Origin of the sequence: Jeotgalibaca sp. PTS2502 (genome assembly GCF_001975685.1) — a bacterium.
In the GTDB taxonomy this organism is placed as follows: domain Bacteria; phylum Bacillota; class Bacilli; order Lactobacillales; family Aerococcaceae; genus Jeotgalibaca; species Jeotgalibaca arthritidis.
On record NZ_CP019433.1, the window covers coordinates 807,400 to 865,070 of the forward strand.

The window sequence follows — 57,671 nt, forward strand, 5'->3', positions numbered from 1 at the left end:
TGAATATGGGCGTTTACGCCCTTTGCCAATGCTAATTCCACGTATTCACTTCCAATACTTATTAGTTTTCAAAATAGCCTAAAGTGTTTATACACATATAAAAACTATACTCTACTTGCCCTACTTTTACAAACTCAAAAAAACAAAAAAAGGCTTGAGAAAACTCAAGCCCCGTAAGTCTTTATTTTGTTTTAATATATGTTGTCCCATTAGCAGCAGGACCTTTTGATTTACCTATGAATCCAACTAATACAATGACTGTTAAAACATATGGTAGGATACTTAAGTAGATACCAGGAATGTCTTGAATAATCGGAATATAATTTCCAATGACACTCAAGCTTTGAGCAAATCCAAAGAATAAGGCTGCTCCCATTACTGAAATAGGATTCCACTTACCGAAAATCATTGCTGCCATAGCAATAAACCCTTGCCCAGCAATAGTCGTTACTGAGAAGTTTAAAGTAATTGATTGAGCAACAACCGCTCCACCAATACCACCAAGCAAACCAGAAATCATTACCCCTGCATAACGCATCAGATAAACATTGATTCCCAACGTATCAGCTGCTTGAGGATGCTCCCCAACTGAACGTAAACGCAAACCAAATGTTGTTTTAAAAATAATGAAGTAAGCAAGAACTGCAGCTAAAATACCAACATAAGCCGCAATTGTAATATCAGTAAAGAAAATTCTTCCGATAACAGGAATATCTTTTAGAAACGGAATACTACGTTTACCAAAATTATAAACAACAAAATCAGTTTGTCCTTTTCCATCATAGAGTACTTTCGTTAAGAAAACAGCTAAAGATGGTGCCAACATATTTAAAGCCGTTCCTGAAACGATATGGTCTGCTCTTAAATTAACAGTCGCTAAAGCATGGATAAGAGAGAAAACGACACCGATTAATCCACCTACTATGAGGCCAAACCACGGTGTTGCTGAGCCAAAGCTTTCGCCGAAACTTAGGTTAAAGACAATGGAAGAGAAAGCTCCCATAACCATGATTCCCTCAAGCCCAACGTTAACAATACCGCTTCGTTCAGAGAATGTTCCACCTAATGCTGTAAAGATAAGAGGTGCAGAATACATCAAGGTATTCGATACTACAATAGTCAGAAGTGTAATGATATCCATCTACGCCACCTCTTTCTTTTTAGTCTGTTTGGTTTTTGTAATCAATAGACGAATAATATAATTTGCCCCAACAAAGAAGATGATTAAAGCAATAACAATATCAACGATTTCATTTGGTACACCAGCAATAAGTGGCATACTTGAACCACCTGTTTTCAATACACTAAACAAGAATGCTGAGAATAAAATACCAATTGGATTACTTGCTCCCAACAAGGCTACACCCATACCATCAAAACCTAGAGATGGAATCGCACCTTGTGTAAAGATATTTTGGAAGTTACCTAGTCCTTCCATAGCGCCACCTAAACCTGCTAATGCACCACTAAGAAGCATCGCTAGAATAATATTTTTCTTAGCGTTCATACCTGCATAGTCAGCAGCATCAGTATTTAACCCAACAGAGCGTAATTCAAACCCAACTGTTGTCTTGTTAATCAATACCCATACGACAAATACCATGATAAATGAGATAAAAATCCCACCATGAATCGTAGAATTATCTGTTAAGCTTGTTAAAAATGGAATACGTAGGCTTGCTGCTTCAGAAATACGAGCAGTCGAATCGCTGTTTTCTGTTAAGACATTACGAATCACATGATTAACGACATGTAACGCAATGTGGTTTAACATAATCGTGACAATAACTTCACTTGTATCAAAGAATGCACGAAGCACGCCGGCAATACCTGCCCAAATTGCGCCTCCCACCATTCCTGCTAAAACAGATAACGGCATTAATATAAAGCTTGGTAAATCTGGGAACAAGGTTGCTACCCAAATAGAAGATAACCAACCCACTAACACTTGACCTGCAACCCCGATATTAAAGAAACCAGCAATATTAGCTACTGCAAAACCAAGTGCAATAACAATTAAAGGTGCCATTTGACGAAGTGTTTGTCCCACATAAAAGGGAGTAAATAATGCGCCTCTTACCATAGCTGTATAGCCAGCTACTGGATCATAACCGTAAACCAACATGATAATCGCACCAATTAAAATCCCTAAAACAATCGATAACAAAGGAACAGCGTATTGTTGCAAACGATCCATTTGTAATTTTTTATTCATGACTGCTACCTCCTTTGCTCTTTGCTGCTTGTAGTTCTTTTCTTGCTTGTTCCAAAGGAGTACCTGTCATTAATAAACCTAACTCTTGTTCTGAAGTCTCTGATTGCTTCACTTCAGCAACGATTTGCCCTTCATAGATAACGACAATGCGATCGGAAACATTTAGAATTTCATCTAGCTCAAAACTCATTAATAAAACTGCATTCCCTTGATCTCTATGTTCAATCAAGCGTTTATGAATAAATTCAATCGCCCCGACATCCAACCCTCGAGTTGGTTGAGCTGCAATTAATAATGATGGATCGCGATCAACCTCACGCGCAATAATAGCCTTTTGTTGGTTCCCACCAGATAGAGAGCCTGCCGTTGATTTTTCACTTTGCGTACGCACATCAAATTCTTGAATTAAACGAACCGCATAGTTGTCCATTTCTTTTTCATTAAGGAAGAAGTTGTGACTGAAAGGTTCTTTATAGTAACTTTGTAGGGAGATATTCTCAGATAAAGTCATTGGTAAAATCAAGCCATGACGTTGACGGTCTTCTGGAATATGACCAACACCTGACTCGGTAATTTTACGTGGCGGTAAATTGGTAATATCTTTTCCATTCAATTTAATAGTTCCGCTCTCTACTTTCTTCAAACCTGTAATAGCTTGAATGAGCTCAGATTGTCCGTTGCCATCAATACCTGCAATACCAACTGTTTCACCAGCACGCAATGTCAAACTTAAGTTTTTAACGGCTTCAAGTCCGCGACTTTCTTTAACAACGATATTGTCAACTTCTAAGACAGTTTCTGTAGGATTTGATTCAGCTTTATTTGTTTTAAATAGAACTGAACGACCTACCATCATATCTGCCATTTCTTGTTTTGATGTTGCGGCCACGTCTACTGTATCAATACTCTTACCACGACGAATAACAGTTACTCGGTCGGCAACAGCCTTAATTTCATCTAGTTTATGAGTAATCAGGATGATTGACTTGCCCTCTTTAACTAAGCCCTTCATAATCAGCATTAATTCGTCAATCTCTTGAGGTGTTAATACAGCTGTTGGCTCATCAAAAATCAAAATGTCTGCGCCACGATATAATGTTTTAAGAATTTCAACACGTTGCTCCATCCCCACTGAAATATCTTCGATTTTAGCAGTTGGATCAACATGCAGGTGATATTTTTCTGACAAGCCTTTAATGGTCTTTTGAGCTTTTTTGCGATCTAAAATCCCAATACGACTTTCTTCATTACCTAAAATAATATTTTCCGTAACTGTAAAGTCCTTTACAAGCATGAAATGTTGGTGAACCATACCAATTCCCAATTTCCCTGCCACTGTAGGAGAACTAATCTCTACCTCTTTGCCATTTACTTTAATTGAACCGCTTGTTGGTTGTAATAATCCAGAAAGAATGTTCATCAAAGTAGATTTCCCTGCTCCGTTTTCACCTAGCAAGGCATGTATTTCGCCTTTTTTGACTTTCAAATGAATGTCATCATTAGCTTTAAACGTTCCAAAAGCCTTGGTTACACCAAGCATTTCTATGACATAGTTTTCTTCCGTCATGGCTCTTCCTCCTTTTCTCTACCCTAACATCAAATGTACTACTCCCATTATACGTTATGTCTATGACGTTTAATAATAATAAAAATCTAATAATTGCAGTAATCTAAATATTAACGTATAAAAAGAGGGCTGGGACAAACGTCTCAGCCCCCTAGGGATTAACTAGTTATATGATTTGATTATCTTGCTGGTGTTTCACTTACTGTAATTTCACCACTGATAACTTTTTGTTCTGCTTCACGTACTGCAGTTATAACGTCTTCAGTTAATACGCCGTCAGTCAAGCTAACACCGCCATCAACAAGTCCTAGAGTCATAACTTCGTTTGATGGGAAATCACCGTTCATTGTAAGATTAGCGATATCATGAGCAGCAACACCTACACCTTTAACAGTAGATGTCAATGTTAAATCACGAACTTCACCGTTAATTGTGATTTTTCCTTCTTCTTGTTGGTCACGGTCAACACCGACTACATAGATTTCACGAGTTGGTTCAGCTTCTACAATATCACGAGCTTCTGAGAATACACCGTTACCAGCGTTACCAGCTGCTTGATAGATAATGTCTGCGCCATCTGAGTACATTGCGCTTGCAATTGATTTTGCACGAGCTGCATCATCAAATGAGTCAACGTATTGAACGTTTACTTCGATTGCTTCGTCAACATATTTAACACCTTCAACAAATCCAGCTTCGAAACGGTCGATAACGACACCTTCCATACCACCTACGAAACCTACTTTATTTGTTTTTGTTGTCATTGCAGCAGCAACACCAGCTAAGAATGCTGCTTCGTTATCTGCAAACAATACAGATGTTGTGTTTTCGCCTTCGATTGTATCATCGATAATAGCAAATTTTGTGTTTGGGTAAGTTTGAGAAACTTCTTGCATTGCTTCTTTCAATTTGTAGCCAACACCAAAGACTAAGTCAAAGTTGCTGTTAACTGCAGTTGTTAGGTTCGTGATAAATTCAGCATCGCTGTTAGATACGATGTGGTTGTAACCATCGATACCTTCTGATTTACCATTTTCTTCGCCCCATGCTTGTAGGCCTTCCCATGCGCTTTGGTTGAACGATTTATCATCAACACCGCCAATATCTGTAACCATTACTGTAGTAAAATCATTAGCGCTTGCTTCGCTACCTACTTCACTACTTTGTTCTACTTCGCTGCTTGTGTCTGATCCACCATCATTGCCACATGCTGCTAGAAGTACTCCTGTACTTAAACCTAATGTCAGTAAGCTAAGAAATTTTTGCTTTCTCACTATAAACCCTCCATTTTGAGTAGAAACTACTCGTTTTTTTTGCAAGTACGTGCCTCGCTTAATGAAAGAATAGCATAGTTCTTTCGAATAGGAAATATGGTTATAACTTTTTTCATTTATTTTTCATTTTGAAATCGTTTCACCGCGATGTAAAAGTGTTGAATTCTGTTATTTTGGGTCAGAATCCGAACTTTCATTTAACATTTCGAAAGTGACGTTCACTTTCCTAGGTTTACTACCGTCAGCTGGTCCAACATAGCCTCTTGCCTCCATATCATCAATAATCCGAGCAGCACGGTTATAACCTATACGGAATTTACGTTGTAGTTTCGAAATACTCGCAGCTTCTTCTTCAATGATAAATTCGAGTGCTTGTTCGAAGTACTCATCTTCCGGTTCTTCACTTGTAGAAGCAGTTGGTTCGAGTTGCATCATCTCTTCAACATAATTAGGCTCTTGTTGTTCCTTAACAAAAGTGACGACATTCTCTACTTCCCAATCAGAAATAAAGGCCCCTTGCACACGTCTAGGTTTATTCTCACCCATTGGTCGGAATAACATATCGCCTCGTCCTAATAATTTTTCTGCACCACTACCATCAATGATCGTACGTGAGTCAATCGAACTTGAAACAGCAAAGGCAATTCGAGAAGGCACATTTGCTTTAATGATACCGGTAATAACATCCACACTTGGTCGTTGAGTGGCAAGAATCATATGAATTCCTGCCGCACGCGCCATTTGAGCTAGACGTGTTATAGCATCTTCCACTTCATTGCTTGCTACCATCATTAAATCTGCTAACTCATCAACAATGACTACAATATAAGGAAGCGTAGGATTATTCTCCCCTTTTTCCACATTATAAGACATAATTAATTCGTTATAGCCATCGATATTACGCATACCCGTGCCTGCAAACAACTCATAACGTCTTTCCATTTCAGCAACAACCTTATGCAAAGCTTGAGCTGCCTTACGTGGGTTTGTAACAACTGGTGTTAACAGGTGTGGCACACCGTTATAGACATTTAACTCAACCTTTTTAGGGTCAATCATCATCATTTTAACTTCATTAGGCTTCGCCTTCATTAAGATACTCGTAATAATGCCGTTAATGGCTACAGATTTACCACTACCTGTCGCACCTGCAATCAGTATGTGAGGCATTTTAGTTAAGTCTGCATACTGAACAACACCAGAGATGTCTCTTCCTAATGGTACTTCTAATAACTTATCATTCTCATGATTGACATCTAAGATACTTCGGAAAGAAACCGTACTGACTTCGCTATTAGGTACTTCGATACCAATAAACGATTTCCCTGGTATTGGGGCTTCAATACGAATGTCTTTGGCTGCGAGCGCTAATGCTAAATCGTCGGCTAAGTTGACAATCTTGCTAACTTTTACACCAACAGCAGGTTGAATTTCGTATTTTGTTACGGCTGGTCCTAAGTTAGCTTTACGAACAGTCGCGTCCACACCAAAACTTTCGAAGGTTTCTTCTAACACTTTCACGTTATTCTCAATAATAGCGTACTCGCTAGATTGATCTGTTGGTGGGATATCCTTCAACAAGCTAACAGGTGGCAGTTGATAATCTCTATTTTCTGTTTCTTCAGTAATCTCAAAATCCAGAACTTCACCATTATCCTCATCTTCTTCAGCCTCTGGGGCTTGTTGGTCTTCGGATGGCGCAGCTGTTGCTTTGGGTGTTGGAAGGACGGTTTTAGTATCAGTCTCTTTTTGATAGCTATCAATGGTTAGACGTGTTTGCTTAGGCTCACTATCCAAACTGATATCGTCTTCTGCGATAACGGCCGTTGCTTCTTTTTTGATTTTATTTTTAGTGCGACTAAACCAACCTTCAGACTCATCAGTTGATTCTTCTTCTGTATCTTCAACAGAGTCAAAACGACCATTATCGGTTACAACAGATGGTTTTTGGTTAACTTGTTTCATTTGACTTGTCTTATCACTAATCGCAGATTTCAAATTGATAAAAAGCGGATTAAAAATGCGGTATAAACCACCATAAATCGTCATCGCTATTTTTCTGATTATAGTCATCACATCATGGGTATCCATGCCAAACAAGGTGCATACAGCGAAAAACACCATAAAGGCAACTAAGGTATAGGTTCCCCATTGTGACACAAGAAAATGACTGCATTGATAAAGAATCGCTCCTATCATACCGCCGCCCATAATACCCGAAATTACACTCGTTCTAACATCGGATAAAAAACGCATGAGGGTAATTTGAAACAATGATCCCTCTGATGCCATGACATGCTGGAAGGTTTGAGCATGTAAAAATAACATTCCTGCTAATAAAAGTAGCGAAATAGCAAGGACATATTGTTTTCTTAATCGTGGTTCTCGTCCCATAATTAGTAAATATAATCCATACACGCCAAACATTGCTAGAGGCAGGATAAATAGTTCACCAAAAAAGAAACGGAAAAAGTTTGCCATTAAAACACCAGCAAAGCCTAGCTTGCTGATCCCTAATATTGCTGAAAAAACAAAGAGAATGCCTATTAATTCATAAGAAACCTTATTTGTCTTTTTTGGTTTTCGTTTCGTTTTATTTCGATTGGTTGGTGTTCTTGCCAATGTATTCACTCTTTTCTATATAAACCTACTATTTTCTATCTGTATGTTATTATACATGATTAAGTCGCTTTTTCAGCAATAAAAATAGGTCCAGACCATTGTCTCGACCTGTTCATTAGATGATAGCACTTATTCTAAAACTTTTTCATCTTTCAATAACATAACACCGTGGAACAATTGGATGTCATCTTCGCAAGACTCACAATAAACCATTTCTTCTTCGCACCAGTAGGCAGCTAAATAGGGCTCTTTCTCCTTTTGATAGGGATACTGATTCGCTAACTCCTGTGTAAACTCTCTATAAGCGATCTTAGCGTCATTTAAATCAGGATAATCAATTTTCTTTATGATTAAAGACTGCCAATCTTCAAAAAACCACCATGGTTCATATTCGCCTTCTGTAAAAAAAATCTGATACATGACTGTCCCTCTCTTTTCGCTTCACTTTAAAATTGACTGGAACGTATCCAATCTGTACACTAAAAATATAACAAAAAGAACAGTATTAGTGAAACATTACGATTCGAGAGGTGTTTTGAAATGAAAAAAAAGATGATAGTTGTTAAAGGACGCGTGCAAGGTGTCGGCTTCCGTTATGTCACCAAGCAGCTCGCAGATGAGCTTGAAATTAAGGGAACAGTTGCTAATCAAGACGATGGCTCTGTTTACATTGAAGCTCAAGGATCTGATGAGCAAATGGAACGCTTTATTACTAAGTTAAAAAACAACCCTACCCCTTTCTCTAAAGTCGAAACAATTGACATCACTGACTCTGAAAAGCTTGATAATTTCATAAGCTTCAAAATAACCAATTGAAATAACCCCTTTACTCCTGTATAGTGAGTAACATATGAATTTTTAACAAAGGAATGTTGACATGAAATTAAATAAGAAAACACTTCTATTCTCAGCAGAAATGCTGGCAGTTCTGACTTTCTTATCAGGATGTATGCAGTATGATGATAATAGAAACCCAACTGGTTTTATCTATGAGTATATGGTTGTTCCAACAGGACAATTAATTGTCTGGTTAGCTGAATTGTTTAGTGGTAATTATGGCTTGGCGATTATTTTAATCACCATTATCGTACGCATTATCATTATGCCGTTGAACTTTAGCCAAATTAAAAAATCCATGGTTCAACAAGAAAAAATGCGTTACATTAAACCTGAACTTGAGGACATCCAACGTCGTCAAAAGGAAGCTGCCACACCTGAAGAAAAAAATGCTGTTTCACAAGAGATGATGGCTCTTTACAAAGAGAATAACATCAGCATGACTGGTGGAGTTGGCTGTTTACCGATTTTAATTCAGATGCCAATCTTTACTGCTATGTATCAAGCCGTTAACTTAACTCCTCAAATTTCTGAGAGTACGTTCTTCGGTATTAACCTAGGATCACCAAGTATTTTGCTCGCTATTCTAGCTGGTGTTGCTTATTTTGGACAAGGTTATGTATCTATGCTAGGAATGCCAGAGGAAACACGCGGTCAAATGAAGTCAATGATGCTGATGAACCCATTGATGATTCTGTTCTTCTCATGGTCATCACCAGCAGGTTTAGCTCTTTATTGGCTTGCAGGCGGTATCTTCGCAGTTGCTCAAACGCTTATCCAAAATAGTTTGATTAAACCTCGCGTTAAAGCAGAGGTTGAGGAAGAAATGAAGAGAAATCCAATTAAAAAACCAATCAAACAAGCAAAAGTTGTGTCGCCAGCTGATAAAAAACCAGTTAAGACATTAACAGCTGCTCAACAACTTTCGAAAAAATCATCTGGTAGAAATGCTGGTAAACAACAAAATAAACGTGACTAAACGAAAAAAGCTGCTGAATCTATGATTCAGCAGCTTTTTTAGTCATCATCGACTTCATCTTCAACTTTATAATCAACGATGAATGGGAGTTGGATTCTAAAGACCGTTCCATGTCCTAACACACTCTCTACTGAAATGTCACCCTTATAACCTTCTAAAAGCTCCTTAGCAATTGAAAGTCCTAATCCATGGCCGCCCTTTTCACGAGATCGGGCCTTATCAACGCGGTAAAAACGATTAAAGATGCGTTGTTGATCTTCTTGTGACATTCCTTCACCAAAATCTTGAATGGCAATTTGGACACGCGACAATGTCTCGGATACAGAAATATGAATTTCCTTACGGTTAGTTGAGTATTTAACGGCATTATCTAATAAAATAACCAGAATCTGTTCTAAATGATTGCGATAAATATTGATATATCGCTCTTCATCTAAATCGTCATCAAAGAAAAACGAAAAATCTTCGTATAACATATCAAAGTTATGGAAAACTTGCTCAACTACTTCTCTGATTGGCGTAATTTCATTTTTGTAATGCATTTGAACTTGCTCGGCTCTTGAAAGATCCAGCATTTCTTGAACGAGAGTTTTCATCCTCGTGATCTCATTTAGCGATGCCGATAGTGATTCATCAAGAACTTGGGGATCATCTTTACCCCAACGGTTCAATAATTTTAAATGTCCTTCTACTATGGCAGTTGGTGTCCTTAGTTCGTGAGAGACATCTTCAACGAATTGCTTTTGCTGACGAACATATAAGGCCATCTTGTCCAACAAGTCATTAATTTTCTCAGACAAATCAGTTAACTCATCTTCAGCATTCGTTGATTTGACAACAATTCGAGATTGTGACAGCGTATCTTCAGTAATATCATTCATCGTATCAACCATATGTTTGATTGGACGGAAGAAATACTGAGCAAAACCATATCCCAACAACATACAAATCAACATACCGACTACCATAAATAAGAAGACATCCTTATTATTTTTGGCAACCAGATTATGATATTGCGTCAGACGGAACATAATTTGGACATAGCCTAACAATTTTGAGTCTTGTTTGGTAACGATTGTATCGCCACCAATAAAGGCGTCGCGATTATTGAGCTTGGTTTGGTTAAGATAAAAACCAGATACCCGTTGATAGTTCGTATTGGTTCGTCTTGATTCATAGAGTAAACTACCCTCTGGACTAAAGACGCGAATGGTAATACCTCGATTTTCTAATTCGTCGAGAAAAGGAACATTGTCAATCTTCAAAACACCCTTGGTTGTCGTAGAGGCCGAAACCTTTTCCATTAAACTAGTGACATTGTTCTCCGTCAAGGTGGTCTCAAACTGACTAAGAGTTTCAGAAACTGACGTGACTAATTCTCCAGCATACTGACGTTCTCTTTCATACAATTCTTCGTGAATCTTATTTAAAACAAATAAAGATGTAAACAAAAACAATGTAATGAAAGCAATCGTCAACCGTAAGCCCCATTTCCAGCGAACGGACGTTGTTGTCACTTTCTTTCTATACGGCATAGTCGTCATCCTATCATGAATTTAATGAACGCATCACGTAGCCTGTACCACGAACCGTTTGAATATAGCTATCTTTACCTGGAACATCAATTTTATTTCTCAGATAACGAATATAAACATCAACAACATTTGTCTCAACTTCAGACTTATAACCCCAGACTTTGTTTAATAAAACATCACGGGATAAAACGACATTGACATTTTCCATCAAGATCAATAACAATTCATATTCACGTTTTGTTAGTTCGATTGGCTCATCATCACGACGAACAATACGATTTTCTTTTTCAATAACTAAATCGCGGTAAGTAACAGTGGTTTGTTTTACTTTTCTTTGTTCTTCTTCAATGTCAATACGACGTAGTAAAGCCCGGATACGTGCCAATAACTCTTCGATTGCAAATGGTTTTACAATATAGTCATCAGCCCCATGATCTAAACCAGATACGCGGTCAATGACAGAATCACGAGCAGTCATAATAATAATCGGTACATTTTTAGTTGGTCTCAAGCGACGGCAAACTTCAATACCGTTTAGCTCAGGCAACATTAAATCTAGCAGGATTAAATCCCAATCTGAATTTAGCGCAGCCTCTAAACCAGTACGACCGTTATAACAAATTTCTGTCTCATAACCTTCATGCTTTAACTCTAATTCAATAAAACGAGCAAGATTCTTTTCATCTTCAATGATTAAAATACGTTGCTTTTCATTTATTTCCATTGTATTCACCCTTTATTCCATTATATGAAACATTATATTTTTATAATAAAATTCTAGTTTCATTCTAACATATCAATCACAAAAAGCGCATCCAAATCGCTAGTTTTTTGCTTTGAATACGTAAAAATGTTTATTTTTTTAACTTTTACACATAAATGACAGCAGATAGCCAAGCTATCTGCTGCCTGATTGATTGTTTCTATTGAGGAACTTCGACTTCACTATCCCATTCGAAGTGATATGAACCTTCTTTGTCGGTACGTTCATAAGTATGCGCACCAAAGTAATCACGTTGAGCTTGAATAATATTAGCAGGCAATGTTTCTGCACGATAAGAATCAAAGTAAGCAACGGCAGATGCTAACGATGGAACTGGTAGTCCAGAAAGGATTGCTGTCGAAACAACTTTACGAACAGATGCTTGATAGTCTTTCGTAATCGCTGTGAAATACTCATCAAGAAGCAAGTTTTTCAAGCCAGCATTTTTTTCATACGCATCAGTAATATTTTGTAGGAAACGAGCACGGATGATACAGCCAGCTCTCCAAATTTTAGCAATTTCACCATAATTAAGGTCCCAATTATTTTCTTCACTTGCTATACGCATTTGAGAGAATCCTTGCGCATAGCTCATAATTTTACTGAAGTAAAGAGCTTTGCGAATATCTTCTAAGAATGCTGCTTTATCAATATCTCCTGTTGCAACAGTTACTTCAGGTAAAATTTTGCTTGCTTCAACACGCTCTGTTTTTAGAGCAGAGATGAAACGAGCAAAAACAGATTCTGTAATAAGTGGTAGTGGAACACCTAAGTCAAGCGCACTTTGCGATGTCCATTTTCCAGTTCCTTTATTACCCGCACGATCGACAATAATATCAATCATTGGTTTGCCAGTTTCTGGGTCATATTTTGTTAGAATATCAGCGGTAATATCAATCAAGTAGCTGTCAAGCTCGCCTTCGTTCCACTCTTTAAAGACTGCAGCAATTTCTTCTACAGACATGTTCAGGTAATGACGCATCAAATCATATGATTCTGCGATTAACTGCATATCACCGTATTCGATACCATTATGAACCATCTTCACGTAGTGCCCTGCACCATCACTACCAATATAAGCAACACATGGTGTGCCATCTTCTGCTTTTGCAGAGATTTGTTCTAAGATTGGAGCAACTAATTCATATGCTTCTTTTTGTCCACCAGGCATAATTGAAGGACCCTTTAACGCTCCCTCTTCTCCACCAGATACACCTGTTCCAATAAAGTTAACGCCTGAGTTTTCTAACTCTTTATTACGACGAATCGTTTCTTGATAGAAGGTATTTCCACCATCAATTAACACATCACCCTTATCCAGGTGAGGTAGTAAGGATTGAATCGTTTTGTCAGTTGCTGCCCCAGCCTGTACCATTAATAGGATACGTCTTGGTTTTTCTAATGAATCTACGAATTCTTCTATTGTATAAGTTGGAACTAATTTTTTGTCAGAATGTTCAGCAATGACAGCCTCTGTTTTTGATGCCGTACGGTTAAAGATAGAAACAGAATAACCTCTGCTTTCGATATTAAGAGCTAAGTTCTTGCCCATTACGGCCATCCCTACAACCCCGATTTGTTGTTTAGACATATTTAATGCTCCCTTCATATTAAACACATAATACTATAAGGATAATCCTATCAAAAAATAAAGAAAATGGAAAGGATACTTTCATATAAAATTGAATAATCATGAGATCTGACTGGAAAACATTTACATTTACGCAATATTATTGTAAACTACAGATGAATTCTAGCAAAAAGGTGGGTAAATTGTGAGTAAAAAAATAAAAACAGCTTCTAAACAAAGTAGAATGGCAAAAATTGTTATTTGGGTTATGCTATTTGCAATGGTCGGAAGTGCACTTCTTTCAGTTATATATTCCCTATTCGTCAATTTATAATAAAAATCGCACAAAAAGGTTAGCTCTTCAGCTAACCTTTTTTTAATTACCTTTTTTAATTTTTCCGTCCCAGTTATCATAGCCGCCTTTAAGAATAAAAATACGGTCTTTATCGTAACCATTTTTCTTAAGAAGAGCAGCAGCACGTCCGCTTAAAGCAGTGCGTTGGTCGTATAGGTACACTGGTTGGTCCTTACGAATTTCTAAGTAACGCTCTTTGAATTGCGTAAATGCAATACTTCTTGCACCTAAAATATGGCCTGCTTCAAATTCTGGTCGTTCTCTTACGTCAACGATTTGAACTTTACGCATATCTTTGCGGAATTCTTCCGGTGTTAAAACTGTTGCTGCGTTTTTTCTTTCGATAAAACGGTATAACCAATAGATGGCATAAGCTACTAAACCACCCCATACAATGATTGAAAAAATATCTAAACCCGTCATAATCTGTTCTAGTCCTTTCTATCTATCAATATACCTTCTCATTCTACACAATAAAAGGCTTTTTTTCTATACCTTTTCATATGCACTAACAATTAAAAATAGCTAGGACAATAATCCTAGCCATTTTTTATCTTAGTTTTGATTTGCTTTTACAAGGTAGCCTGCTCCAATAACACCAGCATCATTTCCAAGTTCAGCTAACTTAATTTTAGTTGTTTGTTGAACATTTGGAAAAGTAAATTCTTCGAAGTTCTTCTTCACCTTATCAATTAAGAAGTCACCAGCATTTGAAACACCGCCACCAATAATAATATATTTAGGGTTCAAACTGTTTCCTAAGTGGCTACATGCTAGACCTAAATAAAAGGCAAATTTATCAACAACCATAACTGCTAATGCATCGTTTTCTTTTGCAAAGTCAAAGACCATTTTCGAAGTAATATCTTCACCATCATCAATTAAAACTTTTAGTTCAGACTTTCCTGCATAGCTTTCAGAGAACTGGCGAGTTAAATTGATAACGCCGGAAGCTGATGCCACCGTTTCTAAACATCCTTTTTTCCCACACGTACAATCAAAGCCATGCGGTTCAATGGTCATGTGACCAATTTCACCTGCTGACCCAGCTGTCCCATGAATCAATTGATCATTCAGAACAATACCACCACCAACTCCTGTTCCAAGTGTGACAAAAACAACATCTGAATCATCTGCTCCTGCGCCTTTCCACTTTTCACCTAAAGCCGCAACGTTGGCATCGTTATCAATATAAAAAGGTAAGCCGATTGCTTCCTCAATTTGTTTCCCAACGTCTTGCGTCTCTTTCCAGTTTAAGTTGAATGCACCTGTGACTGTTTTTTTATTACCGTCAACTGCGCCTGGAGAACCCATACCAATACCACTAAAATCATCTTTCGTTAATTGATAAAGGTCTAAATGATGGTTAATGGATGCAATAATATCTGGAACAATTTGCTTGCCACCATCTAATATATCGGTTGCAATGCTCCACTTCTGTTGAATGTCCCCTTCACTTGTTAAAATAGCAAGTTTTACTGATGTTCCTCCCAAATCAATTCCCAAAATTTTTGATGACAAACCCAACGCCTCCTATACGTCTTTCTCAATCTATTATATCACACCATATCGGAAGAATCCGATGGCTATTAACACTGAAAACACAAGAATATAACCCAAAACCGTTTTTATTCTAAATGAGCGATCAACAGTTTCTAAGTGCGGTGCTATTATAAAACAAGCCGCTAAACCTCCACCAATTGCACCACCTAAATGCCCCCAATTATCAATGGACGAACTGGTTAAGCCAGAAATAAAATTAATAATAATTAGCGCCATGAACCCTTGAGCAAGATTGCGAATAGCTGGATTGTAAGGATACAATCGTCCCAATACAACCGCTGCTGCAAACAAGCCAAACAAGGATGTACTTGCACCAGCTGATATATTTGGTGTAAAGGCAAAACTCATGGCATTTCCCATCAAGCCGCCTAACAAATATATCAGCGCAAACCGCAGATTACCATACAACAATTCCAATTCAATCCCTAAAAAATAAAGCGTAATACTATTAATTAATAAATGCATAAAACCAATATGTAAGAAAATCGGCGTAATAAGGCGCCAAACTTCTCCAAAGGCGATAGCCTCATTTACTTTCGCACCAAATAAATACAAAACAAATGCATTCTCACTACCGCCATAAATGGTCATTAAAACAAATGCAAGCACTTGAATAGCTAAAAAAAGATAGGTCATTACGGCTCTTTTTCTACGGAATTTTTTTCTAATATTAAAATTTTCCATTATACTGCCTCCTGATTAGTCATGTTTCCATTATAAATTATTCGGAAGCAATCAACAATTTTTCTACGGCAATATCAAAGGGTTCAACGACATCTTCTACTATTCGATTTAATTGAAATGGATAGAGTAAAGAGATTGTACGTCCACCATAATCAGCTAAATAACGATCATAAAAACCGCCACCAAACCCCACTCGGTAGCCCTCACTTGCATAGGCAAGACCCGGCACAATGATAAGATGAATATCACTTTTATTAATCGGATTTAAGCGTTTTTTAGGCTCTAACAGACCATAAGAGCTCAGTTCTAACTCCGTAGTAGGTTCATAAATAAAAAACGAAAGTACGCTGTTCTTACCACTAAATGGAATAACAACTTGTTTTCCTAATTGCCAAGCAGCCTCAACGACCAATTGGGTATCTAATTCTGGTGGTCGAGATAGTGTCATAGCAATACATTCAGCCTCATGCCACTCTGTTGTTTGCATGAGTTGGTGAAGCAAATCTTCATTGTATTGAAGACGTCTTTCTTCTTCTAAATCATTTAATTGGTGAAACATGTCTTTCCTGATTTTCTGTTTACTCACCTAAGAAACCCCTTTCTTTCGTACAATAAAAAAACAACAGGAAGCCCTGTTGTTATTTTACTTCACGGTGAAGCGTTACTTTTCTTTCACGTGGGCAATATTTTTTCAATTCCAAACGATCTGGATTGTTACGTTTGTTTTTCTTAGAAAGATAATTACGCTCTTTACATTCAGTACATTCTAAATTAATATTTAATCTCATTGGTCAAACCTCCAAACATAAGAAAATTGAAGAGTCTTTCATCTTCTTACTTGTTGCATTGTATCATTTTCAAGACTGATAATCCAGTCTTTTATGACAACACTATTTATTATACACAAAATCCAAAGAAAAAAAAGAGCTAACTTCTAGTTGCAGAAAGTTTCTCATTTCATTAAAATGTTATAAGTGACCACTTGTTTAGAATAGAGGTGAAAAGATGAATTTATGGATACTTGTTATTATATTACTAGTTATTGCCGTAGTACTGTTAATAATCTCATTCTTCGCTAAGGAAGATGATCATGCCTTACTAACTGAGATTGGAACGTTTACCCTTCAAATGACAGAAGACATGCATGGCCTTAAAAACCGCATTGCTGCAATAGAGAAATCACTTTCTGAAGAAGAGAACAATGAACCAGAAGAGCTCCCTATAAAAAAACTAAATGCTATTACCAAACAGCATGCCATTACGCTTCACCAAAAAGGAAAAACGATTGATGAGGTTGCTGAACAACTGGTTCTTCCTGAAACCACTGTTCAACTTATTCTTGATAACCATCAAGAGAGCACGAACTAGTCAGCTTTCGTTTAGAAAGGATAGACCATGATTAAAGATAGATTACGATTTTTAGCACTAGGTTTTTTTATATCAGCTTTGTTTTTATCTGCTTATGAAGTATTAATGCCCTCATCTAAAGCAGAAGTTAATAACGGTCAGCATACTGAATCAGCTAACGATGACATCAACTATAAAGAGCAATATGAGTCACTGCTTAGTGAGTATGAGAAACTACAGGCAACACAGGTCGATGAAGAAACAGATCATTCTAGCGAAACAAGCGACGAAGCCGAGTCTGACCAAGCAACTGATAGTACAACTATTGAAGATAGTAGTAATAGTGATAATGTTGAAGAAGAACAGACTGTCAATAATGACGTTATCATTTTCACAATCGATGAAGGGCAACCCTCATCAGTTGTTCTTCAAAATCTTCTTAACGCCGGATTAATAGACGATATTGAGTCGGCTCAAAACTATTTAGAAGAGAATAATTTAACTTCAAAATTACAATATGGTAACTACGAACTCTCACAAGATATGGGTTATTATATTATTTTGGACACCATAACTATGGAATAATGTAAAAAAGTAAGTAGAATCTTCAAAAAAGATTCTACTTACTTTTTTTGTTGTTTAATCTCCGAAATATGCATCCAATACTTCCTTGGCTATGACAGTAGCTGGTGAATTATCATTCAATAAATAGGGAATAACCACTGCAATTGAAATTTCTGGATTTTCAAAGGGGGCAAATGCAACAAATGTTGAGTTTGTTGTCTGTTCCCCAGTCAAAGACTTCACATTTCCTTGATAGAATGACTCCCCTGTCCCTGTTTTACCGGCTGCTCTATTTTTATAGTTAGCACCAAAAACACGTGTTGAGGCAGCAGTCGGACTATGCATCACTTGCCACATTCCTTGATGAACACGAGCAATTGCTTCATCACTAACATTCAATTCATTCATAACTTTGGGTTGAACAACCAATTCTACTTGTCCCAAACTACCATCGCTGTCTGTTCCACGAATCTCCTTAACTAATCGTGGTGCATAACGCGTTCCGCCGTTGGCAATAGTCAAAATATATTGCGCCAACTGCATTGGAGTGTAGTTATCAAACTGACCGAACGATTCGAAAAGGGCTTGCCCTGGATTTTCTAATTGACCAATAAATCCAGTTGATTCAGCTGGTAAATCAATACCTGTTCGAACACCTAGGCCAAACTGAGCGTAATAAGATCGTAGTTTAGATAGGGCTAGTTCAGCATCCATATCAATTTTTTCTTCATATTCATAGGTATACTTACCACCCATCATCATAGCTATTTTTGCCATATAGGTGTTAGAAGATTTTTCAAGTGCTAAAATATCACTAAGTGACACACGGTTGTTGTAAGACTGATTAAAGAGTGATGCAATTTTATTTGTTGCTTCAAATTTCATCGGTTCATCAATCATCGTATTATCTGTTTCTGAAATAACACCATCCATATAACCTGCTAAAACAGTAGCCCCCTTCATAGAGGATCCAATAATAAAACTTTCATTCAACACACCGTGAACACTGTCAGATATTTCACCTGTTGATTTATCAATTGTTTTCCCTGTCATCCCTAAAATGTCACCATTTTGAGGATTCATCGCCACAATATAAATTCGGTCTCCCCAAGCATCTGTTTGGCTAGCTAAATAATTTGTTGCAATGTCTTCTAGTTGCTGCTGGAATTGAATGTCGATGGTCAACAGCAAGTTATCACCTTGTTTACCAATATAAGTTTGTGTCGTCTTTACTGTTTCGCCATCTTGGTCGGTGACTGTCTCATATTGTGCCTTTGTTCCTCTTAATACGGTTTCGTATTGTTGTTCTAAATAGGCATTTCCTACACGGTCGTTTCTTGCATAACCTTTTGCCAAATAACTTTCAACTAAGTTGGTTGGAATACCCGCTTTTTCTGAGGTTACACCACCAAATATGGTTTTTAACAAATCGCCATGCGGATAAACACGCGTCCAATCCTTTGAAACGTCAATCCCAGGTAATTGGCTAATATTCTCACTAACAATTGCCAACTCTTTGTCGGTTACAGCTGTATTTTTAATATTTACAGTAGTCAATGCAGTTGCACTATTCATACTTTTGAAAATAGCAGTGGCTTGTTTCTCAACATCAGAAAAGGCAATATCTTCCGCTGTAATCTTAGAAAGTTCAACTTCGTAAATCTCATCACCAGACAGCGCCTTTTCATCATCACTTAATCGATCCAAGAGTCCCTCACGATTGCTTGCAGCCCAGTAATCTTTCAAATCACGTTCCGTTAATCCTTCTACATCGACGGTAATAATGTCAGCCAATTTACGGGCTGTTTCTGCCATATTAGCAGCCGTATCATCTGTTCCTCGGGTAAAAATGATCGCATGTTGTGCCTCATTCCCAACTAGCACTTCACCGTTGCGATCATAAATTAATCCTCTTGGTACACTTTGCGTCACATTGGTTGTTTCAGTTCTTCTAACGATGGCTTCAAATTCTTCGCCTCTAATAATTTGCAAGTATCCTAAACGCACAATAATCGTAGAAAACAGCGCAAATACAATAAAAAATAGTAAATTCAAACGAAAAGGTATGTGAGACTTCTTTTTCTTTTGATTTTGGTTAGACTTTCCCAATGTCCACACTCCTATATAATTTTCTTTTTCAATACCCTATTATAACAAAAAAGATTAGCTAGACAATGTTTAAAATATAAGGTTACTATAAGATTATCCAGAGGAAACAGTGCATTAAAAAGCCAACTGTGTTATTTTATAATTCAGATGATTATTTCGAAAGGAGACACTGTTTTATGTTGACGTTTGACGGCATCGATAAGAAAAAGAAATTATTACTCCTATCATTTTTCATGCCATTTACTATTTTAGGATTGATTTACATCTTTATGGGTGTCTTTCCTTTTGGTAATAGCACCTTGCTTACTATTGACTTGGGTCAACAATACGTTGACTTTTACAGCTATTATCGTCACACCATCCTGCATGAACCTCAAGCGTTTTTTTATTCGTTTGTAAAAGGTATCGGCGGTGACATGGTCGGTTTATGGGGTTATTATTTAAACAGCCCGTTCAACCTCTTACTCTTACTCTTCCCTCAGCGATTATTGGCTGTTGGTGTAACACTGTTAATTTTACTTAAAATATCATGTTCCGGTTTATCATTTGCCTACCTCTTAATAAAACGATTCGATGGCAATGACTATTTAGTGACTGCCTTTGCCTTATCTTATGCCTTAATGGGTTATACTATTGCCAACCAGTTAAATGTTATGTGGTTAGATGGCTTAGTTCTATTACCCCTTATTATTCTGGGTTTAGAAAAGCTCATTGATGGTGAAAGTGGCCTAACTTATAGTCTCAGTCTCGCTCTTATGTTATTTTCACATTATTATATTGGCTATATGATTTGCTTGTTTTTATGTTTTTATTTTATATTCGCCTTATCCAAACAAGAAACTAGCCATCATTTTAAAGGTCTTCTTAAGCAAACTGTTCGCTTTGCCTTTTATTCCATTTTAGCAGCAACACTTGCTGCCTTTTCGCTCCTCCCTAATTTCATTTCATTACTAGGAGGAAAGGCAAGCTACGCTTCAGACACTATTAATTGGGGATTTGACTATCCTTTTATTGAATTGTTGTCTAAAATTTATGTCGGCTCTTTTAATTTCGATCAGATGCCGAGTGGCTATCCTAATTTATTTGTCGGAAGCCTCGCTTTAATTGGCTTTTTATTTTATTTCTTTAACAAATATTTTCCATTAAGAGAAAAATTAACCTCTCTCATACTAGTCATCATCTTCTTTTTATCGATGAACAGTCAATACTTAAATAAAATTTGGCATGGTTTCCAAAATCCAATTTGGTATCCTTATCGTTTTTCGTTTTTAGTATGTTTTTTCTTTATTTTAAACGGCTATCGAAGTATTAAAAAAATAGAGTCTTTCCCATTAACATTCGCCTGCCTACTTCTACTTGCTCAAACAGCTAGTGCTTTGTATGTACTAGATTTCGAATTTGACTTTGTAATCCCTATTCAAGTTTTGATCACGGCTCTCTTTCTTATCGCAATGATTATTTTACTCTTATTAAAGGAAGTCGATTATAAATGGATGCCAATTGTCTTATTATTACTGGTAAGCATTGAAATGACGACCAATGCGGCTATTAATTTGAGTCGATTGAGTTATGTTAAAATGTCAGCTTTTAGTGATTACCAACTCGTTCTAGATGACTTATTGCAAGGAATTCGACCCCAAGATGATGAGTTTTACCGAATCGAAAAGGTCTTTCAACGGTCAAAAAATGACAGCTTCCAGGCCAATTATCCGTCTGCCTCACATTTCAGTTCAACTTTCGAAAAAGAGGTACCTGAACTATATGGCTATCTTGGTTTTCCAGATGGTAATGGCTTCGTTTCTTATTCATCAGGAACTCTTTTTACAGATGCTTTTTTTACAATTAAGTATTTAGCTCAGAATAATGACTTGCCTTCTAATTTAGAAAACAGCGCAGCCGTTTATAAGATTTTCCCTAATTCTACAAGACGAGATTTTAATTATTACCAAAAAGTAAACGAAAATTACCGAACGAGTATTTATCAAAATCCTAACGCCTTTTCACTAGCTTTCGCAGTACCAGATGCTATTAAAGACGTTAATTTAAAAGATAATGATCCGATTGGCAATCAAGAACGCCTATTACAGGCAATGACAATCGATGCTCTACTTTCGTCCTATTATCAAGAAATCGGCATCGAATCAACTGTAACATCAAATGTATCTAGTTTAGCGTCGGAATCCGTTAATCAGACCTACACAAAAAATGATTCCACCAAAGATGCGAGCATTGAATTTCAATTTACGCCACAAACAAATGGGTCCTATTATCTGACACTTGATTCTAGAATTGATGATGAAGATGCCACACTCACTTTAGATGGCGAACGACTCGCCTACTATAAAACCTATCGTAACGATCAGATTATCAATGTCGCTAGTGGGCAAAAAGGTGAAACCATTCGCTTTGGATTTGATTTATTAGAAGATAGTCTAACCATTCGAGACTTACGCGTGTTTCGCTTTAGAAGTGACTTATTTGAAGCGTTAGCTAACAAAATTCAAGATAATGGCCTTAATATTTCTACCTTTAGCCAGACCCATATCGAAGGAACGCTAACATCATCGCCAGACCATACTGTCTTTATGATGACCATTCCCTATTCTGAAGGTTGGGAGTTACATATCGATGGCCAAAAAACACAAACATTCCCTGTCTTAAATGGATTAATGGGTGCAGATATTGCGCCAGGAGAGCATAGCATTACCCTTTCCTATATGACGCCTTATTTAAAAGAAGGTATTGCCATTTCAATAGCGGGCTCTGTGACTGTTCTAATAATCAGTCTAGTCAAACGTCGTAAAAAGTAAGCACAAAAAAAGCGGACAAGTCCGCCTTGGCCTATGAAAAAATAGGAAATTTGACCCTGAATGAGCAGCGAAGCGCGCAATGGGGCAAATTTATCTTTTTTTCAGTAGGCCAGGACTTGGGAGCTAGACATTGATGGCTGAACTTATAATCCCCTAGTCTACAAAAAAACCACTCAAAGAGTGGCTTTTTTGTTTGCTATTTAGCTGCTTCGTAACGTTTGTTAACTTCATCCCAGTTAACGATATTCCAGAATGCGCTAATGTAGTTCGGACGAACGTTTTTGAAGTTTAAGTAGTAAGCATGTTCCCAAACATCTAAGCCTAATACAGGTGTTTTACCTTCCATTAATGGGCTGTCTTGGTTTGGTGTAGAGGTTACTTCTAATTTACCGTCAGTTACAACTAACCAAGCCCAACCTGAACCAAAGCGAGTTGTTGCTGCTGCTGCAAATTTTTCTTTGAATGCATCGAAGCTTCCGAAAGCTTCATCAATTGCAGCTTTGATTGCGCCTGTTGGCTCTCCGCCACCATTTGGAGAAAGAACTTCCCAAAATAAACTGTGGTTTGCGTGACCACCAGCATTATTTCTTAACGCTGTTTGAACATCTTCAGGTACTGAATCAATTGCAGCTAGCAATTCTTCAACTGATTTCTCAGCCAATTCCGGATGTTTTTCCAATGCTGCGTTCGCATTGCTCACGTAAGTTGCGTGATGTTTGTCATGGTGCAAATGCATGGTTTCAGTATCAATATGTGGCTCCAATGCATCGTAATCGTATGGTAGATCTGGTAAAGTGTATGCCATTTCTAAATTCCTCCTAAAAATTGAAATTTGAATCTAATATAAGATTACCACGATGCACTATATATTTCAAAGTAAAAAGCATATTCCTTTATTTTTCTGAATTGCCTTTTCATTTATTTTTCGATAAGCTTAGTGTAAGAACGTATTTAAAAAGAAATGAGTGATCCCCATAGCCCTTTTAACTTTAATCAAAACGAGCTTCTTCAATCCAGGTGAATTATGGCGGGCGATGGATTTAAGTAAACGAAAATCCATTGCTTTATACCTAATGATTTGCTTTTTTACCGCCATCCCTTATTTTTCATCGGGACTATTTCAATACGATGTTTTAGCAAGTAATATGGCAAGTACAGAAGCCCATTTACCTTCTTTCACTATTGAAAATGATCAGATTGTCTTTGAACCTACCCTAGAGAAAGCGATTGTTAGTCAAACTGACTTTGTCACTCTGATTATTGATCCTAACCAAAAATATGATGACAACTTGAAAACAAGAGCAATTGAAGCAGCTCCCATAGGGATTGTTTTTGGAAAAGATGCGATTACCGTCTATACATCTAATCGTCCGATTGCTTTTAATTACAAAGATTTGAACGGTACAACTGATCAGTTTATCAGAAGTTTTTTGTTGCAGTTTAGTCAAATCGGGTGGTTATTTATCCCTCTGCTTATTCTATTTAGTTTTCTAGCAGGCCTTATAGAAGCTAGTTTTTACCTGCTTTATTTAACTATCTTTGCTAATCTATGGACATCCTTTATGAGAATACGCCTTCCCTTTGCTGTAAATTGGAAGATGATTATGACAGCAGCAGTCGTACCTATGTCACTATTAGCCATTATGAATAGTTTTGGTATTCAACCAGGTGCTCAAACCCTGATTTTGTTGATTATTGTCATCTATATGTATAATAAAGGAATTAAAAGTTATCTGAAAAATATTACCTAAAAAACAGAATAAAAAAAGGCGTTTGTACAATAATTATAGGAAAGGAGCTGAAAAAAATCCAGCTCCTTTTGTATGAACAATAACATACTTATTTCTTTTTCTTACGATTGAAATCGGTACCTTTATTCTTTTTCAATTGCTTCTTGATTTGATCGTTTAATTTACGCTTATAATTTGGTTTTACTTTTTTCTTAGCCTTCTTAACCATACCTCTAATACGTGGATCTGCTTCAGTTTGGCTCTTAGGCAACTTGCGGTCACGATCACGGTTACGACGGTCATCAACTTCTTCAAAGCCACCATCTTTAATCCGAACAGTCTGGAAATGAATACCTATTCCTTCTAATTCATTCACTGCTTTTTCTTCATCTGGCGAATAGAGGGTAATCGCAGTTCCCGGTAAATTATTACGTCCAGTACGGCCAATACGGTGAACGAAAAAGTCACTATCTTTTGGAATCTCGTAGTTGATAACATGTGACACACCTTCGATATCAATCCCACGAGCTGCTAAGTCCGTTGCAACCATTAGTTGGTATTCTAAATTATGAACACGTCTCATAATTCGTTTACGTTCACGAGCTGGTACATCTCCATGTAAAACAGCACAATCGTAGCCTTTTTCCTTCAAGCTATCAGCAATTTCGTTAACAGTTTGTTTGGTATTAGCAAATATTAAGGTAAAGTACTGTTGTCCAACTCCTAAAACATCTTCTAATACAGCCATCTTAGATTTCCCTTTTGCTGGTAACAAATAGTTTGTAATAGATGGTGCAATGATATTTTTAGGTTCTAGATTAATCACTTGTGGTTTTTCCATATACTTCATTAGGAATGGTTGTAGTTTTTGAGGAATCGTTGCCGAGAAAACTAACATTTGTAAATCTTTCGGTAATCGACCAGCAATTTGATCAACGTCATGTAAAAATCCTAAATCTAGGGTCATATCTGCTTCATCGACAACAAAGGTTGACGCTGTATGGACTTTTAATCCTTGTTCATTAATCAAATCTAAAATACGGCCTGGTGTTCCAATAACAATATGTGGTTGGCTGTTTTCTAATTTTTCTAATTGACGTTTTTTATCTGTTCCGCCCACATAATTAACAATTCTGATTTCTTGTTCAGCATGAGCGGCTAATTGTAATGCTACCTGATAGAGTTGTTCAGCTAGCTCACGGCTAGGCGCAGTGATAACTGTTTGAACGTCATCTTTTGTAGCATCTACTTTGTTTATAATCGGCAATAAGAAACTATGGCTTTTTCCCGATCCTGTTTGCGATCGACCGACAACACTTTTATTGGCTTGAATAATAGGAATGATACGTTGTTGAATATCAGTTGGTTCTTTAAACCCTAATTCTTCAAGAGCATCTTCAATAAAAGGCTGAAAGTTATATTGTTTAAAATTCATACTCCACCTCTTGTAAATCTATTTTTTGTTATTATAGCACATTTGACACGGACCTTCTTTTTATTTCAAATTTCTCATAAACTGTCAAAGCTAATTTTCATTCTCTTAAATACAAGCTTGCACATGAAAAATGAAAATAGTATAATGAAACAATGAATATTTTCCAATATACGGAGGAGGTTTTCCATGAATACCGATATTAGCGCATTATTCACTATTTTTGGAGCAACTGGTGACTTAGCGCATCGTAAGCTTTACCCATCCCTGTTCCGACTTTTCAAAAAAGGATTTATTAACGAAAACTTTGCAGTGATTGGAACTGCTCGTCGTGAATGGTCCGATGATTATTTCCGAGATGTGATTGCCGACTCTGTAAAAGACTTGGTAGACGATCAAGAAGAACTCGACCGTTTTAAATCTCATTTTTATTATATTTCTCACAACGTTAATGATGCAGCAAATTATGTTGAATTAAAAAAACTATCTGATCAACTTGATGACAAATATTCATTGAATCATAACCGTATCTTTTATTTAGCAATGGCGCCAGAATTCTTCGGAACAATTGGTGATATGCTGAAACAAAATGGTTTGATTACTCAAGATGGCTTTAGCCGTTTAATTATTGAAAAACCGTTTGGGAGCGACCTAGCTTCAGCAACTGAATTGAACGAACAGCTTGCACGTTCATTCCGCGAAGATCAGATTTATCGAATTGACCACTATCTTGGAAAAGAAATGGTTCAAAATATTTCCGCTGTCCGATTCTCTAACATGATTTTTGAATCATTATGGAATAATAAATACATTGAGAATATTCAGATTACATTGTCAGAAACTGTTGGAGTTGAGGACCGTGGCGGTTATTATGATCGAACAGGTGCCTTGAGAGATATGGTTCAAAACCACGTCCTTCAAATTATCGCCTTGTTAGTTATGGAACCCCCAATGTCTCTCTCAGGTACAGATGTCAGAACAGAAAAAATCAAAGCCCTACGTTCATTGCGTGTTTATAAAACGAAGAAAGAAGTTTGGGATAACTTCATTCGCGGTCAATACACACAAAGCGCAGCCCATGAAGCTTATTTACAAGAACCAAATGTTAGTCCAGAATCTGATACAGAAACCTTTGTTGCTGGAAAAATCCAAGTTGATAATTTCCGTTGGGCAGGCGTTCCTTTCTATATTCGAACTGGTAAACGCATGGCACAAAAAGAAACTTATATTCATGTTCAATTCAAACATGTATCCATGGATCTTTTCCCTTCAGAAGATGTAGAGGAAGTTGCAGAACCAAATATTCTGACCATCCATATTTCTCCATTAGAAGGATTCTCACTGCGCCTCAATACAAAACGTGTTGGGCAAGGTACCGAAATGAAAAACATTCGTATGCACCAAATTTTAGATAAGGAAACGCAAGCAAACAGTCCTGAAGCCTATGAACGCTTGTTATTAGACTGTTTGAATGGTGATCCAACTAACTTCACCCACTGGCATGAAGTTGAACAATCATGGCGCTTCATTGACCAAATCCGCAAGGTTTGGGATGAGCAACCTGATCCAATCCGACTTTATGAAAGTGGCTCTATGGGACCAAAAGAAAGCTACGAGTTATTAGAACGTGATGGCTATCGTTGGACTGAGTTTAATTGGAAGCCAAAAAAAGAAGAAATCTAGCAAAAAAACAGCCGTCGTGACGGCTGTTTTTGTTTTATTGTTTACTCCATTCAACCATCAACTCTTCAAATTCATCAATAATTTGATTAATCTCGGCTAAATCTTTAGCGTTTGCGCCACTAGCTAGGGGATGTCCACCACCGTCATGACGTTTTGCTACTTCATTAATGATTGGGCCTTTCGAACGTAAACGGCAACGGTAACCACCCTCTTCCTGTTCAACAAAAATCGCCCAGCACATAACACCTTCAATGGTTCCAGGCAACGATACAACTGGCGCTGTATCACTGTCAGTCGCATCGAATTTCTCTAGGATGTCACGGCTTAAGATAATATGACCTACGCCTAAATCACTAATCTCTACATTCTGTAAAACAAATCCTGATAAGTTAGCCACTTTCTTGCTGTTTGTATTCATTAATTGACCAATTTCAGATGCTGAGAAATCAAATGTCATTAATTCTGCAGCAATTTGCATGGTGCGCGGACTAGTCGCTGCATATAAAAAGCGTCCAGTATCTCCAACGATACCCGCATAAAGTGCTCGTGCAGCTTCTGTATTCAGCGGCAGTCTTTCTCCTAAATAAAGTGACAAATCTGCAATGATTTCACTACATGAACTGGCTTGCGTGTTCACCAAACTAATATCGCCATAATGGTCTTCATCAGGATGATGATCAATTTTAATAAGTGCCTTGCCTGTAGAAAATCGTTTATCATCAATACGCGGACGGTTAGCTGTATCTGTTACAATCACTAATGCATCCGTATATTGGTCTGTTTCAACTTGGTCCATTTTTCCGATGAACATTAAACTATCCTCTTCTTCACCCACTGCGTAAACAGTCTTTTTTGGAAATTGTTGGCGAATTAAGTGAGCTAGCCCTAGTTGAGACCCTAATGCATCAGGGTCTGGTCTAACATGACGATGGATAATAATTGTTTGGTTTTCTTTAATCGCTTGGTAAATAGATTCATATAATTCATTTAACAAAATAAGTGAGCTCCTTTATGTTCGTTCCATAATTTGACAAACGACAATTGCTTTCGCAACAATCGAATTTTCTAAATAAACTTCTACGTCTAGTTTTGATGATCGTCTTCCTAATTCAAAAATATTCGTACGGATATCTATAATACTATCAATCTGGATCATTTTGAAATGATGAACATCCATCTGCTCAATCACTGCATTGCGTTTTTGGAATTGATGGAGTATTTTTTTAGTAACATTAGATATCACTTCACACAAAACTCCGAAGGAAACCGTCCCAATATTATTCGTCATTTGTGGCGTTACTTGGAAGCGATAAACTGGTAATTCATCTCCTGTTGTTTCACGTTCCACAACTTCAAGTCCACTCAAAATTTGATCTTCAATAGTATTGCCGACTTGGGGCTGACGTTGTGCTAATTGCATGGCTTTCATTACGTCTTGTCTTGAAATGATACCTAAAAGCTGCAGGTTATCTTTTACAACAGGCAACACTTCCAAACCATCCCATATCATACGGTGGGCCACACTAGCGACACTCATATGGGTTTTTGCAATTACTGGCTCCTTTGTCATAACCCGTTCCATTGATAAACTATCCAACTTACCGAGTGTATCCTTAGCCGTAATCATTCCCACTAAACGCATATTGTGATTCACAATTGGGAAGCGTGAATGTTTACTGGATTCATTTAACTGGCGGTAATCCAGTATCGTTTGATCCATATATAAAAACTTTGTATCCTCAAGTCTTGTAAAAATATCATTTACTAACATGATTTCTTTTTTTATTAATTGGTCAGTCATTGCTCTATTAATCATAGTTGCTACTGTAAAAGTGTCATAGGTTGTTCGTAAAATCGGCATTTCTACCTCATCGGCCAATTTTAAAATATCTTCATCTGTATCAAAACCACCCGTGATCAATACAGCAGCGCCTTTTTCTAAGGCATATTTCTGAATATTATTTCTGTTACCAACAATCATCAACGAACCTGGACTAACATAGCGATCCATAGCATCTTGTTGCATGGCACCAATAATAAATTTATTCAAGGTTTTATCTAAACCATTTCTTCCGCCTAGAACATCTCCTTCGATAATATTAGCAATTTGCCCAAAAGACAGGGTCTCAATGTTATCTTTTGATTTTCGTTCAATTCGGATGGTTCCAACCCGTTCAATTGTTGAAACTAAACCTGTATTCTCAGCATCCTTAATCGCTCGATAAGCGGTTCCTTCAGACATATTCATATTTTTTGCAATAGATCGCACAGAAAGTTTTTCTCCAACTGGCAGTGTTTCGATATATTGAATAATCTGTTCGTGTTTAGTTGCCATTTTCTATTCCCTCACCTTTAACATCTTAATGTTTTTATATCTCTAGACTTTCGCCTACTTGTAAAATAAGCCCAACCTCTTCATCTAATAAGGCTGTAAAAGCGAAAGGATCTTGTTTAATGAGCGGGAAGGTATTGTAATGAATCGGAACCGCTCTTTTTGCTTGTAAAAATCGAACTGCTCGTGCAGCATCCACAGGTCCCATAGTATAGTTATCACCGATTGGTAATAAAGCCAAGTCAATCGCCATGCTTTCTCCAATTAAAGTCATATCTGAAAACAAAGCTGTATCACCAGCATGATAAATCGTCTTGCCTTGGTTTTGGATTAATACACCCGATGCAAGACCTAGAGGAACGACTGTGCCATCAGCCTCTTCATAGCTAGAGCCATGAATGGCTGGTGTTAATTTGATATAAGCAAAATCAAATTGATAACCACCACCCGGCTGCATGCCGTGAACCTCTAGCCCTTTTTTGCTAAAATAGTCTGCTATTTCTACGGTAGAAACAATTAGAGCATTTGTCCGCTTCGCAATAGCTTCAGTATCACCGATGTGTTCGTTGTGACCATGCGTAATAATAATCACGTCACAAGTAACTGTATTAACATCCAAGTCAGATAAAGGATTTCCTGTTATAAAAGGGTCAATAAGAATTTTCTTTTGGTTTGATGTTTCAATCATAACACACGATTGTCCATGCCAAGATAATTTCATTTTAACCATCCTCCCTACTCCTACTAGCTGTATTACTCTGTTACTATCCTACCATGAAACAGATGATTCTCCAACTAAGAAAAGCGGACAAGTCCGCCTTGGCCTATGAAAAAATAGGAAATTTGACCCTGAATTGTCAGGAGACTTCACGCTTCAGCGGGTTAGTCGAATGATATACGTTAGCGAGCAGCGAAGCGCGCAATGGGGCAAATTTATCTTTTTTTCACTAGGTCAGGACTTGGGAGCTAGACAGTGATGGCTGAACTTATAATCCCCTAGTCTACAAAAAAAGCATGAAGTGACAAGCACTTTATGCTTTTTAAACTTTCTAACCTAGAGCTACATCTAGTATCATCATAACGGTAAAACCAACCATCAATCCGATAGTAGCAATGTCGCTATTTCCATTGTTTTGAGATTCTGGGATCAATTCTTCAACCACCACAAAAATCATTGCTCCTGCTGCGAAAGCTAATGCGTAAGGCAAAATGGCTTGCATGGATAGGACCGCAGCTGCTCCAATAACCGCAGCAACAGGCTCAACGATAGCAGATAGCTGCCCTAAATTAAACGCCTTCCATCTGCTATGTCCTTCTGCTCGAATCGGCATAGAAAGAGCAGAACCCTCTGGAATATTTTGTAAGCCAATCCCTAAAGCCAAACCAATGGCGCTCATCAGTGTGTTATCAGTTGCTATCCCATGAGCTGCTGCTCCAAATGCAACACCCACTGCTAACCCTTCTGGAATATTGTGAATAGTGATAGCTAAGAATAAGAGCAAATTACGTGAAGCTCCTGTATCCAGTCCTTCTCGGTTTTCAATAGGTTCTCCTAAGTGTAAATGGGGAATAATCGCATCTGTTAACCTTAAAAAAGCACCCCCTAGTAAGAATCCTATCGCTGCTGGAACCCATGAAAAGGCTGCATAACCATTTTCTTCTGCGTATGAGATTGATGGTGCTAAGAGCGACCAAAACGATGCTGCTATCATCACCCCCGCAGCAAACCCACTCATCACATCTAGTATTTTTCGATTAACTTTTTTAAAAAAGAATACAAATGCAGAACCAATTACGGTGCATCCCCAAGTAAATAATCCAGCAATTAACGCTTGTATGACTGGACTGAGTTGACTAAAACTTTCTAACATATTACGTCTCTCCCTGCTTGAAATGATTTTTATCCCATAAGGGTAATTGCACATTTTGATAATACTGTGGTGCCAGTTGATTAACTGTAATGCCTAAAAGGCGAATTTCTTTGTCAATATCGCCGTGTTCCTGCCAAAGTTCCATTGCTTCCCAGTACAGGTCTTCGCTACTATTAATAAACTCTGCCAGTTTTTTCTGACGCGTTAAAGTTGTAAAATCACCATAACGAATTTTCAGAACAACAACTTGTCCGTGTTTCTTGTGTTTACGAAGACTATCGGCAACTGAACCAGCTAAATGCTTTAACTCTTCTTCCACCTGATCGTCTCTCACTAAAAAATTCCGATAAGTGTTCTCCTTACCGATTGACTTACGTTCTCGATTAGGCGTGACAGGACTATTATCAATCCCTCTGACCTTACGGTACAAAACGTAGCCCATCTTTCCGAAATCATCAATCAACACTTTAGCTGATAGTTGATAAAGGTCTGCTCCCGTTGAAATAGCCATCTCTTTTAACTTTTCAGCGGTTCGTTTACCAACACCGTAAAATTTCTCAATTGGTAGATCAAATAGAAAGGCTTGGGCTTTTTCTGGTTCAATGACCGTTATTCCGCTCGGCTTCTTCACATCCGATGCGACTTTAGCTAGAAACTTATTATAAGACACGCCTGCAGAACAGGTTAAATGGAGTTCCTGCCAAACTTCTCTTTGAATTTGCCTAGCAATCAAAGTTGCGCTAGGCTGATTCACTTTATTATTCGTCACGTCTAAGTATGCTTCGTCCAAAGATAGTGGTTCAATTATATCCGTATAGCGTTGAAAAATGCCTCTAATTTGAGCTGATACGGTTCGATAATAATCCATCCGAGGTGGAATAAAAACAGCATGAGGACACTGTTCATAAGCAAGTTGAGCGCTCATAGCAGAGTGAACACCAAATTTTCGTGCTTCGTAGTTAGCTGTTGTTACAACCCCACGTCCACCAGTCTGTCTAGGATCTCGTGCAATGATAACGGCTTTGCCTTTCAGGCTAGGATTATCTCGTTCTTCAACAGAAGCATAAAAAGCATCCATATCAATATGGATAATTTTTCGATTTTGGTTATTTTCTGGTTCTTTAAAGGTCAATAGACCGTAACGCAACCTGCTCACCTCGCTTCTTCTAGTTTATTTTAAGCTACCACAGTTATTTTTTTAAGTATCCCTAAATTCATTTCTATTATAATCTCTTTTAGCCTAGAGAGCAACAAAGGGACTCGGTTTGCCCGAGTCCCTTTGTTAGATAAATTCAATTATTATTTACCGTAATTATTTGCCATAGTATGCTGCTGTTAGAACTTGTTTTAGTTCACTGATTAACGGTTGTTTTGGATTAGCTGTTGTACATTGGTCTTCGAATGCTAATTCGGCAAGCTTATCGCCATCGCGTTTCAACCAGTCTTCTGGTACGCCTTCTTCTTGGAAGCTCATTTTAATACCCACATCTTTACCTAATTGGTAAACAGCATCTGCTAAAGCTTCAACTAATTCTTCTGTTGTATTGCCTTTCAAACCAATATAGCGAGCAATCGTTGCATAATCTTCATCAGCGCGGAATGATTCATATTTTGCCCACATACTTAATTTTGAAGGTTCTGAAGCATTATAACGAATAATGTGTGGTAACAAGACTGCATTAGTTCTACCATGAACAAGGTTCCATAGCCCACCAATTTTATGTGCTAGTGAGTGAGAAATACCTAGGAAGGCATTTGCAAAAGCCATACCCGCAATCGTTGATGCGTTATGTACTTTTTCACGAGAATAAGCATCACCTTTATTATAAGAATCTCTTAAGTGGTCAAAGATTAATTTAATAGCTTGTAAACTCAATCCTCTTGTATAGTCATTTGCAAGAACAGAAACATAAGATTCAATAGCATGGGTTAGAACATCCATACCTGTATCTGCTGTTACTACTTTTGGAACACTGTAAACGAATTGTGGATCGACGATTGCCACATCTGGTGTTAGTGCGTAGTCTGCTAATGGGTATTTAATATGTGTTTCACTGTCTGTAATAACTGTAAATGGTGTTACTTCAGAACCAGTCCCTGATGTTGTTGGAATACATACCAATTGCGCTTTTTCCATCGGTTCAATCTTGTAAGTCCGTTTACGAATATCAAGGTATTTTTGTTTCGCTCCGAAGAAGTTACTTTCTGGATGTTCATAGAATAACCACATTGCCTTAGCAGCATCCATTGGTGAACCACCACCGATTGCAATAATCGTATCTGGCTTGAAATCTCGCATTTTTTCAGTTCCACGATTAACTGTATTCGTTGAAGGGTTTGGTTCAACATCAGAGAAAATTGTATAAACTACTTTATTTTTACGACGTTTTAGTTGCTCAAGTACAATGTCAACATAACCTAGTTTCATCATGCCCTCATCACAAACGATGAATACACGTTCAATGTCTCTCATGTCACGTAAGTAGCGAACTGAGTTTTCTTCAAAATAAATTCTGTCAGGAACTTTAATCCACTGCATATTATTTCTCCTTTTAGCGATGGTTTTAATATTTAGTAAATCAAAGGCAGAAACGTTACCAGATACAGAGTTTCTTCCGTAAGAACCACAGCCAAGTGTTAATGATGGAATATTGTTGTTGTATAGTCCACCGATACCACCTTGAGCAGTTGGTGAGTTCACTAAAATACGACACGCCTTCATTTGTTTCCCAAATTCTTCAACCAACTGATCATCGGTTGTGTGAATACACGCTGAGTGACCAAGACCATCCAAATCAAGCATCGCCTTACATAAGTCAAAGGCATGGTCAGTTGAGTTTGATTTCATCATTGCTAACACAGGTGATAATTTTTCTCTTGATAATGGGTAGTCAGCTCCTGCACCTTCTAATTCAACAATAATCAATTTTGTATCTTCTGGCACTTTAATACCTGCTAATTCAGCAATCTTAACAGCTGGCATCCCAACAATTTGCGGATTAATTGCTTGTTTGTCTTCACGCATAATCGCAGCTTCTAACTTAGCGATTTCTTTTTCTTTCACGAAATAAGCACGTCTCTTAATGAATTCTTGTTTAACCTCGTCGTAAATTTCTTTATCGACAATCGCTGCTTGTTCAGAAGCACAAATCATACCATTATCAAATGTTTTTGAAACAATCAAATCGTTGACCGCTTTTTTAACATTAGCTGTTTTTTCAACATATGCAGGCACGTTACCCGGTCCTACACCAAGAGCTGGTTTTCCAGTTGAATAAGCAGCCTTTACCATTGCTGATCCACCTGTTGCAAGGACAGCTGCTACATCTGGATGGTGGATTAATAAATTTGTTTTCTCCATTGAAACACCATCAATCCATTGAATACAATCTTCAGGTGCACCAGCTTCAAGCGCTGCTTGGTACAGCACTTTAGCTGTTGCAATCGAACACTTTTCTGCACTTGGGTGGAAAGAGAAAATAATTGGATTGCGTGTTTTCATCGAAATAAGTGATTTGAAGATTGTTGTTGATGTTGGATTTGTTGTTGGTATAATCCCTGCAAGTACACCAAGTGGTGCTGCAACTTTAATAATTTGATCAACTTCATTATCTTCAATAATGCCGACTGTTTTATTTTTTTTAATGTTATGCCAAATATTTTCTGAAGCATAAATATTTTTCAAACATTTATCTTCATAAACACCACGCCCTGTTTCTTCTACGGCCATTTTAGCTAATGCCATATGTTGATCAAGCGCTGATAACGCCATATGTCTAACAATGTTATCTATTTTTTCTTGGTCTAATTGTTCCATTTTTTCAAGAGCTTTTAACCCTTTAGTTGTTAGACCATTAATAATATCTTGTGATGTTTTCTGAACGTCTTTTACTTTTACTTCTGCCATAAAAAGTCATCCCCTTTTTTTGTTCTTCTTTTCACAAGTTATTATATTACAGCTGTTTTCAAAAGTAAATACCCTTTTGTAAAATAATTCACAAGTATAACAAACGCCTATATAAAAGCGAAACTGTTTCATTATCTATTTAATAGCAATGAAAGCGCTTTTGTGATTAAATGAACAATACAGATAAAAAAAGAGTCGCAATTTGAAATTTGCGACTCTTTTCAGCTTTTTAAAAAAATTCTTCAAAATTTATTTCCTCAAGTGACGATACATTATAAACTTGTGCTTCTAACGATTTGTAATCAAAGTATTGATTAACAGATGCGTTAAGAATATCGGCTACTTGCTGATAATAATAGGACGGTATGGAATGTTTCCAGACAAAGCTCTTAAAACATAAGATTAGATCATCTGTTTCGATGTTCGAATAACCTTCTTTAGAAAATTCCGATACCTTTAATTCAAACCATGGACGCAATTCTTCATAGAAATCAGTATTTTCTTCAGTCATTCGCTCATCACTCCATTTTGAATAAGAACTATTCGTTCGTTTCTTCTATTTCTTGAACGATTTCGTCTGCCTCAATGGTACCTGCATCTGTTGAAACAGTAGATGCTTTGACAACGCGTGAAATAGCTCGTTTCTCAAATGTTAAGAAAATACCTTCACAGTCTAGTGTAACAGTTTGTTTCGTTGTATCGACTTCATCAACAACACCATGTAATCCGCCAATTGTAATCACGCTGTCACCAGATTTAATTTCATTTAGCATGTCTTGTGTTTTCTTTTGTTGTTTCTTTTGAGGACGGATTAGAATGAAGTACATCGCTCCAAATATTAGTCCGTAAAATAAAATCATTGTTAGTCCTTGTGGCATGTTAATTCCTCCATTAATTTAATCTATACATCAAACTTTACCAAAGTAAGAGCTTACTTACCAGTTATTTTAGAATTTTTTAGCATTTTTTTGATTATAGCCGTATTCTTCCATAAAGGCTTCTCGGAATTCTAACAAGTTATCATCCATAATGGCTTGACGAACTTGTGTCATCAAATTAATTAAGAAGTGTAGATTATGGTAACTCGTTAAACGAAGACCAAATGTTTCATCTGCTTTAAATAAATGACGGATATAAGCTCGTGTATAGTTTTGACACGTATAGCATGAACAGTTCTCATCTAATGGACGGAAATCACGCTCATAAATGGCATTTTTAACGACTAAGCGACCTTTGCTTGTCATACATGTTCCATTACGCGCAATTCGCGTTGGCAACACGCAATCAAACATATCGACTCCACGAATAACGCCATCAATTAACGAATCTGGTGCACCAACACCCATTAAATACCTTGGTTTATGGTCTGGAATAACAGGCGTAATATAATCCAAAACTTCATTCATTTCTTCTTTTGTTTCACCAACAGATAGACCACCGATAGAATAGCCTGGGAAATCCATGCCAACGAGGTCCTTAGCACTTTGCATACGCAAGTCTTTGTAACCTGCTCCTTGAATAATACCAAATAAGCCTTGTTGATCTGACTTTTTATGAGCCTTCATGCCACGCTCTGCCCAACGACTTGTCCGTTCAACAGATCGCTTGATATAATCATAGCTCTCATCAAATGGTGGACACTCATCAAAGCTCATAATAATATCTGCACCTAATTTATTTTGAATGTCAATTGCTTTTTCAGGTGATAGGAACATTTTCGAACCATTCAAATGGTTTCTAAAATGAACACCTTCTTCTGTAATTTTACGATTCTCTGCTAAAGAGAATACTTGGAAGCCGCCAGAATCAGTTAAAATTCCTTTGTCCCAGTTCATAAATTTGTGCAGACCACCTGCTTCTTCCACAAGGTCAGCACCAGGACGTAGCCACAAGTGATAGGTATTACTCAAAATAATTTGTGAGCCCATATCTTTTAATTCTTCTGGAGCCATTGATTTAACAGTTGCCAATGTTCCAACTGGCATAAACATAGGAGTTTGAAATGTCCCATGAGGTGTAATAATCTCACCCAATCTAGCGCCAGTATGTTTTTCTTTTTTTATTAACCGATAACGGATTGCTGGTTCAGTCAATTTATTCCCTTCCTTCTGAAACTAATCATTACACAGTATATCACAGTTACTTTCGTCTTGAAATAAAAATGAGAGTAAGCTCACCGTCTGAAAGACGATTTACTTACTCTCGTTTTTAGTAGATTAGTTGTTCTTTTTCAGCTTTTAAAACATCAATTGCTGTTTCTTTATTACCACATGGGTACTCAATTGCTGCTGGAATATTTTCTGGAAAAACAGCCAATACATCTTGTATATCAATTTCTCCTGTCTCAATTAAAGCAAGTTCAAGCTGATGGTCTGGTGTCTGTTTCACATTTTTAATATGAATATAGTTGACATAATCCTTTAGAACAACAGCTGCTTCTTCGGCTAATTCTTGAATGTATAGAACATTTCCGGTGTCAAAGGTCAATTGAATCGGTAATTGCTCGGAATGAGCAACGAAGATAAAATCAGACAAAGCTTTTGCCGAGCCGCCCTCAATAGTCTGATCATTTTCAATCGTTAATTGAATATCAGGATACTGCTTGAATAACTGATTAAGACTCTCAACATGTTTTTCTTGTAAGCCCTGGTAATCACCCAGTGTGACCTTCACTTGGATAGCACCCATCATTCTTGCTTCTTCAAAATAAGTCGTTAAAGCAGGATTAATTTCTCTTGATTCAAATAAAACGGAAGGGACGGAGTAAGACAATGGCATATGAAAACGTTCTGCCTCTGTCCTAGTCTCTAACAATTCTCCCGTAAGATTCCGAAGAAACTCTCTTCGAATTTCAACAAAAGAAAAGCCTAGCTCCTTAATCGTCTTAATATAGGTTAACTGTTGAACCGTTCCTTCACTTAACTCTTCATTAAAAACAAGCGTATTGACACCTAAAAGACGTGACATGGTATTCCTCTTTTTCATTAAAAATCTGGTCGTTCTAAAATCGTTTGCGCGATGACTGCTTCTCTTAGCCATTCTTTTTGACGTTGTCGCTCTTTTTTAGAATGGCTTGAATGTGTCTTCCTATTGAGTGATGGTTCCACTGCTAGTCCTTCGCTAGTTTGTAACATTTTATCCACTATAATGTCAAACTGTTTGGCGTATTGATCGTACTCTTCTTGGAACACATCACTCTCTTGATCCAACGATTGCCAATCTAATTCATCTTCCTCTGTTTCTGAAAGAATAGGCGCTTCATTTGTTATCTTGTAATCTTCCATCATTGATGACTTTTCATGACGACCACTAGCTATTTCTGATAAGTTTTTTTTAACCGTTGGCCAAACATCAGGTCTTCTAATAAACTTAATTAATTCAACCTCTGAATTTGGTGAATTAAAGACAGCCTGAATTTCTTGCTTATATTGGTCTGGCAAGGACTCTTTTAATAAGCCATAAAGATCAGCAGGTTTATATTTTAACAATTCTTTCAAACGAATAGACGTTGTATTTCTTCTTGACGATTGTTGTTGCTCATTTCTATTTCTTGTTGACTGAACGTTTCTCGCCCTTTGCAATTGTTGATTTCTCATTTGTCTATTAGATTGCTGTTGTGTCTGTTTTTTAACAGAAGCTTGCCGCCATTGATTGTCTTTTGCTCGTTTTTTTCCTTTGTGAACTTCATTAAGTAGGTTTTTGATGAAAAGCCCCCATAAACCGACCATGACGATAATAATCGCTAAGTTAAATAGTTGCCATAATAGGACCATTACGAATCACTTCTATCTTTATTTCCTGACAGTGAATTTCTCATATCGGTATCTGCTGTAATATTTTTCATTTTATAATAATCCATCACACCTAGATTACCTGAACGAAGTGCTTCAGCCATTGCTAAGGGCACTTGCGCCTCAGCTTCAACAACTTTAGCACGTTGTCTTTGAACTTCAGCAATCATTTCTTGCTCTTCAGCAACTGCCAATGATCGTTTTTCTTCCGCTTTAGCTTGTGCCACACGCTTATCAGCTTCAGCTTGTTCTGCTTGTAATTTCGCACCAACGTTACGACCGACATCAACGTCCGCAATATCAATCGATAGGATTTCGAAAGCTGTTCCGGAGTCCAACCCTTTACGTAAAATCGTTTGTGAAATTGAATCAGGATTTTCTAAAACTTGTGAGTGCGCTTTAGCAGACCCTACAGTTGTAACAATCCCTTCACCAACACGGGCAATAATCGTTTCTTCACCCGCACCACCAACAAGTCGCTCGATATTTGCACGTACAGTTACTTTAGCTTTTGCCTTTACTTCAATACCATTCATCGCTACACCAGCAATAATAGGTGTTTCAATAACTTTAGGGTTTACCGATACTTGTACGGCTTCAAACACATTACGCCCTGCTAAATCAATAGCTGCAGCTTGCTCAAACTCCAATTCAATGTTCGCACGTTGCGCTGCGATTAAGGCATCAATAACTAAGTTGATATCTCCACCTGCCAAGTAATGAGCCTCAAGCTCGCTTGTATCAATAATCAACCCTGCTTTAGTTGCTTTAATCAAAGGTTGAACAACTAAACTAGGAGCTACACGTCTCAAACGCATTCCAATTAAATCTGAGATTTTCAGCTTTACTCCTGAAAAATAAGCCGTAATCCATAATCCAACCGGTACAAAACGGAAAAATAACGATAATATCAATATGACGATGACAGCTATAATAACGACACCGATGATACTGCCTTGAATACCTTCTTGCATAATTAAACCAGCTCCTTAACAATAATTTTTATTCCTTCTACATGAATGACTTGAACACGCGACCCTTCTCGAATAATCGCACCATCGCTAACCACATCTAGCGTTTGACCATCAATGTCAGCTTTTCCTGATGGACGAAGCGTGGTTGATGCTGTTCCCGTTTTACCAAGAAATAGCGAATAATCTTTAGCGGTTGAATAGCCTCTATTTTTTTCAAGAGCTGTTCCTAATATTAAGCTACTCTTGCCTGGCAAGAAGGTATAGCCCTTCTTCAATAAAATATAAGCCGTTATAACTGCTATCACAATTGCTAACCCTAAATCCAGTAAACTTCCCCATAAATCGTTTTGATTGGAGAGATAACCTAAGCCCAACAAGACCACACCAGTAATCCCTATCAATCCAAAATCTGGAATAAAAATTTCTAAAATTAATAAGAATATACCTGCTAAGAAGAGTAAAAAGGTTACCCATGTTCCGGTTCCTACCAAAATAAAGTAAATAAAAAAACTAATAATTGATAAACCACCAAAAACATAAAACTTGTTGGTAAAGAGCATGATGACTAAACAAATGAAGCCAATAGCCAGAAAAAGCATTTCTTTCACCTCCTGTATGTTCTGTCGTTCGTTCTACTTTATATTTTATCTTAAATTTGAAAATAAATAAAGCGACAACCGAGTAAATTTCATTAACGTTGTTGTCGCTTCAATTTATTTATTTTATTGACTTGAAATAATGACTTGCCCATTTTCAACGGTTAAAGAAACAGTTTGATGTTCACTAACGTTCCCTTTTATAATCTCCTTAGCAAGCGCATTTTCAATATGGTTGGTAATAAATCGTCTTAAAGGACGCGCTCCATAATGAGGGTCATACGCATTCTCTGCAATCCACTGACTAAGTTCTTCTGTGACATGAAGGGTGATTTGTTTATCAGCCAGACGGTTTTGCAAGTCGCCCATTATCTTATTCACAATCAGATGAATATCATTTGGAGTGAGTGGCGAGAACAAAACGGTATCGTCTATACGGTTTAAGAATTCTGGTTTAAAGCTCGCTTTTAACAAATCCATCACTTGTTTTCGTCCTTCATCCTTAATGCTACCATCCATTGCTAAATTATCTAACAATAGTGGCGATCCTAGATTACTTGTCATAATCAAAATAGTATTTTTAAAATCAACTGTCCGCCCTTTCGAATCGGTCAATCGTCCATCATCCATCACTTGTAGAAGAATGTTAAAGACATCAGGATGGGCTTTTTCAATTTCATCTAGTAAAACGATTGTATAAGGACTTCTTCGAACTGCTTCTGTTAACTGGCCACCTTCTTCATACCCCACATAACCAGGAGGTGCTCCAACTAAACGACTAACAGCAAATTTTTCCATATATTCACTCATATCAATTCTCACTAAATGGTCTTCTGAATCAAATAGACTTTCTGCTAATGCTTTTGCTAATTCAGTTTTCCCAACACCTGTTGGTCCAAGGAATAAGAATGATCCAATCGGTCTCTGTGACGATTGTAAACCAGCTCGTGAACGTAAAACAGCATTAGTAACGCTCTCCACAGCTTCATCTTGACCAATCACACGTTTATGTAGGGTATCAGCTAGAGAGAGTAACTTTTCTTTCTCTCCTTCAACCAATCGTTTCACTGGTATAGCTGTTAACCGTTCGACTACAACTGCGATTTCATTTTCGGTAACGGATTCTTGTACCAGCTTGCTCTCTTTTTTAGCAGCATCTTGATGGCTTTTTTCTAGACTGGCTACTTCTTTTTCAAGTTGCGGTATGGTGCCGTGTCTTAATACGGCTGCTTTTTCAAGATCATACTCAGCTTCCGCATCCTCTAGTTGTCGTCTAGCTGTTTCCAATTCCTCACGTTTTGAACGAACTGTTTCAGCCTCTTCCTTTTCAATCTCCCATTTCATCTTGAGACGATTCGCTTCTTCTCTGTAATCGGCCAAGTCATTTCGAATGACCTCTAAACGATGCAGGCTCAGATCATCAGATTCTTGCTTTAAAGCCGCCTCTTCAATTTCTAGCTGCATCAAGCGTCTGGTTACTTGGTCTAATTCGGTTGGCATAGAGTTCATTTCTACTTTAATGGTTGCACAAGCCTCATCGACCAAATCAATCGCCTTGTCAGGCAAAAAGCGCTCTGTGATATAGCGGTTTGATAAAGTTGCTGCGGCTACTAAGGCATTGTCGTGAATGGTTACACTGTGGTGGATTTCAAACCGTTCCTTCAATCCTCTTAAAATAGTGATGGTATCCTCAACAGTTGGTTCATTGACGATAACTCTTTGGAATCTCCGCTCAAGTGCCTTATCTTTTTCAAAGTTTTGTTGGTATTCATCTAAGGTTGTCGCACCAATACAATGTAGCTCGCCACGAGCTAGCATTGGTTTTAGTAAATTTCCAGCATCCATGCTACCTTCTGTTTTACCTGCACCAATAATCGTATGGATTTCATCAATAAATAAAATAATACGACCATCACTCTTCTTGACCTCTTTTAACACACTTTTCAAACGCTCTTCAAACTCGCCCCGATATTTTGCGCCCGCAATCAGCGCCCCCATATCGAGTGAAAAAATCGTTTTGTCCCGTAAGTTATCCGGCACATCTTTTCGAACGATACGTTGCGCTAATCCTTCCACAATAGCTGTTTTTCCAACACCTGGTTCACCAATCAAGACAGGGTTATTCTTTGTTTTACGTGATAAGATCCGAATAACATCCCTAATCTCTTCATCTCGGCCAATAACAGGATCATGCTTCCCACTCTTCATTGCTTGAACGAGGTCAATCCCATATTTTTCCAAAGCTTGATAGTTATTTTCTTGGTCTTGTGATGTCACACGATCGCCTCCCCTTATTTCCGCTATTTTTTCTTTTAGACGCTCTTGATTAATATTATACTGATTCAAATGCACCACTAACGGGTGATTTGAAAAAGTCATCAGTGCTAATAACAAGACATCCGTTGATAAATACTCATCCTGAAAATCTGTCATGATACGATTAGCCTCAGTCAACAATTGATATAAACCTTGACCAAACTGTTGCCCATATTGAACAGTTGCTCCTGATACTTGAGAAATCTTATCCAATTCCTTATCTATTGTCGTTTCAAACTGATCAATAGCTAACCCTAAATCACTATAAATATTAGTCGCAAGCTCATTGGGTTGAATCAGTACTTTCCATAGATGAGGAATTTCGATGAATTGGTGCTTTCGTGTCATTGCCACTTGCTGTGCTTCTGCCAGCGCTTCTTGAACGGCATGAGTCATTTTATCTCCTTGCATAGTGACCACCTCTCTTATGATTCTAAGGTTATTATACGCCTATGGTCAACTAAGGTCAAAAAAATAGAGCACGATGTTTGACCATCATGCCCTCATTCCTATAAATCAATCAAATCTTTAATCTGAACAGCTAAACCAGATGCAATGGATTGATTAGCTGCTACACCTGTTAAAATAGACATAGCCCCATCAATATGACTCGCCGCTCGATTAAACGGATCATGGTCAGCAACTCCAAACAATTCATTCAATAGGATTGGATCACCACCACCATGCCCGCCTTCGCCATCTTCAATAGCAACCTCATAAGGCGCATCAAACATCGGATAAACCATAATCGATTTCACTTCAAGCGCGCCCTCATTCTCCTTGTCGCCACCCGCATTGATATAAGATTTTTCAACGACCTTCATTTCAATACGACCCTTACTCCCATTAAATGAAATATTAAAGCCTTCCCAAGGCATATAAGCATTCAACGAATAAGTTAAAATGGTACCACTTTGGTATTTAACCGTTACACCGAGCGTATCTTCAATCGATATATCATCTGAAAATACACTTCGATCTCGGATATAGCCACTATCTGCTTCCGCTTTTAAATAAAGTTCACGCAACTCTTCATTGCTATTTAAATCGATGGCAAACGGATCATCTTTGGCCGCTGGAGAACCGGTGCTGCGATAATAAAAGTCTGTTACGCCACGTTTTTCAGCATTTTTCATACCATAGAAATTCAAGTCGCCAAAGGCAAATACTGTCTTAGGATAGCTATTTAACCAGAAATTAACGAGGTCAAAGTGATGAGTTGATTTATGAACCAATAAACCACCACTATTCACCTTATTACGGTGCCACCTTCTAAAATAATCAGCCCCATGTTCTGTATTTAATAACCACTCAAAGTGAATGGAGAACACATCACCAATCACCCTATCTCGAATCAACTCACGAATCTTCGTATTATGCGGAGCATAGCGATAATTAAAGGTTACCCGCAGCGAACGACCTGTTCGTTTTTCAGCATCAATAATGGCTTGCGCCTTTTCTTCATCTATCGTCATCGGTTTTTCTGAAATAACATCATAGCCCTTTTCCATAGCCCGAATAATATAATCATGATGAGAGCGATCAACCGTTGTAACAATAACAAAATCAGGCTTCAATTCATCCAACATTTGGTCAAACTTTGTATAGTGATAAGTCGGCACCTTTGGATGACCATGCCGCTCTAGTAATGTATTCGCAAAATCCATTCTCGTTTGTGAAATATCACAAAATCCAACTACTTCACTTGTTTCATGATAGGTCCCAGCAATCGCTTCATAGAAAAAGCGAGCCCGCCCCCCTGTTCCAACTTGTACATAACGTTTCTTCATGATTGTCCTACTTTCCTAGTTCATTATCGTGCTACTTTTTTGTATGCGCTTCCCAAACATAGACATAGCTTATCAGATCAAAACTTAGGATAAAATAGAATAATCCGACTTTTTTGTATAAATATTTAATGAATTTGAAGGGGATTTCAATAAAAAAGCAGTTAAGAAAATAATTTCTTAACTGCTTCTCTATTGTATTAGCGTATCCCCAATGCAATACGCGCATAGCGACTCATGCGTTCAGTTGTCCACGCTGGATACCAAACTAATTTTACTTTAATATCCGTTACTTCTGGGACTGATTTTAAAGCACGGTGGATCTCATCTGTAATGACATCTGCTAGTGGGCAACCCATCGTTGTAAGGGTCATATTCACTTGGCAAAAACCATTTTCTTCTATCAAAACTTCATATATTAAACCTAAATTCACAATGTCAATCCCTAGTTCAGGATCGATAACTTGTTCTAAGGCCATTAAGACACGTTCTTTTATTTCGTCTATTTCTTCTAGCGTATAATTTTCTGACATAGTTTGTTCACTCCTTTACGAAGGGTTGGGTTTATCATAGCAAGTTTGCAAGTGTTTTTCAATCCTCTATTGCAAGGCTAAAAATTGCGCTGTTTTCACAAAGACATCATTCGGTACTTTATGACCATGTCCTTCGTAGTAATCGTATTCCATTTGACTAGCGTATGTCTTACCTTTAACCATGGAAACGAAGGCTTCTGTTTGGCTAAACGGTACACTATTATCTTCCTTACCATGCCAAATGTAAAACGGACGTCCTGCTATTTTTTCAGGATGTTCTTGTAAACTGAATGGTTTGAATGCTGCCATTGTTGATTCAATATCAGCAGTTTTTATATCAGGCATTCCTTCTACCCAAGATGAGGTTACTAACCATTTTGTAAAGCCAATCGGATCTGGATTCCCCATTAATGATGCAGCTGAGTAAATCCAAGGATACTTGGCAAGAGCTATGCAGGTTGTAATGCCGCCCATTGATAATCCTGCTACTGAAATTTTGCCATTATAAATGAGATCACGAGCTTGGTAATAATCAACCAGAACCGGCAATTCTTCTACATTATGTCGAACAATCGACCAAAACTCCATTTCTTTTGGACCATCGTAGTATTCAGTTTTTCGCTCGCCATGTAAAAAAGCGTCCGGCAAGATGACACGGAAACCTTTTTGTGCAAGTTCATAGCCAGCTTCTAAACTTTTTTCTTTTTGTCCAGTAATACCGTGAAAAAAAACGACCAGCGGGCATTTTTCTTCTTTCAGTTTATAGTCGACCATTTCTATTATGGGTAATTGGTTAATGACTTTTCTTTCTATTGAAATCATGGCTTCCTCCTGATATAAGCGAATTCTATAGCTATTTCTTAGTATTTAGTGTAACATAAGATGACAAATTCCAGTACACGAAAGGAAACTTTTAACAAAATGAATAAAAAACTTATTGCGATTGATTTAGATGGGACAACCCTCAACAATCAATCATTGTTATCTAAAAAAACCGTTCAAACACTCCAGCTTCTGCAAGAAGATGGGCATCATATTTTAATTGCAACTGGCCGACCATATCGTAACAGTAAGCATTTCTATTCGGAATTAGGTTTGAAATCGCCAATGGTTAATTTTAATGGGGCACTTTGCCATATGCCAGGCAGCAAAAATTGGTCGAGCTATTACCACAAAACAATTGATTCTAACTTAGTTATGGATATTTTGGCAAAACAAGATGATTTAGGCTATAACTGGCTAACAATTGAAGGTCAAGAAACACTTTATTCTTCAACTGTTAAAATTCCGCCGAGTGAATTTTTCCCAGCAAATACCCCGTCTACTCTTGTCACAAGTCAAAGCAAATTGGATAGCAATCCCACATCATTAAACCTTTATATTGATGAAGCAAGACAAGAATCCATCCGTCAACGTTTGTTAGAGGAATATGGTAGCGAGACTTTATCAGTGCGCACTTGGGGTGGTTCACTACCTTGTTTGGAAATCGTTGCTCCTGGCATTCAAAAAGCAATCGGTGTTGATCAAGTGGCGAGCTACTATGATATTGATCGCCAAGACATTCTTGCTTTTGGTGACGAAGATAACGACTTTGAGATGCTTGATTATGCCGGTCATGGCGTTATGATGAAGAATGGTATTGACCGTCTTCGCTCTGTTGCCAATGATGTCACTACTTTTACTAATGACGAGGACGGCCTAGCCCTTTATCTAGAACATTACTTTAGTTTATAAGAATGTCTCCCCTATTCAGGTTGCTGAGTAGGGGATTTTTTGTAGTTAGTCTTAAAAAAACAACTTCAGGTGTTATTTTCTAGCTGAAGTCGGTCGAATCTGCTTTTTGAACAACTTCAGCTTCTTTTTTCTTCCTGAAGTCGGTTAAAATCGCTTTTTGAACAACTTCAGGGCAAAATTTGGAGCTGAAGTTGTTTTTAAGTCACTATACAAAATAAAAAACAGCTTGTAGGAAGAATTTCCTACAAGCTGTTCATTATATAAATTCGGCTGTTTCTATAACTTTTATTTTTGGATCCAACGATTGAATCACCGGACAATTTCTTGATACAAGCTTCAGACAGCGAATAGCTTTATCTTGTTGGTCTTCAGTAACCTTCAAATAAAACGTGAGGATAATACTATCAATTGGGCCTACTCGGTCTTCTGTATCTCTTGTATAAGAAGCGATCACTTTTTCAAATTCAAATGCTACCTTAGAATTCTCGAGAACTTCTTGGTATACATAAGCACCGCAAGCTGCTGCTGCAGCAACGAGGCTTTGAACAGGTGAGTAACCTTTGTCTCTTTTAAGCGTCCAATCTTCTTGGCTACCAGTTAATGTCATGCTATCTGACTCATAGTAGAGTGTTAGTTTATCATCCACCTGATTCAGCTCCTCTTATTCGGCTGGGCCTGTAATTTTTTCAACTTCTTCTAAAACGTGCTTCACGACATTTGATCCTACAACTAGCATTTCATAAAGTGGGCGAACATCTTCGGTTGTTTTCGCCATTGTCTTCATTAAAACTTCGCCGTCATTAGCTAAGCATACTTTATAATAGAAAGCTTTCGTTAAATTCAACTCGTTTAGAACTTCTAATAGTTGTGTTTTGTCGCTGTAGTTTGTTAGATAAGCGATTTGTTTAAAGGTAATCTGGAAATCAACAACACCTTCGCCATTAATGACAACAATACCAAATGGTACTTTTCTACCAGGACCTGCCATAAATGATCCTTGATATAAAGTTTGGTTATTAACAATTTCTTGTTTCTTTAATGGTAATTTTTTCTCTGCGAATAATTTATCTAGTTCATCTAAAATCTGCACAACAGTTTCCCCTCTCAAACTTACTGCTTTTAGTATAACATAAATGAAAACGGTGCCTAGTTGAAAATAAAAAAATAGCTCAATTTTACAAACTGACTATTCTAATTGATACATACTGAAACATCCACTCAGCTATTCTATAGGAAATCCAAGCATTTGCCAAATAACAAAAAGAACCCAGCCATAATGACTGGGTTCACGTTTATCGAAAGAGTTAATCTTAACGACGACGTTCTGCGATACGAGCAGCTTTTCCGTGTAATGCACGCAAGTAGTATAGTTTCGCACGACGTACTTTACCGTGACGAACAACTTCGATTTGTGCTACACGTGGAGTGTGGATTGGGAATGTACGTTCAACCCCAACACCGTTAGACATTTTACGAACAGTGTAAGTTTCGCTGATTCCTTGTCCACGACGTTTGATAACAACGCCTTCGAACAACTGAATACGTTCTCTAGTTCCTTCAACAACGCGTGCGTGAACACGAACAGTGTCTCCAGGACGGAAATCAGGAATATCATTACGTAATTGTTCTTGTGTAATTGATTCGATTAAGTTCATTTCTTTTTCTCCTTCCAACAAACATTCATGCATAGATTTCTTCTATCAGCGGAATATCGTTATCTCGAGTAGTTTCCTACTCACTCGTAAGAGTTTAACATAGTTTCGAATAGCTGTAAAGTATTTTTTCTTTATAGCTGATCCATTTCTGCTTTAATTTCTTGTAGCCATTTTTCCTGTTGTTTCGTTAGTATAATCTCTTCCAACAAGTCAGGGCGTCTCTCTAATGTCTTGCGTAGGGATGCTTTTTCTTGCCATTCAGCAATCTTAGCATGGTTCCCACTGAATAACACTTCGGGTACTTCATCGCCTCTAAAATCGCGAGGACGCGTGTATTGTGGGTGTTCCAATAAACCTGTTGAGAATGAATCGGTTTGATTGGATAGCGTATTACCCAATGCTTCTGGCAATAAGCGAACCACACTATCAACAATGACCATCGCACCAAGTTCGCCACCCGTTAGAATAAAGTCACCGATTGAAATTTCATCAGTCACATGTGCTTTAATCCGTTCGTCAAAACCTTCATAATGGCCACAAATAAATACTAAGTGCTCTTCTTGCGCCAGTTCCTCTGCTAAAGCTTGGTTGTAGGTTTGCCCAGCTGGATCCATCAAAATAATTCTTTTTTTCGTCTCAGGGTAAGCCTCTTTAATAGCATCAATACTATCTACAATCGGTTGTGCTTTAAGCAGCATACCTGCTCCGCCACCAAAGGGATAGTCATCCACCATATTGTGTTTATTATCAGAAAAATCACGAAAGTTTGTCGTTTCAATCGAAAGCAAGTCCTTTTCAATGGCTTTTCCAATAATCGATTCGCTTAGTGGTCCTTCAAACATAGTAGGAAAGAGGGTTAAAATATCAATTCTCATTAATCTAACAGTCCTTCCATAATGCTAACCACTACGCGTCCTTCTTCTAAGTTAACTTCTTTAACAACATCATCAATGTAAGGGAGTAGAATGTCTTTTTTCGCCTTACCTTTGACAACCCAAACATCATTGGCTCCAGGTGACAGAATTTCTTTAATTTCGCCTAGCTCTTCGCCTTCATCAGTCACAACCGATAGGCCAATAATTTGATGGTAGTAATAGTCTTCCCCTTCAAGCTCTTGGATGTGTTCTTTAGAAACTTTTAGCTCAGATCCTTTATAGATTTCAACATCTTCAATGCGGGGATGGTTCTCAAATGTTAGTAAATCAAAGTTTTTATGCTTACGGTGGCTCTTAACGGTTACTTCAACGGTTTCTTTGCCATCTTGAAAAATAGTTAATAAAGCGCCTTTTTTATAGCGTTCATTAACGAAGTCTGTCACTGAGATTACGCGAACTTCGCCCTTTAATCCTTGGGTATTAACGATCTTACCAACTGCTAAATAATTCTCCATCTGATCACCTCTTTATTTTTTCTTTTAATACAAAAAAAGGGACAAGTTCACCTTTTCAAATGAATGTCCGCTTTTGTTTGTATGTATCTGTTCTAATAGTGTCTTAAAAACCTACTCTGCTCCCTCTATAACTAGACGAACACGCTTCGATTTTTTAGTCCGAACACTATACACAATCGTACGAATTGCGCGAGCAACTCGACCTTGTTTGCCAATGACGCGTCCCACATCATCTGGATGAACAGCAAGGTGATATTCATAAAACTCTTTGGTTTCCTTAATATCAATCGTGATGTCATCTTGATGCTCAACTAGGGGCGCCACCATTGTAAGAATCAATTCTTGAATATCAGGCATAAAACCACCATCCTTTTGGTTGAATTGAATGCTTCTGAATACAATAATCTAAACAGCTTATTTAGCTAATTTAGAGTCGTGGAATTTCTTCATGATACCTTCTTGGGAAAGTAAGTTTCTTACAGTATCAGATGGTTGTGCACCATTTGCTAACCATTTTAAAACTAATTCCTCATCAAATTTGATTTCTGCTGGTTCAACAACTGGGTTGTAAGTACCAACTTTCTCGATGAAGCGACCATCACGTGGTGCGCGGGAATCAGCTACAACAATTCTGTAGAATGGATTTCTTTTAGAACCCATACGTTTTAGACGAATTTTAACTGCCATTTTTTAAATACACCTCCATCTATCTCAATCTCACAAGAGCTATCATACCAGTTTAATATGAGCTTGTAAAGTATTTTTTCTTTACAGTCTTATCTTTTTTTCTTTTTCTTCTTTTTGCCTAGTTTTCGAGACATTTGTTTCATAGCTAGTTGACCTAACTTGCCTTTTGGACCGTTACCTAAGAGACCTTCCATACCAGCAAAATTACCCTTAGACATTTGGTTCATCATTTTACGTGACTCATTAAATTGTTTGATCATACGGTTTACTTCTTGTAATGAGCGCGCTGATCCTTTAGATATACGACGACGTCTGCTTTGTGAAAGTAAATCAGGATTCTCACGTTCTTCTGGTGTCATAGACATGACAATAGCCTTCATATGAGCCATATCTTTTGGATCAACTTTAACTTGGTCAATTCCTGGTAAATTACTCATTCCTGGAATCATTTTTAATAGATCTTCAATTGGTCCCATATTAGAAACTTGGTCCATTTGATCGATGAAATCATTAAAGTCAAATGTATTCTCACGAATCTTTTCAGCCATTTCTTTAGCCTTATCTTCATCGTAATCTTGTTGTGCACGCTCAATCAGCGTTAACATATCTCCCATACCTAGGATACGAGATGCCATACGATCTGGGTAGAATGGTTCGATGTCGTCAAGCTTTTCTCCTTGACCGGTAAACTTAATTGGTTTACCTGTAACCGAACGAATAGACAAGGCAGACCCACCACGCGTGTCACCATCAAGCTTAGTTAAGATAACCCCTGTTATACCTAACTGTTCATTAAAGGCTTTCGCTACGTTAACAGCATCTTGCCCTGTCATCGCATCCACAGTAAACAGAATTTCATCTGGTTCAACTGCTGCCTTAATATTTTTCAATTCGGTCATCAGGTTTTCGTCAACGTGCAAACGACCTGCCGTATCAATAATAACAAAGTCGCGACCTTGCATTTTTGCTTCTTCAACTGCTTCAGTTGCGATTGCTACTGGATTAGCATCAGTTCCCTTTGCATAAACAGGAAAATCTAATTGCTTACCAATCGTTTGTAATTGATCAATCGCTGCTGGACGATAAACGTCAGCTGCAGCTAACAATGGGCGTTTATTTTCACGCTTTTTCATGTAGTTTGCTAATTTACCAGCTGTTGTTGTCTTACCAGCCCCTTGCAAACCAACCATCATAACCACTGTTGGTGGTTTTTTAGCAAAAATAAAGGGTTCTTGTTCGCCACCCATTAATTCAGTTAATTCTTCATTAACAATTTTAACGACTTGTTGTGCAGGCGATAGCGATTCTAGTACATCTGAACCTAATGCTCGTTCATTTACTTTTCTAACAAAGTCTTTAACGACTTTAAAGTTAACGTCCGCTTCCAGCAATGCTAGACGAACTTCACGCATCATTTCTTTAAGGTCAGCTTCTGTAATTCTGCCTTTTTTACCAATTTTAGTCATTGCGCCTTGGAGACGTTCTGATAAACCTTCAAATGCCATTTATAGTCACATCCTATTTTTCTTATTCATCTAATGTTTCAATTTGTGAAATCATTTTTTGTAAATCGTGGTCCCCTGGATAGGTTGTTGCCGAATATGTTTTTAATTGCTCTAAACTTTCTTGTCTTAGTATAAAGTTCTCAACTAAATGAAGTTTTTTTTCATAACTAACTAATATTTTTTCCGTGCGCTTGATATTATCATAAACGGCTTGTCGACTCACTTCAAATTCATTAGCTATTTCACCTAAAGAATAATCATCACCATAATAAAGAGAAAGATAGCCTTTTTGCTTATCGGTTAGTAGAACATTATAAAACTCAAATAATGTGTTCATATAATTGGTTTTTTCCAATTCCATCTCTGTTCCTCCTCTTCTTTAAGTGTCAAGTTGAAACCTTTACATCACTCATAAGAATACCGATAAATAGCCTATTAGTCAAGATAAAAACAGAGCCAACGACGTCTTACTTTGAAATGTGCGATACAAACTAGAAAAGGTCGCTGTATCGCACATTGGGAGTTAGAAATGTAAGATACAACGCCTATGTAGCGGCCTGTATCTTGCATTTACAAGCTAAGATGTAAGATACAGACCATTTTGACGAGCTGTATCTTACATCGAATAAAAAATAAGCTGAGATAATTATCCCAGCCTATCCTGACACTTATTTTTTCACTTCAACGAGGTCTTTTACAAGTCCGTAAATGTATTGTTCTGGATCGAAGACTTGGAGATCATCCATGCTCTCACCAAGACCAACAAATTTAACTGGAATAGCCATTTCTTGGCGGATGGCTAAAATAACCCCACCCTTAGCTGTTCCATCTAATTTTGTTAAAATCAAACCAGTCACATCGGTTGTTTCCTTAAACTGTTTTGCTTGAATCAAGGCATTTTGTCCCGTTGTGGCATCTAACACCAATAGTGTTTCTGATGCGCCACCAGGAACCTCTCGTGTGATAATGCGGTTGATTTTTTCTAATTCTTTCATCAAGTTAACTTTATTTTGTAATCGGCCTGCTGTATCAATCAGTAAGTAGTCATAGTTATCTTGCTGACCTTTTTTCAAAGCATCAAAGACAACTGCAGCTGGATCAGATTGAGCGTTACTAGTTACAACATCAACACCAACTCGTTCTCCCCATACTTCAAGTTGCTCAATCGCTCCTGCACGGAATGTATCTCCCGCTGCAAGTAAGACTTTCTTGCCTTCGCTCTTCAGCTTGTGGGCATACTTACCAATCGTCGTTGTTTTACCAACACCGTTTACCCCAACAAACAGAATAACGGTTAGACCATCTTTGTTCTCATTAATAGTTGGCAGACCGACTTCACCTTTTTCGTAGATCTCTACCATTTTTTCAACGATAACATTTTTAACTTGCTCGCCAGTACGAACGTTTTTCATTTTAACTTCTTCTCTTAGTACATCTGAAATCGCTAATGTCATATCAAAACCAACATCGGCAGAAATTAAAATTTCTTCTAAGTCATCAAAAAAGTCTTCATCAACTTCTCTAAAACCTGCGAATAATTCATTAATTTTATCTGAAAAGCTTTTACGGGTCTTTTCCATCCCTTTATCATATTTTTCAATGACAATACGTTTCTCCTCATTTACCGGCTGTGTCGTAACATCTTCACCGGTAAAGGCACGTTTAATACGGTCAAATAATCCCATTTTGTCACATCCTAACGTTTTTATAAGACTAATTCATAAATAGCATGGGCAATGCCGTCTTCGTCATTGGTTTTTGTAATAAAGTCTGCATAGGCCTTCACTTCATCACGTGCATTTTCCATGACAACTGCTGTCCCAGCATATTCAAACATAGCAAAATCATTTTCTTCATCACCACAAGCCATGACTTCTTCTTTAGTGATTCCTAAAATTTGACAGAGTGCATCAATACCAGTCCCTTTGTTGACTTGTGGATTCATTACTTCATACAGTAAAGGACGCGATTTCATCATCGAATAATTTTCAGTGTAATCAGCTGGAATCTTAGCAATAGCATCATCTAAAATATCGGGTGAGATACAGTAAACCACCTTGTTAAAGCGGTGGTCCTCTGTGAAATCATCAATTGATTTTTTAATAAATGGCAAACTCGCACTCATCAAACTTGGGTATAATGAGTCTCTTCCTGCTGGATAATCCGGCTCATAGACATACTCTAAGTCTAGCATATTCATTGGAATGTTTAAGTCATTCGCTAGCTTGTATAGGTCTTTTATTTGATCATAGCTTAAGGTTTTCTCTGAAACAATCTCAGATGTATTATTCTTTTGAACGAGTCCGCCGTTATAGGTAATTGAATAATCACCCTCATCCATCAGATCGAGTTCTTCTAAATAACGTTGAATCCCTTTTAAGGGTCTTCCTGAGCAAAGGACAATTTTAACGCCCTTTGCCTTAGCTAAGCTAATCGCCTTTTTATTTTCTTCACTGATGTGTTTTTCTGAATCTAGTAAGGTGCCATCTAAATCTAGTGCAATTAATTTTATCATGCAACATTCTCTCCTATTCATCGTCCTCATCATTAAATTTTACTGAAGCTAAACGAGAAACACCAGAATCTTGCATAGTAACGCCATACAAAACATCGGCTTCTTCCATCGTCCCTTTTCGATGAGTAATCACAATAAACTGTGTGTTACTCTCGAACGAGGTTAAATACTTACCAAATCGAACGACATTTGCTTCATCCAAGGCTGCTTCTACTTCATCTAAAATACAAAACGGCACTGGCGATACTTCAATAATAGAAAATAACAGTGCGATGGCTGTAAAAGCTTTTTCACCACCAGACAATAAACTCAAGTGCTGACGTTTTTTTCCAGGAGGCTGCGCAACAATCTCGATACCCGTTTCCAATAGGTTAGAGGGATCGGTTAATTCAATGGTTGCCTTACCACCACCAAACAAGCGCGGGAAGGTTTGTTCAAATTGATTTTTTATTGCTATAAAAGTTGTTTCAAAGCGTTGTGAGACTTCTTCGTCAATCTCTTCCATGGCCTGTAAGAGCGTGGCTTTCGCTTCTAAAAGATCTTCTTGCTGTTTGCTTAAGAATTCATAACGTTCAAAAATACGATCATACTCTTCAATTGAAGTCAGGTTAATTGGTCCTAAATGATTAATCTCATTCTTAAGTTGTTTCACTTTTTGAGAGGATTCTTCAATTGAAAGTTGCAATGGATAATCTTGACGTGCAGCTTCATAAGTTAACTCATATTCTTCACTCAAACGGTTCAAATGATGGTCAATGGCCACCTCAAATCGTCCAGAAGAACTTTCTAATTTAGCTAGTTGCTCCAAGGCTGATTTAATAGCCTCGTTTGTTTCTTGTAACTGATTATTTTTTTCCTCAACCTCTTGATCACGTTGCTTTTTACTGTCACGTTTTTCTTTCAAGAGAAGCGTATAGTGTTGTTTATCCTTTTTACTTAAGGTCAACTGCTCAACAATGTCATCAATAGATTGGAATTCTGTATGCTCTACTTTAGAGCTCTCTTCCAAGCTAGCTTCAATTGCTGTCACGGTAGCGACTTCGTTATCAACTAATTCTTTGGTGTTTGCAATATCACGTCGTAGTTGTTTTTCTTGCTCTTTAACGACAGCTAGACTTTGTTGGTCTTGTTGAAGCGTTTGTTGCAAGCTTTGAAGAAGCTTTTGGCGTTCTTCTTCATTCAAAGTAGAATCTGCCATTGTTTGTTTCAAGCGCTGAATCTCAGTCGTTAGCTTGTCACTTTGTTGGCGAGCAGTATCTAAGTCAGTTGTCATTTGTTCCAACTGAGACTGAACCAACTTCGCTTCATAGCGATAAGTTAATAGCTCTTCTTGTAGCTGTTTTAGGCTATCCTCTTCTCGCTTTTTACTGCTTGCTAAATTGTCTAATTCATAGCCCAGCCTACTTTTTTCTTGCTGTAAGAAAGCATAACGATTTCTACCCTTAGTGACCTCTTCTTGAATGTTGCGGTACTTTTCTTCAATCGTTTTATAAATCAGCGTGTGCTCATCAATATAGTCGGTTAGTTTCTGAATGCTATTCTTACGACTAAAGACAGACGCACTTTGTTGTTTCTTACTCGCTCCACCTGTCATCGATCCGCCTGCATGAATCACATCGCCCTCGAGGGAAACGATTCGATAGCGGTTTTCAATGCGTTTGGAAATCGCTACACCCGCCTGGAGATTCTCAGCAATAATCGTTGTGCCAAGTAAATTTTCAGCAATAGCTTGATAACTCGTGTCAAAAGTAATTAAATCTGACGCTATACCAATAAATCCTGCTATCGACTGTAACTCATGAATAAGGTAAGACGGCATTTGGCGTGGCTTAATAACGGTTAAAGGTAAGAAGGTTGCCCGTCCTAAGCGATTGCGTTTTAAAATATTAATACAGGTCGAAGCTGCTTCAGTGTCATCAACGACAATGTTCTGAATAGCTGTTCCTAAAGCTGTATCAATAGCCAATGTATAGGTGTCGGGAACATGGAATAACTCACCGACTGGACCACGAACACCGTTTATCTTATCTCTTCTTTTTAGTATTTCCTTAACACCTTGGTAGTAGCTAGCATAGCTATCTTCCAATTCTTGCTGACTTTCTTTTCGAGCTTCAGCTTGCTGAAGGTTTCTGGACAGCGTTAATAGCTCTTCACTATAGGTCTTTATTACCGCTTCATGATCAGCTAATGCTTTCGCTTGTATTTTCTCTTCGTCTTGGTAGTTAGTCAGTTGATTTTCCAACTCTTGATACTGGGCATCTAAATTCCTAACTAAATCTGCTTTCTGAGACTCGCCTTGGCTGTTCTCAGCAATTTTAGATTGTAAGTTTTGGTATTTATCCTCAGCTTGTTGGACATCTTTTTCAAGTTGAAGAATGGTATTTTTATTTGATGATTGATCTTGAAGTGTGTCGATATAAGTATCTCTTAGCTGCTGAA

Annotated in this window: 56 protein-coding genes (2 of these 56 only partly in view); 9 read left to right on the forward strand and 47 right to left on the reverse strand. The window is 37.6% G+C overall.

The window, feature by feature from the left end; translation table 11 throughout:
• The 7 genes from yfmF to BW721_RS03980 form a co-directional block, all read right to left on the reverse strand.
• Window positions 1-41: the 5' portion of an EF-P 5-aminopentanol modification-associated protein YfmF gene (yfmF, locus tag BW721_RS03950; RefSeq protein WP_076766328.1), read on the reverse strand. Its footprint begins 1,228 nt before the window's first position; 41 of the gene's 1,269 nt are visible here — the first part of the coding sequence; the start codon lies at window positions 39-41; its stop codon lies off the left edge, out of view.
• 140 nt (window positions 42-181) lie between these two features.
• Complete coding sequence (locus tag BW721_RS03955) at window positions 182-1,141, reverse strand: ABC transporter permease (RefSeq protein WP_076766330.1); 960 nt, start codon at window positions 1,139-1,141, stop codon at window positions 182-184.
• Entirely contained in the window at window positions 1,142-2,215 is a 1,074-nt protein-coding gene (locus BW721_RS03960; RefSeq protein ID WP_076766332.1) for an ABC transporter permease, read from the reverse strand.
• Window positions 2,208-3,782, reverse strand: a complete 1,575-nt coding sequence (locus tag BW721_RS03965; RefSeq protein WP_076766334.1) for an ABC transporter ATP-binding protein — start codon at window positions 3,780-3,782, stop codon at window positions 2,208-2,210. Before BW721_RS03965 ends, BW721_RS03960 begins: the two co-directional genes overlap by 8 nt.
• A 179-nt stretch (window positions 3,783-3,961) precedes the next feature.
• Window positions 3,962-5,056, reverse strand: coding sequence for a BMP family lipoprotein (locus BW721_RS03970; protein WP_076766336.1), 1,095 nt, complete (start codon window positions 5,054-5,056; stop codon window positions 3,962-3,964).
• Window positions 5,057-5,224: 168 nt separating this feature from the next.
• Window positions 5,225-7,678 (reverse strand): DNA translocase FtsK, encoded by a 2,454-nt coding sequence (locus BW721_RS03975; RefSeq protein WP_076766337.1) that lies wholly within the window; start codon window positions 7,676-7,678, stop codon window positions 5,225-5,227.
• 129 nt (window positions 7,679-7,807) lie between these two features.
• Entirely contained in the window at window positions 7,808-8,098 is a 291-nt protein-coding gene (locus BW721_RS03980) for a DUF1033 family protein (RefSeq protein WP_076766339.1), read from the reverse strand.
• 120 nt (window positions 8,099-8,218) lie between these two features.
• Between BW721_RS03980 and BW721_RS03985 the strand changes: the two genes are divergently transcribed.
• Window positions 8,219-8,494 (forward strand): acylphosphatase, encoded by a 276-nt coding sequence (locus BW721_RS03985; protein ID WP_076766341.1) that lies wholly within the window; start codon window positions 8,219-8,221, stop codon window positions 8,492-8,494.
• A gap of 61 nt (window positions 8,495-8,555) precedes the next feature.
• Complete coding sequence (yidC, locus tag BW721_RS03990) at window positions 8,556-9,494, forward strand: membrane protein insertase YidC (RefSeq protein WP_083686775.1); 939 nt, start codon at window positions 8,556-8,558, stop codon at window positions 9,492-9,494.
• Window positions 9,495-9,532: 38 nt separating this feature from the next.
• Here yidC and BW721_RS03995 read toward each other — a convergent pair whose 3' ends face one another.
• From BW721_RS03995 to gndA, 3 genes are all read right to left on the reverse strand, one after another.
• Complete coding sequence (locus BW721_RS03995; RefSeq protein WP_232222942.1) at window positions 9,533-11,029, reverse strand: sensor histidine kinase; 1,497 nt, start codon at window positions 11,027-11,029, stop codon at window positions 9,533-9,535.
• A gap of 13 nt (window positions 11,030-11,042) precedes the next feature.
• Window positions 11,043-11,753, reverse strand: coding sequence for a response regulator transcription factor (locus BW721_RS04000; protein ID WP_076766344.1), 711 nt, complete (start codon window positions 11,751-11,753; stop codon window positions 11,043-11,045).
• 199 nt (window positions 11,754-11,952) lie between these two features.
• Entirely contained in the window at window positions 11,953-13,383 is a 1,431-nt protein-coding gene (gene gndA / locus BW721_RS04005) for an NADP-dependent phosphogluconate dehydrogenase (RefSeq protein ID WP_076766346.1), read from the reverse strand.
• 247 nt (window positions 13,384-13,630) lie between these two features.
• Between gndA and BW721_RS04010 the strand changes: the two genes are divergently transcribed.
• Window positions 13,631-13,696: a hypothetical protein gene (locus BW721_RS04010; RefSeq protein ID WP_232222963.1), complete on the forward strand. Its 66-nt coding sequence runs from the start codon at window positions 13,631-13,633 to the stop codon at window positions 13,694-13,696.
• A 42-nt stretch (window positions 13,697-13,738) separates the two neighbouring features.
• Here BW721_RS04010 and BW721_RS04015 read toward each other — a convergent pair whose 3' ends face one another.
• From BW721_RS04015 to rpmG, 5 genes are all read right to left on the reverse strand, one after another.
• The gene (locus tag BW721_RS04015; RefSeq protein WP_076766349.1) at window positions 13,739-14,140 is read right to left on the reverse strand and encodes a rhodanese-like domain-containing protein; all 402 of its coding nucleotides are present in this window, start codon (window positions 14,138-14,140) and stop codon (window positions 13,739-13,741) included.
• A 132-nt stretch (window positions 14,141-14,272) separates the two neighbouring features.
• Entirely contained in the window at window positions 14,273-15,238 is a 966-nt protein-coding gene (locus BW721_RS04020; RefSeq protein ID WP_076766350.1) for an ROK family glucokinase, read from the reverse strand.
• A 33-nt stretch (window positions 15,239-15,271) separates the two neighbouring features.
• Complete coding sequence (locus BW721_RS04025; RefSeq protein WP_076766352.1) at window positions 15,272-15,964, reverse strand: rhomboid family intramembrane serine protease; 693 nt, start codon at window positions 15,962-15,964, stop codon at window positions 15,272-15,274.
• A 37-nt stretch (window positions 15,965-16,001) separates the two neighbouring features.
• Window positions 16,002-16,550 (reverse strand): 5-formyltetrahydrofolate cyclo-ligase, encoded by a 549-nt coding sequence (locus BW721_RS04030; RefSeq protein WP_076766354.1) that lies wholly within the window; start codon window positions 16,548-16,550, stop codon window positions 16,002-16,004.
• Between the two features lie 52 nt (window positions 16,551-16,602).
• Window positions 16,603-16,752 carry a 50S ribosomal protein L33 gene (rpmG, locus tag BW721_RS04035; protein WP_076766356.1) on the reverse strand — a complete coding sequence of 50 codons (150 nt, stop codon included), beginning with the start codon at window positions 16,750-16,752 and terminating at the stop codon, window positions 16,603-16,605.
• A 217-nt stretch (window positions 16,753-16,969) separates the two neighbouring features.
• On the opposite strand from rpmG, the gene BW721_RS04040 reads away from it, so the two are divergent.
• Complete coding sequence (locus BW721_RS04040) at window positions 16,970-17,332, forward strand: hypothetical protein (RefSeq protein ID WP_076766358.1); 363 nt, start codon at window positions 16,970-16,972, stop codon at window positions 17,330-17,332.
• A gap of 27 nt (window positions 17,333-17,359) precedes the next feature.
• Window positions 17,360-17,896 carry a hypothetical protein gene (locus tag BW721_RS04045; RefSeq protein ID WP_076766360.1) on the forward strand — a complete coding sequence of 179 codons (537 nt, stop codon included), beginning with the start codon at window positions 17,360-17,362 and terminating at the stop codon, window positions 17,894-17,896.
• Window positions 17,897-17,950: 54 nt separating this feature from the next.
• Here BW721_RS04045 and BW721_RS04050 read toward each other — a convergent pair whose 3' ends face one another.
• The gene (locus BW721_RS04050; RefSeq protein ID WP_076766362.1) at window positions 17,951-19,984 is read right to left on the reverse strand and encodes a penicillin-binding transpeptidase domain-containing protein; all 2,034 of its coding nucleotides are present in this window, start codon (window positions 19,982-19,984) and stop codon (window positions 17,951-17,953) included.
• A 176-nt stretch (window positions 19,985-20,160) separates the two neighbouring features.
• On the opposite strand from BW721_RS04050, the gene BW721_RS04055 reads away from it, so the two are divergent.
• The gene (locus BW721_RS04055; RefSeq protein ID WP_076766364.1) at window positions 20,161-22,794 is read left to right on the forward strand and encodes a YfhO family protein; all 2,634 of its coding nucleotides are present in this window, start codon (window positions 20,161-20,163) and stop codon (window positions 22,792-22,794) included.
• Window positions 22,795-22,990: 196 nt separating this feature from the next.
• Here the strand turns inward: BW721_RS04055 and BW721_RS04060 are convergent, their stop codons facing one another.
• The gene (locus tag BW721_RS04060) at window positions 22,991-23,599 is read right to left on the reverse strand and encodes a superoxide dismutase (RefSeq protein WP_076766366.1); all 609 of its coding nucleotides are present in this window, start codon (window positions 23,597-23,599) and stop codon (window positions 22,991-22,993) included.
• 160 nt (window positions 23,600-23,759) lie between these two features.
• Between BW721_RS04060 and BW721_RS04065 the strand changes: the two genes are divergently transcribed.
• Complete coding sequence (locus BW721_RS04065; RefSeq protein WP_076766368.1) at window positions 23,760-24,545, forward strand: DUF1189 family protein; 786 nt, start codon at window positions 23,760-23,762, stop codon at window positions 24,543-24,545.
• Window positions 24,546-24,633: 88 nt separating this feature from the next.
• Here BW721_RS04065 and BW721_RS04070 read toward each other — a convergent pair whose 3' ends face one another.
• A complete protein-coding gene (locus BW721_RS04070) occupies window positions 24,634-25,959 on the reverse strand; it encodes a DEAD/DEAH box helicase (protein WP_076766370.1) in 1,326 nt (441 codons plus the stop codon).
• A gap of 186 nt (window positions 25,960-26,145) precedes the next feature.
• Between BW721_RS04070 and zwf the strand changes: the two genes are divergently transcribed.
• Window positions 26,146-27,639: a glucose-6-phosphate dehydrogenase gene (gene zwf, locus BW721_RS04075; protein WP_076766372.1), complete on the forward strand. Its 1,494-nt coding sequence runs from the start codon at window positions 26,146-26,148 to the stop codon at window positions 27,637-27,639.
• Window positions 27,640-27,673: 34 nt separating this feature from the next.
• Here the strand turns inward: zwf and BW721_RS04080 are convergent, their stop codons facing one another.
• The 17 genes from BW721_RS04080 to BW721_RS04160 all read right to left on the reverse strand — a co-directional run bounded on the left by BW721_RS04080 (window position 27,674) and on the right by BW721_RS04160 (window position 46,568).
• Window positions 27,674-28,633, reverse strand: a complete 960-nt coding sequence (locus BW721_RS04080; RefSeq protein WP_076766374.1) for a DHH family phosphoesterase — start codon at window positions 28,631-28,633, stop codon at window positions 27,674-27,676.
• A 15-nt stretch (window positions 28,634-28,648) separates the two neighbouring features.
• Entirely contained in the window at window positions 28,649-29,974 is a 1,326-nt protein-coding gene (locus BW721_RS04085; RefSeq protein ID WP_076766377.1) for a DRTGG domain-containing protein, read from the reverse strand.
• Between the two features lie 34 nt (window positions 29,975-30,008).
• Window positions 30,009-30,692, reverse strand: a complete 684-nt coding sequence (locus tag BW721_RS04090; protein ID WP_076768637.1) for a metal-dependent hydrolase — start codon at window positions 30,690-30,692, stop codon at window positions 30,009-30,011.
• 328 nt (window positions 30,693-31,020) lie between these two features.
• A complete protein-coding gene (locus tag BW721_RS04095) occupies window positions 31,021-31,842 on the reverse strand; it encodes a ZIP family metal transporter (RefSeq protein ID WP_076766378.1) in 822 nt (273 codons plus the stop codon).
• A 1-nt stretch (window position 31,843) separates the two neighbouring features.
• Window positions 31,844-32,998 (reverse strand): DNA polymerase IV, encoded by a 1,155-nt coding sequence (dinB, locus tag BW721_RS04100; RefSeq protein WP_076766380.1) that lies wholly within the window; start codon window positions 32,996-32,998, stop codon window positions 31,844-31,846.
• 156 nt (window positions 32,999-33,154) lie between these two features.
• A complete protein-coding gene (gene adhE, locus BW721_RS04105) occupies window positions 33,155-35,749 on the reverse strand; it encodes a bifunctional acetaldehyde-CoA/alcohol dehydrogenase (RefSeq protein ID WP_076766381.1) in 2,595 nt (864 codons plus the stop codon).
• Between the two features lie 229 nt (window positions 35,750-35,978).
• Window positions 35,979-36,260 (reverse strand): post-transcriptional regulator, encoded by a 282-nt coding sequence (locus tag BW721_RS04110; protein WP_076766383.1) that lies wholly within the window; start codon window positions 36,258-36,260, stop codon window positions 35,979-35,981.
• Window positions 36,261-36,288: 28 nt separating this feature from the next.
• Window positions 36,289-36,627 carry a preprotein translocase subunit YajC gene (gene yajC, locus BW721_RS04115; protein ID WP_076766385.1) on the reverse strand — a complete coding sequence of 113 codons (339 nt, stop codon included), beginning with the start codon at window positions 36,625-36,627 and terminating at the stop codon, window positions 36,289-36,291.
• 69 nt (window positions 36,628-36,696) lie between these two features.
• Window positions 36,697-37,842, reverse strand: coding sequence for a tRNA guanosine(34) transglycosylase Tgt (tgt, locus tag BW721_RS04120; protein ID WP_076766386.1), 1,146 nt, complete (start codon window positions 37,840-37,842; stop codon window positions 36,697-36,699).
• 115 nt (window positions 37,843-37,957) lie between these two features.
• A complete protein-coding gene (locus BW721_RS04125; protein ID WP_076766388.1) occupies window positions 37,958-38,716 on the reverse strand; it encodes a sugar phosphate isomerase/epimerase family protein in 759 nt (252 codons plus the stop codon).
• Window positions 38,717-38,733: 17 nt separating this feature from the next.
• Entirely contained in the window at window positions 38,734-39,522 is a 789-nt protein-coding gene (locus tag BW721_RS04130; RefSeq protein ID WP_076766390.1) for a hypothetical protein, read from the reverse strand.
• Window positions 39,522-40,514, reverse strand: a complete 993-nt coding sequence (gene floA, locus BW721_RS04135; RefSeq protein ID WP_076766392.1) for a flotillin-like protein FloA — start codon at window positions 40,512-40,514, stop codon at window positions 39,522-39,524. Before floA ends, BW721_RS04130 begins: the two co-directional genes overlap by 1 nt.
• A gap of 2 nt (window positions 40,515-40,516) precedes the next feature.
• The gene (locus BW721_RS04140; RefSeq protein WP_076766394.1) at window positions 40,517-41,113 is read right to left on the reverse strand and encodes an NfeD family protein; all 597 of its coding nucleotides are present in this window, start codon (window positions 41,111-41,113) and stop codon (window positions 40,517-40,519) included.
• 123 nt (window positions 41,114-41,236) lie between these two features.
• A complete protein-coding gene (clpB, locus tag BW721_RS04145; RefSeq protein ID WP_076766396.1) occupies window positions 41,237-43,837 on the reverse strand; it encodes an ATP-dependent chaperone ClpB in 2,601 nt (866 codons plus the stop codon).
• A gap of 98 nt (window positions 43,838-43,935) precedes the next feature.
• Window positions 43,936-45,216, reverse strand: a complete 1,281-nt coding sequence (locus tag BW721_RS04150; protein ID WP_076766398.1) for a Gfo/Idh/MocA family protein — start codon at window positions 45,214-45,216, stop codon at window positions 43,936-43,938.
• A 197-nt stretch (window positions 45,217-45,413) separates the two neighbouring features.
• The gene (locus tag BW721_RS04155) at window positions 45,414-45,746 is read right to left on the reverse strand and encodes a metal-sulfur cluster assembly factor (RefSeq protein WP_076766400.1); all 333 of its coding nucleotides are present in this window, start codon (window positions 45,744-45,746) and stop codon (window positions 45,414-45,416) included.
• A 66-nt stretch (window positions 45,747-45,812) separates the two neighbouring features.
• The gene (locus BW721_RS04160) at window positions 45,813-46,568 is read right to left on the reverse strand and encodes an alpha/beta fold hydrolase (RefSeq protein ID WP_076766402.1); all 756 of its coding nucleotides are present in this window, start codon (window positions 46,566-46,568) and stop codon (window positions 45,813-45,815) included.
• Window positions 46,569-46,667: 99 nt separating this feature from the next.
• Here BW721_RS04160 and BW721_RS04165 point away from each other — a divergent pair, with 99 nt between their 5' ends.
• The gene (locus BW721_RS04165; protein WP_076766404.1) at window positions 46,668-47,480 is read left to right on the forward strand and encodes a Cof-type HAD-IIB family hydrolase; all 813 of its coding nucleotides are present in this window, start codon (window positions 46,668-46,670) and stop codon (window positions 47,478-47,480) included.
• A gap of 256 nt (window positions 47,481-47,736) precedes the next feature.
• Here BW721_RS04165 and BW721_RS04170 read toward each other — a convergent pair whose 3' ends face one another.
• From BW721_RS04170 to smc, 12 genes are all read right to left on the reverse strand, one after another.
• On the reverse strand, window positions 47,737-48,087 hold the full coding sequence (locus tag BW721_RS04170) for an OsmC family protein (RefSeq protein ID WP_076768638.1): 351 nt from the start codon (window positions 48,085-48,087) through the stop codon (window positions 47,737-47,739).
• 54 nt (window positions 48,088-48,141) lie between these two features.
• Window positions 48,142-48,570: a hypothetical protein gene (locus tag BW721_RS04175; RefSeq protein WP_076766406.1), complete on the reverse strand. Its 429-nt coding sequence runs from the start codon at window positions 48,568-48,570 to the stop codon at window positions 48,142-48,144.
• A gap of 220 nt (window positions 48,571-48,790) precedes the next feature.
• Window positions 48,791-49,135 carry a 50S ribosomal protein L19 gene (gene rplS / locus BW721_RS04180; protein ID WP_076766408.1) on the reverse strand — a complete coding sequence of 115 codons (345 nt, stop codon included), beginning with the start codon at window positions 49,133-49,135 and terminating at the stop codon, window positions 48,791-48,793.
• Between the two features lie 131 nt (window positions 49,136-49,266).
• Complete coding sequence (gene trmD, locus BW721_RS04185; RefSeq protein WP_076766410.1) at window positions 49,267-50,010, reverse strand: tRNA (guanosine(37)-N1)-methyltransferase TrmD; 744 nt, start codon at window positions 50,008-50,010, stop codon at window positions 49,267-49,269.
• Complete coding sequence (rimM, locus tag BW721_RS04190) at window positions 50,010-50,525, reverse strand: ribosome maturation factor RimM (protein ID WP_076766412.1); 516 nt, start codon at window positions 50,523-50,525, stop codon at window positions 50,010-50,012. The genes trmD and rimM overlap by 1 nt, the downstream gene beginning before the upstream one ends.
• A 111-nt stretch (window positions 50,526-50,636) precedes the next feature.
• Complete coding sequence (locus BW721_RS04195) at window positions 50,637-50,882, reverse strand: KH domain-containing protein (RefSeq protein WP_076766414.1); 246 nt, start codon at window positions 50,880-50,882, stop codon at window positions 50,637-50,639.
• A gap of 57 nt (window positions 50,883-50,939) precedes the next feature.
• On the reverse strand, window positions 50,940-51,212 hold the full coding sequence (gene rpsP / locus BW721_RS04200; protein ID WP_076766416.1) for a 30S ribosomal protein S16: 273 nt from the start codon (window positions 51,210-51,212) through the stop codon (window positions 50,940-50,942).
• Window positions 51,213-51,301: 89 nt separating this feature from the next.
• Window positions 51,302-52,717, reverse strand: a complete 1,416-nt coding sequence (gene ffh / locus BW721_RS04205) for a signal recognition particle protein (protein WP_076766418.1) — start codon at window positions 52,715-52,717, stop codon at window positions 51,302-51,304.
• Between the two features lie 22 nt (window positions 52,718-52,739).
• Complete coding sequence (locus BW721_RS04210) at window positions 52,740-53,078, reverse strand: putative DNA-binding protein (RefSeq protein ID WP_076766420.1); 339 nt, start codon at window positions 53,076-53,078, stop codon at window positions 52,740-52,742.
• 307 nt (window positions 53,079-53,385) lie between these two features.
• Window positions 53,386-54,402: a signal recognition particle-docking protein FtsY gene (ftsY, locus tag BW721_RS04215; RefSeq protein WP_076766422.1), complete on the reverse strand. Its 1,017-nt coding sequence runs from the start codon at window positions 54,400-54,402 to the stop codon at window positions 53,386-53,388.
• Window positions 54,403-54,422: 20 nt separating this feature from the next.
• Window positions 54,423-55,232 carry a sugar-phosphatase gene (yidA, locus tag BW721_RS04220; protein ID WP_076766424.1) on the reverse strand — a complete coding sequence of 270 codons (810 nt, stop codon included), beginning with the start codon at window positions 55,230-55,232 and terminating at the stop codon, window positions 54,423-54,425.
• A 13-nt stretch (window positions 55,233-55,245) separates the two neighbouring features.
• Window positions 55,246-57,671 carry the 3' portion of a chromosome segregation protein SMC gene (gene smc, locus BW721_RS04225; protein WP_076766426.1) on the reverse strand. 1,132 nt of this gene lie beyond the right edge of the window, so 2,426 of the gene's 3,558 nt are visible here — the last part of the coding sequence; its start codon lies off the right edge, out of view — the gene reads right to left on this strand; it ends in the stop codon at window positions 55,246-55,248.

Coding starts and splice junctions, on each gene's coding strand:
- BW721_RS03955 (WP_076766330.1), bottom strand. CDS start 1,141: ATGGATATCATTACACTTCTGACTATTGTAGTATCGAATACCTTGATG.
- BW721_RS03960 (WP_076766332.1), bottom strand. CDS start 2,215: ATGAATAAAAAATTACAAATGGATCGTTTGCAACAATACGCTGTTCCT.
- BW721_RS03965 (WP_076766334.1), bottom strand. CDS start 3,782: ATGACGGAAGAAAACTATGTCATAGAAATGCTTGGTGTAACCAAGGCT.
- BW721_RS03980 (WP_076766339.1), bottom strand. CDS start 8,098: ATGTATCAGATTTTTTTTACAGAAGGCGAATATGAACCATGGTGGTTT.
- BW721_RS03985 (WP_076766341.1), top strand. CDS start 8,219: ATGAAAAAAAAGATGATAGTTGTTAAAGGACGCGTGCAAGGTGTCGGC.
- yidC (WP_083686775.1), top strand. CDS start 8,556: ATGAAATTAAATAAGAAAACACTTCTATTCTCAGCAGAAATGCTGGCA.
- BW721_RS03995 (WP_232222942.1), bottom strand. CDS start 11,029: ATGCCGTATAGAAAGAAAGTGACAACAACGTCCGTTCGCTGGAAATGG.
- BW721_RS04000 (WP_076766344.1), bottom strand. CDS start 11,753: ATGGAAATAAATGAAAAGCAACGTATTTTAATCATTGAAGATGAAAAG.
- gndA (WP_076766346.1), bottom strand. CDS start 13,383: ATGTCTAAACAACAAATCGGGGTTGTAGGGATGGCCGTAATGGGCAAG.
- BW721_RS04015 (WP_076766349.1), bottom strand. CDS start 14,140: ATGACGGGTTTAGATATTTTTTCAATCATTGTATGGGGTGGTTTAGTA.
- BW721_RS04025 (WP_076766352.1), bottom strand. CDS start 15,964: ATGGAAAATTTTAATATTAGAAAAAAATTCCGTAGAAAAAGAGCCGTA.
- rpmG (WP_076766356.1), bottom strand. CDS start 16,752: ATGAGATTAAATATTAATTTAGAATGTACTGAATGTAAAGAGCGTAAT.
- BW721_RS04040 (WP_076766358.1), top strand. CDS start 16,970: ATGAATTTATGGATACTTGTTATTATATTACTAGTTATTGCCGTAGTA.
- BW721_RS04045 (WP_076766360.1), top strand. CDS start 17,360: ATGATTAAAGATAGATTACGATTTTTAGCACTAGGTTTTTTTATATCA.
- BW721_RS04055 (WP_076766364.1), top strand. CDS start 20,161: ATGTTGACGTTTGACGGCATCGATAAGAAAAAGAAATTATTACTCCTA.
- BW721_RS04060 (WP_076766366.1), bottom strand. CDS start 23,599: ATGGCATACACTTTACCAGATCTACCATACGATTACGATGCATTGGAG.
- BW721_RS04070 (WP_076766370.1), bottom strand. CDS start 25,959: ATGAATTTTAAACAATATAACTTTCAGCCTTTTATTGAAGATGCTCTT.
- zwf (WP_076766372.1), top strand. CDS start 26,146: ATGAATACCGATATTAGCGCATTATTCACTATTTTTGGAGCAACTGGT.
- BW721_RS04085 (WP_076766377.1), bottom strand. CDS start 29,974: ATGGCAACTAAACACGAACAGATTATTCAATATATCGAAACACTGCCA.
- BW721_RS04090 (WP_076768637.1), bottom strand. CDS start 30,692: ATGAAATTATCTTGGCATGGACAATCGTGTGTTATGATTGAAACATCA.
- BW721_RS04095 (WP_076766378.1), bottom strand. CDS start 31,842: ATGTTAGAAAGTTTTAGTCAACTCAGTCCAGTCATACAAGCGTTAATT.
- adhE (WP_076766381.1), bottom strand. CDS start 35,749: ATGGCAGAAGTAAAAGTAAAAGACGTTCAGAAAACATCACAAGATATT.
- BW721_RS04110 (WP_076766383.1), bottom strand. CDS start 36,260: ATGACTGAAGAAAATACTGATTTCTATGAAGAATTGCGTCCATGGTTT.
- yajC (WP_076766385.1), bottom strand. CDS start 36,627: ATGCCACAAGGACTAACAATGATTTTATTTTACGGACTAATATTTGGA.
- BW721_RS04125 (WP_076766388.1), bottom strand. CDS start 38,716: ATGTCACGTCTTTTAGGTGTCAATACGCTTGTTTTTAATGAAGAGTTA.
- BW721_RS04130 (WP_076766390.1), bottom strand. CDS start 39,522: ATGGTCCTATTATGGCAACTATTTAACTTAGCGATTATTATCGTCATG.
- floA (WP_076766392.1), bottom strand. CDS start 40,514: ATGCAAGAAGGTATTCAAGGCAGTATCATCGGTGTCGTTATTATAGCT.
- BW721_RS04140 (WP_076766394.1), bottom strand. CDS start 41,113: ATGCTTTTTCTGGCTATTGGCTTCATTTGTTTAGTCATCATGCTCTTT.
- clpB (WP_076766396.1), bottom strand. CDS start 43,837: ATGCAAGGAGATAAAATGACTCATGCCGTTCAAGAAGCGCTGGCAGAA.
- BW721_RS04150 (WP_076766398.1), bottom strand. CDS start 45,216: ATGAAGAAACGTTATGTACAAGTTGGAACAGGGGGGCGGGCTCGCTTT.
- BW721_RS04155 (WP_076766400.1), bottom strand. CDS start 45,746: ATGTCAGAAAATTATACGCTAGAAGAAATAGACGAAATAAAAGAACGT.
- BW721_RS04160 (WP_076766402.1), bottom strand. CDS start 46,568: ATGATTTCAATAGAAAGAAAAGTCATTAACCAATTACCCATAATAGAA.
- BW721_RS04165 (WP_076766404.1), top strand. CDS start 46,668: ATGAATAAAAAACTTATTGCGATTGATTTAGATGGGACAACCCTCAAC.
- BW721_RS04170 (WP_076768638.1), bottom strand. CDS start 48,087: ATGACATTAACTGGTAGCCAAGAAGATTGGACGCTTAAAAGAGACAAA.
- rplS (WP_076766408.1), bottom strand. CDS start 49,135: ATGAACTTAATCGAATCAATTACACAAGAACAATTACGTAATGATATT.
- trmD (WP_076766410.1), bottom strand. CDS start 50,010: ATGAGAATTGATATTTTAACCCTCTTTCCTACTATGTTTGAAGGACCA.
- rimM (WP_076766412.1), bottom strand. CDS start 50,525: ATGGAGAATTATTTAGCAGTTGGTAAGATCGTTAATACCCAAGGATTA.
- BW721_RS04195 (WP_076766414.1), bottom strand. CDS start 50,882: ATGCCTGATATTCAAGAATTGATTCTTACAATGGTGGCGCCCCTAGTT.
- rpsP (WP_076766416.1), bottom strand. CDS start 51,212: ATGGCAGTTAAAATTCGTCTAAAACGTATGGGTTCTAAAAGAAATCCA.
- ffh (WP_076766418.1), bottom strand. CDS start 52,717: ATGGCATTTGAAGGTTTATCAGAACGTCTCCAAGGCGCAATGACTAAA.
- BW721_RS04210 (WP_076766420.1), bottom strand. CDS start 53,078: ATGGAATTGGAAAAAACCAATTATATGAACACATTATTTGAGTTTTAT.
- ftsY (WP_076766422.1), bottom strand. CDS start 54,402: ATGGGATTATTTGACCGTATTAAACGTGCCTTTACCGGTGAAGATGTT.
- yidA (WP_076766424.1), bottom strand. CDS start 55,232: ATGATAAAATTAATTGCACTAGATTTAGATGGCACCTTACTAGATTCA.